We start from the raw sequence: 57298 nt of genomic DNA on the forward strand, positions 1-57298 counted from the left end.
CAAGTACGCTTCGCCGGTGGCGTTCTCTACGGCAGCACCGACGCCGATACCGCCGCTGAGTTCGAAATTCAGTTGGTAGGGGTGAGCAACCTGCAAGCTACCGACCTGTTTGCCTGATAAAGGGTTCCTCTGGGACCCAAGCATCGAGAAACCCTGAATCGCAGGATTCAGGGTTTTTTATGCCAGCGGGAAAGCGAAGCCCCCCAGATATCCCCCCAAGTACCCAAATGCGAGATTCAGGGATTGATGCCCCGCCTTGATTCCAAGTCTCTCGCTAACTCGCATCATTCCAGTGGAAAACCAGGTTACGGGCTGCACCACTGCCAACATCGGCAACGTCATGCCGTGTTTCTCCGTGATGCGTCGCAATGACCGTGTACTTACCGGCAGGCAGTTTCACGTAGACCAGCGGACCGGCGTCGTTGAGCATCAGCACGGTCTGCCCCGGGGCTTTCTGAATAACCACATTCACGTCAGGAGCGTATTCATTTCCCGCTCCGACAGAGAACGTCATGTGCAGGTTATAGCCGGTGGTCTGCTGGATGGCCTTGGACTCATCCTCGCCAATACCGCCGGACAGGTAGGTAATGCCGTTTTGCTCCTGGCTTTGCACCTGCACCCCTGAACTGTCGATGGGCTCAAGGCTGGCGGCAGGTGATATCGCTGGAGACATCAACACGCCGACGGTGGTGAGAGGCAACAGGAGTGAATGAAGGTATTTCATGATGACGACTCCCGGGTTCTGCAGAACCCAATCGTTACACTCTTTGGATTTCCAGCCGGAGGGAGGGGTTTAGATTGATTTGGCCTGAGTACGAAACGTACTACGCCATTTGTTCCCCAGCCCTCGCCCAGCATCAGACATGACCTGCCGGCGAATCCGGTATTTCCTGCCCTTGAACAACGATTGCCCGATCAACAACCGCGTTGAGTCGAACGGATTGTTCATCAGCGGCATCAAGACTATCGTTGGCAGCTACCCGCAAAGGTCTGACGCCGATGAATTTGCAGGACACGCCTCCACTGGCCCCCACTCCCATCGAGTTGCCGCTGCCGGATATCCCCCCCGGCAAACCGTTCAAGGAAACCGCTCCGGACGGCTTCATCCTCGGTGGCTTCACCTGGCGACACCCTTCTCGGGACGCCGCTCGTCCGGTCGTGATCATCAATGCCGCCACCTCGGTCCGTTGTCGCCACTATTCGCGTTTTGCCGATTACCTGTTCGCCCACGGCTTCGACGTCATCACCTATGACTACCGCGGTATCGGCGAGTCGCGGCCGGCATCGCTGAAGGGGCTCCAGGCCTCGTGGACCGATTGGGGTTCGCTGGATTTCGAGGCGATGCTCAAGCGCGCGCAGCGTGAGTTCCCCGGGCAGCCTGTCGATGTGGTCGGCCACAGCTTTGGCGGCTGTGCAGCAGGCCTGGGGGCGTCCGGGCACCTGATCCGGCGCCTGGTGACGGTCGGAGCGCAATTCGCCTACTGGCGCGATTATGCGCCGGCCCATCGCTGGCGCATGTTCGGCAAGTGGCATGTACTGATGCCGCTGGTGACGATGATCTACGGCTACTTTCCGGGCAAACGCCTCGGCTGGCTGGAAGACACACCAGCCGGCGTAGTCCGTGACTGGAGCCTCTCCACCGCCCGCTACGAGAAGCGCTCCAGCGGCCGCACAATCAGCAAAACCGCCGGGCAACTGCCGTTTGCCGGCGTCACCGCGCAAACCCTGGCCATCAGCATCAGCGACGATCCCTACGGCACGATCCCGGCCATCGAACGCCTGCTCGACTACTTCACCGGCAGCACAAACTCTCACCTGCGTATCCATCCCGAAGACATCGGCGAAGAAGAAGTCGGACATTTCGCCTTTTTTCGCAGCGCATACCAAGCCACACTATGGCCCATTGCATTGGCCTGGCTGCAAAACGGCGAACTGGCCCCCGATACTCCCGGGCGGCGAGTGCCACGCAACTAAGTCTTTTGCCCTTTCAACGAATACGGAACGACGCCCATGGCCTCCGCCAACAAGCAGCAAAAACGCGCCTCCCGCGCCAAGGCCAAGGCCAAGCAGAACCGCACCCAGCGGGCTGCAGCGCCGGTGGAACTGGACCCGAACGACGATCGCATCGACTTCGAGTCGGTGGACCTGACCGACATGTTCAAAGAGATGATCGATGCACAAAAGATCAGCCAGCAGGCCATGTGCGCGGCCTTTCTGGAACATCCGCTTATCGCACTGGTACTGGAGCAGGAAGGTGAGGAAACAGCGACAGACTTCATCCTCGCTGCTCTGATCGAATATCGCCAATGGTCGGCCGAAACCGATGAGACCGGCGCACTGGCGTGGATCGAATCACCGGCCTTCCAGGCCGACTACGTGGCGGCGTCCGACGCCATTGCCGCGCAAACCCAACAGAAACCGAACTGAGTTCCCATGGCCTCCCTGAACAAGCAACAAAAACGCGCCAAGCGCGCAAAAGCCAAAGCCAAGCAGATCCGCATGGTCGGCAGAAAATCCATCATGGATCAGGACCTGCCCGAGTTCGGCGAGCCAATCCCGGAATACACCCTGGCGATGTTCAGCAAAATGCGCGACGCGGAAGCCGTCAGCCGCAGCGAAATGCTCTCGGTGTTGCTGACGAACCTCGCCTTTATCATCATCGACCATCCAGAACTGCTGGACATGGAAAACGCCGACGACGAAGGCATGGCTGCCACCCACCTGGCCGCGGACATGCTGATCGACTACCGCATGTGGGCCGACGGCATGGACCGCGACGCCGCCCAGGCATGGCTGAGCGAGCCTCAGTTCATCGCCGATTTCGGCGCTGCGCTGGATGTCTACCGCGAGTCGCTGGAAACGCCGGAAGAAAAAGCCGAGTAAGAGTTACGACTCAAACAAAAACGGCCGCTCGTCATCACTGACAGCGGCCGTTTTTGCATTACGCGGTATGGATCAGTTCAGCACTACCGCGCCACTCTTCTCCAGTTTGCGACGGCGAGCCACCAGCAAGCCGGCCGCTACCACCAGAGCACTGAGCAAGCCGGTCGCGAGAATTTCCACACGATGGGCATCCTGGAACAGCATGATGGTCAGGGCCGCAACGATGAAAACGATCACCGCGTAGGTCAGGCCCGGGAACAGCCACATGCTGAAGACGATTTTCTCACCACGAGCCATACGCTGCTTGCGCATGCGCAGTTGCGAAATCGCGATCACCAGGTACACCAGCAACGCGATGGCGCCGGAGCTTGCCAGCAGGAATTCGAACACGGCAGCCGGGGCCACGTAGTTGGCGAATGTTGCCAGGAACGCGGCGCCAGTGGACAGCATCACTGCCCAGTAAGGCGTGCCACTTTTGTTGGTGCGGGTGGACATGGCCGGTGCATCGCCGCGCTTGCCCAGGGAGAACAACATACGCGACGAGGTGTAGAGCGCCGAGTTCAGGCAGCTGGTCACTGCAACCAGTACCACGATGTCGACGATGATCTTGGCATTCGGGATGCCCATGCGCTCAAGCACGGTCTGGTAGGAGCCCAGGCTTGCCAGTACCGGGTCGTTCCAAGGTACCAGGGCCACAACGATGAAGATCGACACGAGGTAGAACAAGCCGATCCGCCAGATCACCGAGTTGGTGGCCTTGGAGATTTGCTTGCCAGGGTTCTTCGATTCCGCGGCCGCGATGGTCACGATCTCGGTGCCCATGAAGGAGAACATGGTGGTCAGGATCGCGCCCAGTACAGCGCCCATGCCGTTTGGCAGGAAGCCCTGGGTGTCGAACAAGTGCGAAACGCCGCTGACCTGGCTGTTCGGCAGGAAGCCGAAGATCGCCGCTACGCCGAGAATGATGAAACCGATGATGGCCAACACTTTGATCAGGGCAAACCAGAACTCGAATTCACCGTAGTTCTTCACGCTGAACAGGTTGGTCACGGTCAACAGCATCGTGATGACCAGGGCGAAGGCCCAGATGTCCACGCCAGGGAACCAGGCATGCAGGATGGTCGCGGCAGCGTTGGCTTCCAACGGGATCACCAGAACCCAGAACCACCAGTACAACCAGCCGATGGTGAAACCGGCCCAGTGACCGATCGCGCGGTCGGCGTAAGTCGAGAACGAACCGGTGTCCGGCGAGGCAACGGCCATTTCGCCGAGCATGCGCATCACCAGCACCACCAACATGCCGGCGGCGGCGTAAGCCAACAGAACAGCCGGACCTGCAGCGGCGATGGCGTGACCCGAGCCAACGAACAAGCCGGCGCCGATAACCCCGGCAATCGACAGCATGGTCACGTGGCGCGGTTTGAGCCCCTGTTCGAGGCCATTAGAGCTTTGGGTACTGCTCATTAAAACTACCTTTGTAAGGAGAAGCGAATGCGTGCATCCCGTTCGGCGGTCCTTCTCGTAAAAAGAAGCCAACAGGGCGTTCTGGATTCTGCACGCAATAATTGCGCCAAAATATTTCAAAACCCTCTAACCCGGCGATCTCGCCTCGAACGGACAGTCATCGCAACCCATTGAATTTAATGGCACTTCGCCAGAACGTTACCCAGCAACCCACTTTGTGGGGTGAATCAGCACACCGGAAACACACCTGAAAATGCCTCCGCGCACATTAAAAGTGCACAACCAGTGCATTTGGCCGGATAGCGCTTCCAACACCCTGTCAAAGCTGGCAACATCGCGCCTTTTTTTGCGGCAGCCACCGCGCTTTTTATCGGAAGGCAAGGTTCAAACGGCTGTTCGGTTGTTGATGGGGCGACAGTCTGCTGCGCCGATGCGACAACCTGCCACACGCCAGCCGTTTACCGTCCGTAGCGCTGTTGGCTGCCATTGAAACGCTATGCTAGGTTGGCCGCCTCGCCAGGAAGGCCGCCAACAGCAGGAGCGCAACATATATGAGGAACGCACATGGCTGAGGCCACGCCCGCGCTTGAAATCCGCAACTTGCACAAACGCTACGGTTCGCTGGAGGTGCTCAAAGGCATCTCGCTGACCGCCCGCGACGGCGATGTGATCTCGATCCTGGGTTCCTCCGGCTCCGGCAAGTCCACGTTCCTGCGGTGCATCAACCTGCTGGAAAACCCGCACCAGGGCCAGATCCTGGTCGCCGGCGAAGAACTCAAGCTCAAGGCCGCGAAGAACGGCGAACTGGTGGCCGCCGACGGCAAGCAGATCAATCGCCTGCGCAGCGAAATCGGTTTTGTGTTTCAAAACTTTAATCTGTGGCCACACATGAGCGTGCTCGACAACATCATCGAAGCCCCGCGCCGTGTACTCGGCCAGAGCAAGGCCGAAGCCATCGAAGTGGCCGAAGCCCTGCTGGCCAAGGTCGGCATCGCCGACAAGCGCCATGCCTACCCGGCGCAGTTGTCCGGCGGCCAGCAACAACGCGCGGCCATCGCCCGCACCCTGGCCATGCAGCCCAAGGTCATCCTGTTCGACGAGCCCACCTCGGCGCTTGACCCGGAAATGGTCCAGGAAGTACTTAATGTCATCCGCGCGCTGGCCGAAGAAGGCCGCACCATGCTGCTCGTGACCCACGAAATGGGCTTCGCCCGTCAGGTCTCCAGCGAAGTGGTGTTCCTCCACCAGGGCCTGGTAGAAGAGCAAGGATCGCCACAGCAGGTGTTCGAAAACCCGCTTTCGGCGCGCTGCAAACAATTCATGTCCAGCAACCGCTAACGGAGCTACCCACATGCAGAACTACAAAAAGGTCTTCCTGGCTGCCGCCGTCACCTTGGCGTTCAGCGCCGGTGCCATGGCCGAAACCCTGAAGATGGGCATCGAAGCGGCTTACCCGCCGTTCAACAATAAAGATGCCAGTGGCAATGTCGTCGGCTTCGACAAAGAGATCGGCGACGCCCTGTGCGCCAAGATGAAAGTCGAGTGCACCGTCGTGACCTCCGACTGGGACGGCATCATCCCGGCCCTGAACGCCAAGAAGTTCGACTTCCTGATTTCCTCGATGTCGATCACCGACGAGCGCAAGCAAGCGGTGGACTTCACCGACCCGTACTACTCCAACAAGCTGCAGTTCATCGCCAAGAAAGACATCGACTTCAAAACCGACAAGGCAGCGCTCAAAGGCAAGATCATTGGCGCCCAGCGCGCGACCCTGGCCGGTACCTTCCTGGAAGACAACTATGGTGACGACATCACCATCAAGCTCTACGACACCCAGGAAAACGCCTACCTCGACCTGACCTCCGGCCGCCTGGACGGCATCCTGGCCGACAAGTACGTCAACTACGAATGGCTGAAAAGCGACGCCGGCCGTAGCTACGAGTTCAAGGGCGATCCAGTGGAAGAAAGCGACAAGATCGGTATTGCCGTGCGCAAGAAGGACCCTATCCGCGAGAAGCTGAACGCCGCACTCAAAGAAATCGTCGCTGACGGCACCTACAAGAAGATCAACGACAAGTACTTCCCGTTCAGCATCTATTGATACTGACCTGCCTGACCGGCGCCTGATGGCGCCGGTTCTCGGCCTTGCCTGCCGCGATTTGAAAAGAAATCCATGATTATCGACCTCTACGGATTCGGCCCGGCGCTCGCCGCTGGCGCGCTGATGACTGTGAAACTGGCACTCTCGGCCCTGTGCCTGGGGCTGGTACTCGGTCTGCTCGGCGCCTTGGCCAAGACTTCCCCGTACAAGCCGCTGCAATGGCTTGGCGGCACTTATTCGACCCTGGTTCGCGGCATCCCGGAATTGCTCTGGGTGCTGTTGATCTACTTCGGCACGGTCAACCTGATGCGTGCCCTGGGCGAGTTCTTCGGCAACCCCGACCTTGAACTCAACGCCTTCGCCGCCGGCGTGATTGCGCTGGGCCTGTGCTTCGGCGCCTACGCCACGGAAGTGTTTCGCGGTGCGATCCTCGCCATTCCCAAAGGCCATCGTGAAGCCGGCGTGGCCCTGGGCCTGTCGAAGTGGCGCATCTTCACCAAGCTGATCATGCCGCAGATGTGGCGCATCGCCCTGCCCGGCCTTGGCAACCTGTTCATGATCCTGATGAAAGATACCGCGCTGGTGTCGGTGATCGGCCTGGAAGAAATCATGCGTCATGCGCAAATCGGCGTGACCGTCTCCAAACAGCCGTTCACCTTCTTTATGGTGGCTGCGTTCATGTACCTGGGCCTGACGGTGCTGGCGATGACCGGCATGCACTTCCTGGAAAAACGCGCCGCTCGCGGCTTCGCGAGGAGCACCCAATGAACTGGGAAGTCATCATCAAATGGCTGCCGAAACTGGCCCAGGGCGCAACCCTGACCCTGGAACTGGTGGCCATCGCCGTGATCGCCGGTTTGCTGCTAGCCATTCCACTGGGCATCGCCCGCTCGTCGCGCCTGTGGTGGGTGCGGGCATTTCCCTACGGCTACATCTTCTTTTTCCGGGGCACGCCGCTGCTGGTTCAACTGTTCCTGGTCTACTACGGCCTGGCGCAGTTCGACGCGATCCGTAACAGCTCGATGTGGCCGTACCTGCGCGATCCGTTCTGGTGCGCCACGGCGACCATGACCCTGCACACCGCGGCCTACATTGCGGAAATCCTGCGGGGCGCCATTCAGGCGATTCCACCGGGCGAGATCGAGGCGGCACGGGCGCTGGGCATGTCCAGACCCAAGGCGCTGTTCTACATCATCCTGCCGCGCGCCGCGCGCATCGGCCTGCCGGCCTACAGCAACGAAGTGATCCTGATGCTCAAGGCCAGCGCCCTGGCCAGCACCGTGACCCTGCTGGAACTGACCGGCATGGCCCGCACCATCATTGCCCGGACCTACCTGCCAGTGGAGATCTTCTTCGCCGCGGGCATGTTCTACCTGGTAATGGCTTACGTGCTGGTGCGCGGTTTCAAGCTGCTGGAGCGCTGGTTGCGCGTCGATGCCTGCCAAGGGCGTTGAAACCGGCGTGTTGACGGGCGAGGCCCTGCTCGCCCGTTTCACCGCGCTGGATGCTTTTCTGACAGAGCATCAGGCACTGTGGAAACCCCGGCCGTTCACTCATCTACGGCTACCCTGGGAAGCATCCTGCCCGGAGCTGGCCGCATGGCTACGTGAGCGAACGCTGGAAGACGCGGAAAACACTCACAACCAACCCGCCCTCCTTAATGCACCGGAACCCTTTGCTTCCCTGGCAAGGATGTCCGTCGTCTTGAGTGCTGTGGATAAATTGCCCGCACGCACGCTCGAAGCGGCGGGCCATCGATTGAACGTCGATGTGCCGGGGCGTAAATGGCAGCAGATCGAAGCCTTCGCCAGTCGGTTGCAGTTTTGCGAAGCACCGCAGCATTGGCTGGACTGGTGCTCGGGTAAGGGGCACTTGGGGCGCCGGCTGCTGCAACCCGGGCAACAACTGACGTGCCTGGAATACGACCCGGTACTGGTCACCAGCGGCCAGGCGCTCAGCCAGCGCCATCACCTGCATGCGCTGCATATCGAACAGGATGTGCTCGCGGCAGACGCATCTACGTTATTGAACGCGCACCACGCACCCGTCGCGCTTCACGCCTGCGGTGATTTGCATGTGCGGCTGATTCAACTCGCCAGCGCCACAGGCTGCAAACAACTCGCCATTGCGCCGTGCTGCTACAACCGGATCAGTCTTGCCCAATACTCGCCGATTTCCTCGGCCGCCAAAGGCTCCGGCCTACAACTTTCCCTCGACGACCTTGCCTTGCCCATGAGCGAAACCGTTACCGCCGGTGCACGCGTGCGACGTCAACGCGACACCTCCATGGCCCGACGACTGGGCTTCGACTTGCTACAACGGCAACTGCGCGGCCTGGACGAGTACCTGCCAACTCCTTCCCTGCCCAGCGCCTGGCTGGACAAACCCTTCGCCGATTACTGCCATCACCTGGCCGCACTCAAAGAGTTATCCACAATCGGCCCGCAAGATTGGCCAGCCCTCGAAGCTGCCGGTTGGCAGCGACTGGCCGAGGTGCGCAACCTTGAACTACTACGCGGACTTTTCCGACGCCCGCTAGAACTTTGGCTGGTCCTTGACCGGGCAATTTTCCTCGCCGAGCAGGGCTACAGCGTCCGCGTTGGCACCTTCTGCGAAACCCCGCTCACCCCGCGTAATTTCCTGCTCCTGGCCGAACGCGCTTAAACACACCCGACCTGTGGATAACTCTGTTGATGGAATTATCGTGGATCCAATATCCACGCCGGTTTCAGGGCAAAATCCATACTGTTCATTTTTTGTACACACGCATAAAAAATTGAAAAAACAGGTATTTGCGGACAAATGAGAACAGCTCCACAAATTCGGCCTAAACCTAGTGCGCCGCCAATGGCATTGTGCATAAGCATTTAATCAAAACGACATAAATGCCTAATCCCGGACCGCAGACAGGGGAAATTGCACCCTTTCATTACTCTTGATATACACACACGCAAGGGCGCCGGCAGCGCGGCCACAAACAAGAACATTTCTCCGACAGGATGCGCCAGTGACGTTCATTTCCTACGCACAGAATTTCGAAGACATACGCCTGTGGCGCGCCCTCAAAACCGTCGAGAGTGGCTTCTATATCGACGTCGGGGCAAATCATCCCACCCATGACTCAGTCACCAAGGCGTTCTACGACCATGGCTGGACCGGCATCAACGTCGAACCGATGCCCAACTACTACGAAGCCCTGAGCCAGCAACGCCCCAAGGACACCAACCTGCAATGCGTGGCCGGCGAAAGCGCCGACAGCCTGACCTTCTACGGCATCGCCGGCACCGGCCTCTCGACCGTCGACCCGGCCATGGCGCAGATGCACAAAGATGCCGGTATGGACGTGCGCAGCCAAACCGTCCAATCGCGCACCCTGACGTCCATTTGCGAAGAACACGCCCAGGGCCGCGCGATCCACTTCCTGAAAATCGATGTCGAAGGCCACGAAGAGACCGTCCTGCGCGGCATGGACTTCACCCAGTGGCGGCCGTGGGTCATCCTCATCGAAACCCCGTGGGAGCGCGACCAGACCTGGGAAACCCTCGTCACCGGTGCCGGCTACCAATCCATCCTGTTCGATGGCATCAATACCTACTACCTCGCCGAAGAACACCTGAACCTCAAACCCGCCTTTGACATCCCGCCGTGCAACCTGGACGAGTTCCAGTTCTGCAAAGGCCACAACTTCAGCCACCCTGTCAGCGACGCCGAAAACCAGCTCGCCGCCGCCCTGCAACGCGCCGAACAGGCCGAGGCACAGCTGCGCGCGATGCAAAACAGTCGAACCTGGCAAGCCATTCAGAAACTCAAGAAAACCCTGCTGCGCGCCTGACCTGAAGCCCGCGTAAAAATAGTCAAAATTCAGGGGTTTACAGAAGCCAGCCAATCGCTATAATCGTCGCCCTGACACGCCGGTATAGCTCAGATGGTAGAGCAACTGACTTGTAATCAGTAGGTCCCGGGTTCGATTCCTGGTGCCGGCACCATATAGAACAACGACTTAGGCTCACCTCACGGTGGGCCTTTTTCGTTTCTGGCTTCTGCCTGCTTCAATTTTCCCCGTTCGTTCCCCGTTTCGTGATCGCCTCTTCGTTAAGTTCTTGAGTCGCCTCAAAAATATTGGGGAGTCGCACAGCGCAACTCTTTATTGAGGCTCTACGGGAATTTTCGATCCGCTACGATTGGCAGCAACCGATTGCAGCCCCTCACTACAGGTGCCAATCAACCACCCTACCTGTCGCGATTGTCCACCATCCAATGTGCTACTGATTTCAAAAAACGGGGGAACGGGGGAACAGTGGGAACAACCAATGTTTCCGGGGCCTTTGGCGGGGGAACTTGTACCCCAGTGTTTTTTTGGGGGAACAGACACTGCCTGATCGACGGAGCAGCCAGGAGAGTTAACCAACCGAGTTAACCAGTTAACTAACTTTGGCGGGGTGCCGCTAACGAATTTGCGCGAGTCTTCGCACCCGTCCCTCACCCAAAATGCCAGGGTCCCCGGCGTGTTTTGGGAACGTGGTTGCTACGTCCATCGTCGCCGCGGTAATCCCTTTCATCATCACAACTGCCGACGCGCCGACCTCAACCAACACAAAATGCCTTTCGAAAATGCGCGCTGAATGTCGCTACCAGTTCGGAGTCGCCCTCGCGACATGCAAGGACTACCTCGCTTTCACAGCCCTCATCCTCGATTTCAATAGCATGTAGAGCAAATGCACGGACAATCGAAATAGGTAGAAGGGCAATCCCAAAACCGGCTTGGATCAACAATGGCTCTGTACTTTTCAACGAGTAGATCTGGGCTGGCTTCGGAGAAAAACCTGCCCGAGCACAGAGCTCAAAAGAGAGGTAGCTAAGCCCTCCGCGTTTCGGGTGGGCTATCGAAACAAAGTGTTCGTCCCGTAATTCGGCAAGCGTTATACATGTTCTGGACGACAGCGGATGGGAGACACCCACTGCAACCACGACCTGTTCCGTATAAAGCGGTAGGAGTGTGATGTCATTTGGTTGATGCAATACAGGCAATCGAAGCAAGCCGACATCGATGCGATTGTTCACCAAATTCATCAATTGCGTTTCAGATGATTCGCTCGATACCTCTACGCTAACTTCTGTTGCGTTCTCCAAATAAAGGTCGAGTACCTCTTTTAACTGCCCAATCAAGGGCACTGTACTGGCATGGCCAAGCCTGATTGTCCCGCTCTGGCCGTGACCTACCGATTTCGCAAGGCGGCCCGCACTTTCCACGTCAATCAGGATTGCCTTGGCTCTCGGCAGAAACGCTAATCCGGCAGGGGTGAGACGGGGTTGTCGCGCTGTGCGCTCAAATAATGGTGTCCCGAGATCGCCTTCCAGCTCCTTTATTTGTCGACTGAGCGCGGATTGAGCAATGAACAGTTTCTCAGCGGCCGAGCTGAAGCTCCCGCTTTCGGCGATCTCTACAAAATACCGCAACTGTTTCATCGAGATCATTTGAGCTATGCCGAAATGTGATAGGTGGTGCGTTTTTTCCATATTAGTGGAGTTTCACCCGCGTAGGTAGGGTGTGAAAACCACGTTAAGGAAAACTCCAAAATGCTAGACCTATTGCTCCACGCCCCGTTCGCCGGCTCCAGTCTGGCGATCATGTTTTTTACCATCACCCTGGCTTACGTGATTTTCGGTATCGCGGGATTTGGGACGGCCCTCATGGCGGGGCCGGTGTTGGTTTGCTACATGCCTCTTTCCCACGCTATTTCGCTACTAGTGCTGTTGGATTGTGTGGCGGCATTTGGAAAGCTGGCGCGCAACCATCGGAATGTGGTGCGTGGTGAACTGGCTAGGCTGGTGCCATTCATGGCGATTGGCAGCGTGGTGGGGATAACAGTGCTGCTTAAAACGAACTCGGATGCTCTGTTGCTAATGATGGGTTGCTTCGTAACCTTGTACGCCCTGTACATGTTGGCAAGGCCTATACGGGCTAGAGATTTGTCTGCTGTTTGGGCAGCACCGTTGGGGATTGGTGGGGGATTGTTTGGTGCCCTTTTTGGTAGTGGCGGCTTCCTCTATGCAATTTATTTGAACGGTCGAATACAGGCGAAGGAAAAGGCAAGTTCCACTCAAAGTACCCTCATCGGCATAAGCACCTTGGTACGTCTGTCCATGCTCACAATGGCTGGCGTCTACTCGGACCTTTCCCTGGTGCTGACGGCTATCTATTTGTTGCCAGCCTTGGTCATTGGGCTTTGGATTGGCGGTCACATCAACCTCAAAATGTCTCGGGACGCCTTCACCAGACTGATTAACCTCATCATCTTGGTGAGCGGCATTACGCTTGTTTATCGAGCTTACTTGGGCGGTATTGAGCTCTAAGGCTCGCGGGGGTGAAATCCCGGCAGGCTCTTGGTCTCTGCACTCAGTTATAGGCGTTTTAAATCCTTACCTATGGTTATTTTCTGAAAAACCTTGCAGGCCTTGATCTATAAGGCCTCCAGAGGATTACCATAATCTCCGGATCTAACACCGGTCAACCTGAGTCGTGACCAAATTGAACCCATATCTAACGGTCTGAGCGAAAGCCATTCGACATCGACCACAGCGGACATCTTCAATCAACGCAAAACGGACCGTAGGAGTCAGGCAGTTGGGCGGCTCTTGATCCATAAGCCAAATTGCTTCATCACCTCAACGACAGGCTCCAGGCGCCGGCCATCTTTAGTGAGTTCGTACTCGACCTTGACGGGCACTGTGGGATACACCGTGCGCTTAACAAGGCCGGCTTCTTCCAGGGCGCGCAGATCAAGCGTGAGCATCCGTTGCGATATCGCGGGGATATCGCGCCGCAAAACATTGAAGCGCTTCGGGCCATCCAGCAAATACGAAACCAGCAGCAGGCGCCAACGACCGCCCAACAAGCGCATCGCCTCTTCTACCGAGCAACCCGATATGTTGTCTTTCATGGTGAGGAAATCTCGAAGTGAATTAAGGTATATATTTTGTACCTACACCACAAAATAGTGCCTTCTTCCCATTTTATACCACGACTTTAGAATGCCCGGAGCTCCTTCCTCAGACGGGAAGCGAACATCTCCGCCACTTTCTGGAGTTCATAGATGAAGCTGTATTACATGCCAGCCGCATGCTCCCTCTCGCCCCACATTGTGCTGAACGAGCTTGGTATTGATGTCACCCTGATCAAGGTGGACAACAAAAAGCAGATCACTGAACTGGGTGACAGCTATCACGATGTGAACGAATTGGGTTACGTCCCCGTATTGGAGCTAGACGATGGCACACTCCTGCGTGAGGGGGCGGTGATCGTGCAGTATCTGGCAGACCAGCATCCGGAGATAGGTTTGGCACCAGCCAACGGCACCATGGATCGTTACCGACTGCAGGAATGGTTGAGCTTCCTGACTTCCGAGATCCACAAGGGTTTCATTCCGTTGCTGTACGCTGGTCTAGCCGGTAAGTACGTGAACACCGTCAAACCCAAGCTTGAAAAACGTTTCGCGTGGATCAATGAACAATTGGCCGATAGGCTGTTCCTGATGGGTGAAACCTTCACCGTGGTCGATGCTTATCTTTTCGCATTGATTGGCTGGGGGCAGGCTTCCTGGTTGAAGAGCTATTACCAGGCAGACATTCATTTCGACGGATTGAAAAACCTTCAAGCCTGGTATGGGCGAGTGTATGAGCGCCCTTCCGTTCAGAGGGCTCTCCGGGCGGAAAAATTGGAATGAGTAATCTGTCGGTAGGAGCGGCGAGTAACGCCTCCAGAGGTTTGTCAGAATCTCCGGATCTAACACCAGCCAACACGAGCCCTGACCGCAAAACCCTGTCGTCGGCGTCGTGGATGTGCCTTGCCGGGACGCTGAAAATGGTCCCAGGTGTCATTTTCAAACCTCGGCTTTAACAAATTGTGCTGTCGCCTCGCAGGCCCCGCCATTCGTGGCTTGCAGGCTGCTTTGCGAATCTTTAAATCTAACGCCTGTCTGCCCGCGAACAGACCCGAAGGCGCGTTCATCTAACTGGATGGGCCGATTTCAATTCCTCGTCTATGGTTGATTCTTGAATGGCCTCGCAGCTCTTACGTGGCGTGGCCTCCAGCGCATTGCCCGAATTTGTGTTTCTACCGTCCTTCAACCCGTGAATCTGGAAAACCCCTGCCGCGTGAATGGTTGTGCTTCGGTTCGTGTCGGCGGGTGCTTGCAAGAGATCGAACGTGACAGGCAGAAATTGGCCAGAAGTAGGCTCCCGCATACGCTCACCTAAAGTTTTTGTAGCCAATACTCAGGGTTGGTCAATTCTCAGTACATAAGCAGCACGCTAGTTCATGCCCCCTCGTATTCGCTGAGCAGGCTGTCGATGTTTACGGCAGTGACTGATGCATGCCGATTATCTCGGAGCCGAGACAGCTATCAACACCTACGCATTTTTGCTACATCTAGTCATTCATTTGACGACAAATACTTTTCATTTCATGACAGCCTCACTCCGCTAATACAGTGCTACAAATTCAATTAACAAACTTGCACAAAACGGATAAGTACCCAGCGAATTTTACACTTAGAAAATGTTTACAAATTAGATTTATCATACTAGGCTTTACCGAGGTGAGAAGAGGAGCTACTCATCTAGGGAGTTTTACAAGTAAAAGGAATGACATTTCATGTGCTAATTGCCGCTATTCAGACATCCTAAATTTCGAGCAACAAATCCCCGCCTGATTTTATATCCCGCATCCATAACGGGCACCTTGCAGTGCGCGATGCCTAGGGTATGAAAAATTAGTCGGATTTAATAGCGCATTGAATGTCTCATGCTAAAAAACGCATCAGCAAGTAAAACATGGAGCTGTAATGATCAATGAAAAGTTTGAAGTAACCGAAGATCAGGTGATGAAGTTTCGCAGGCAGGGCTTTCTTTTTCTCAAAGGCTTTTATAACAGAGATATAACTGGCTATTTGACGTCAACCATTGGCGATCGTATTTCCACTCCTACTGATAAGTATCAGAGCGGATTTAGCCGACTGGCATTTGATATGTATGATGGCGATCCGATGATTGCCAGCGTTATTCAAGACGACCACTTCAAACAAGTCATGAAAAAATTGACTGGTAAAACCATGTTTTTTGCCCAGGCTCTTTCCTTTGAGCTTGAAAAGATGAAAAACAAGGGGTTTCCTTGGCATATTGGTACGCAAAGCTTCGGCTATCACCAAGCGGAAGACTATGGCTGCACAATCTGGGCTCCCTTAGTAAATATCGACCCAAAAGGGCAACGAGGCGGTATGGCGTATGTCCCAAAAGACGCCGTATCGGGTGCGTTCATGTATGAACACGTCGATCCTTCGATCTTCCAACTTCTGTCGGAGCGGATTGAGCGAGGCGAGGAGACCACCATTGATGAGTTTGTACACCTTCGTGATGGCCCTTTGAATGATCCGGCGATTAAAAAGTTGTTGGACCATTTTGCCGTAGAGGACGAATTTGAGGTGGGTGACGCACTCATTTTCGACAAAAATGTCATTCACAGAAGCATCATGCTGGAGGAAGGCCCCGTAAGCTCGCGCGCAGCGTTTGTCATGCGTTTCTTCTGTGACACCAGTACCTATGACTATCGCCGCGCTCATGACCTTGAAATTCCCCGCGAACACTTCAAATACTCTGGTCCAACGCGCTTTCACTTGGAAGTCGCAAAGGAGCATGGCGAACTACTTGTTAATAGCCCATTCTTTGAAGGTCAAGAGTACCGCTCGTTAGAAACCTCGAAGTAAAATATATAATTAGAAGGGTTTATGCCCTTCTTTTGTTTTGCGTGGAGATAGGCAATGGAAGAATATCTTTTTTACGTGACGATATCATGCTTGACGATCGCCAGTCCGGGTCCAGGGGTGTTACTGACGCTAACAAACTCACTCACGTATGGACTGAAGAACGCTTTGCCTGGAATCTTAGGAGTAACTCTCGGCATGGGAGGGATCTCTATCATTGCAGCAAGCAGTGTCGGGGCGATTATTTCCAGTTCTGCCTGGATGATGAATGTCGTTAAACTATTAGGCGCGGCCTACTTAATTTACCTTGGGTTGAAACTCCTACGATCCAAGCCGAGGCTTCAAAAAAATCTGAATGAAATAACACATTCTGAGTGCACTCCAAGTGTGTTGGCTCGGTTCAGACAGGGCTTTTTCATTTCGATGCTTAACCCAAAGCCAATCGTTTTCTTTATGGCTCTTTTTCCGCAGTTTATAAAGGCAGATCAACCGTTCATCCCTCAATTCACATTATTGGCATCCACGTTTTGCACACTGGTGTTCTTAATTCACTTCACCTATGGATATATCGCCACGTCTGCACGACAAAAAGTTTCTCTTGGTAGAGGTTTTTTAATCGTCAATAGAATTGGGGGGATTGTGTTTATCTGCTTTTCAGCAGCCTTGATGTTCTCCATTAATTTTAGCTTGATGGTTGAAAGTGTGTGACGCCCACATATTATTTCTACTTCGACGTATAAACTTCCGACTTAAAGTGAGCTTTCATCTCTCAGCATAGAGAAGCGGATCTAAAGAACATACGCTATGTCACCTGGTTACGGCATTCATTGCGTACCAGGTTTTTCTGCACTTTTCAGTCGGATGAAACTCGAGTGTTGGTAGTGTGCAAATAAAAAGGCCGCCAGGATTTAACCCAGCGGCCTACGGTCACCTCAACGCCAGGGAATTAATCCGGCGTTGTCGCGTACTTGGCGGCCAGTTCCAAGGCCACCACGTCATCCATCACCGAACGCTCGAAAACCTCCATCTGAGCCGTCTCAACATCCTTCTCGCTGATCTGGCGTAGCAGGGCATACACTCGGCCCGGGTAATGCGTGGTCAGTACCTGCGCCGCCCATTGCGCCATGCGCGTGCGCTTAGCAATCTCTTCCCCGTTTTCCCCGTTCGTTCCCAGTTTCTCATGCAAAGGTAGGCTAACGAGTGAAACGTAGAAAGACGGAAAGTGCGTGAAAGCCCCATAAATGCTGGTTAGGTCGAGATAGGAGATACGTCATGAAACGGGGAAAAACATCCAGGCAGGCCGCTTGTAATCAGTAGGTCCCGGGTTTGATTCCCTGATGCCGGCACCATACAAAACAAAGCCCCTGCAGCAATGCAGGGGCTTTGTTGTTTCCGGGCTTTGAAAAATCGCTTTCAGTGACCCGCGCTCTGACCACCATCCACGTGCAAGATTTCGCCAGTAACAAACTTGGCGCCGTCCAGATACACGACCGCCTGCGCAATATCATCGACCTCGCCCATGTGCCCGACCGGGTGCAGATTGCCCAGTGCGGCGTGGGTTTCTTCGCCGTGCATCGGGGTCTTGATGATGCCTGGGCTGACCGCGTTCACCCGGATCCCGCGCTTGGCGTATTCGATGGCCAGGGATTTGGTGGCCGCGTTGAGGCCGCCCTTGGTCAGCGAAGCAAGTACCGATGGCACGCCGTCGATGGCGTGGTCCACCAGGCTGGTGGTGATATTGACGACGTGGCCGCTGCCTTGCTTTTCCATCTCGGCGATGGCGAGTTGGGTGATGTAGAAGAAGCCATTGAGGTTCACCGACAACACATTGGCGTAGTCTTCTGCGGTGTACGCGGTGAACGGCTTGGCGATGAAGATCCCGGCGTTGTTGACCAGGGTGTCGATGCGACCGAAACGGGACATCGCTTCACGGATGACCCGTTGGGCGGTTTCCGGCTCGCCGATGTCACCGGCCACGGTGAGAATGTCCGGATCGGTGGACGGCTTGATCGAACGCGAAGTGGCGACGATCCGATAACCGAGTTCACGAAAGGCTTTGACCATACCGTCGCCGAGACCTTGGGATGCGCCGGTGATAACGATGACTTTTTTCGAAATGCTCATGATGAAGACCTCTGACAATTAAAAGTGGGGTAGAAAATCTGTAATCAGGCGTCGGCCGGTGCCTTGGCCATTTCTCTCAACATCTGTTCGTAGTACTCGACCGATTGCGAACCGGACACCAGGTGGCGACCGTTCAGCACCATTGCCGGAACTGAGTTGATGCCGTGCTGCTGGTAGTAAGTTTCAAGTTCCCGCACCTCAGCGGCGAACGCATCGGACGCCAGCACCTCTTGTGCAGTTGCCCCGTCCAGCCCCGCTTCAGTCGCCAGACTCACCAGCGCCTGGTGATCACTCGGGTTCTGGCCTTCGCTGAAATAGCCCCGAAGCAGGACCTTCTTCAGCTCGACTTGCCGGCCTTCCTGCAACGCCCACAACAACAAACGGTGCGCATCAAAGGTGTTGTAGAAGTGCGTACGCTTCTCCAGATCGAACTTGAAGCCGATGGCCTCGCCGCGAGCGATCTGCATGGCCTTGCCGGCAGCGACGTCTTCAGCAGTGCGCCCGTATTTACGCATCAAGTGCTCGACCGCTGGCTCACCTTCGGCCGGCATGTTCGGGTTCAATTCGAACGGCTTGTAGGTCAGCTCGACCGAGACTTCCCCGGCCACGTTCTCGATCGCCTGCTCCAGCGCCGTCGCCCCCAATGCGCACCAGGGGCACACCACATCGGAGATGAAATCGATGGTGACGGAGGACGTCATGACTGCCCCTCCGCCTCGGCCAGTTGCTTGCGGTACTGGGTAGTGGTGATGCCGGCGTAACCCCAGTTATCGGTGTCGACTTCCTCGATCACGATGTGGGTCAGGTCAGGGCGCTTGTTGAGGACGCGTTCCAGTGTTTCAGTGATTTCGGCGATCACCTGAGCTTTCTGCTCAGTGGTAACGCCATCGCGAGTGATGCGTACGGTTACGAAAGGCATGTGGGCAACTCCAGTGACCTTCCCGTCGGGATGATGGGAGAGGCGTTGGAGATGAATGTATGGGGTTGGCGGGAGGGGATAAAGGTGGGGGCGGGAACTTCATTCGTTACGTGGTGTAATGATTACTGTAGGACTCTATGCCGTTTTTTCTGTCGTCCATTTGCTTACGTGTCGCAATTTTCCACTTTTTGCGACACGTCTTCGGGACATGTCGCTGCGGGCGACACGTTCGCGTTGAAGCGCGAATGCATTTGTTAAGGCTTACCCTCCGCGATAGGGCTGACGCGGCTCTCATTCATTTCGCGAACAGACGCCGGCAAGTCCTTCTGAAACTGATTTGTTCGATATCCTCTAGCGCGAAACCGACTGCCATCAGGTGGCGATAGTCGGCGTTAGGAACCCCGTTGATGACCTGAAAATCAGCGCCCGGGTGAGACCTCTTTTAAAAGCAGCCTAATCGGTTGCTTTTTTATGCCCACAAAAAAGCCCCGAACCAGTCGGGGCTTTTTCTTTCTCAGCCTCTGATCAGGCCTCGAAACCACACCCCATCATCAGAAAATATTGATCGGGTAATCCACAAACACACGCACTTCGTTGCCGCTGACGTTGTACTCACTCGACTTCTGCGACACCCGCAGCACCGAGCTGCGCAGTTTCACGCTGAGGTCTTTGGCCGGGCCGCTTTGCACGACGTATTTGATCTGGTTGAAGATCTCGCGCTCGGTGCCGCCTTCGCTGGTGGACGTGGTGATGTTGTCGCCACGCACGTAGGCGAAGTTGTAGCTCAGGCCCGGTACACCGAAGGTGCTGAAATCCAGGCCGTAGCCCAGTTGCCAGCTGCGTTCGTCTTCGGCGTTGAAGTCAGACCAGTAGGAGTTCGCCAGGTAGATGGTGTTGCCACCGTCGCCGACGCGGCCCTGGTCTTTCTGGTAGCCGCCGTAGGCGTAGCCCAGGTTGCTGTCGCCGGTGCTGCGCTGGTGCGCGAGGGTGAACGAGTGCGGGCCGGTGATGAAGGTGGCCGCCAGGCTCCAGATTTTGTTGTCGTCGCCGGTGATAGCGTTTTCGCGGACGTAGGAATCTTCCAGCTTGGTGCGGTAGCCGTTGAAGTCCAGGGTCAGGGACTGATCCTTGTCGATCGGGAACACGTAGTTGGCGTTCACGTATTGTTTTTTCAGCACGTCTTCGACGTCGGAAGCGTACAGCGCGGCCTTGAATTGCTCGGTGAACTGGTAGCTACCGCCCAATACGTTGATCGACTTCAAGCCACCGCTGTCACGGCCTTCGGCACTTTTACGCGATTCGGCGGTGAAACGACCGGCGTCCAGTTGCAGGCCTTTGATCTCCTTGGAAGTGATCAAGGTGCCGGTGTAGCTTTCCGGCAGCAGGCGCGAGTTGTCGTAGTTCAGCACCGGCAGGGCCGGCATCTGGTCGCCGTAGGTCAGGGTGGTGCTGGACAGGCGGAACTTGATCGCCGCGCCGCCCTTGGACAGGTCGTCCGCCGGCTGGCCGCTGTCGCCCTTCTTGAAGAAATCGATGCCTTGCGCGCCGCTACGATCTTCGCTGCGCTCCAGGTTCAGTGCGTACAGCCCGAAAGCATCCACACCCACGCCCACGGTACCTTGGGTGAAGCCGGACGAGAACGTACCGATGGCCGCCTGGCCCCACTCGGATTTATCCGGGTTGCCGTCTTTGAAGTCACGGTTGATGTAGGCGTTGCGCAGCAGCACTTTGAGGCTGCTGTCTTCAACAAAACCCTTGGATTCGGCCTGGTCGTTCGCCATGGCCTGTGTCGCACTCAACATCCCCAGAGCGATCAGGCTGATTCGCTTGTTCAACATTTTGTTCTTTTCCTTATTTCCGGTTGATACGCGCTGTGTCGAACGGCCGAAACGGCGCTATCGCGCTCTTATTTCAATGCGAAAACAAAAAGGCCCGCCCACGATTTCTCGCGGCGGGCCTTTTTATAATTTTTGATCGTGGCGGTCGGCCACAGGCGTTTTGGCCGAATCGTAGCTGCGCCCTCAACGGTGTGTCAATTTCATGAACCTTCTAAAAACAGGCGAAAATCGTCTAAGAAATTGCTTTACGCGGCAGGAATATTCAATCAACGCAACCATCGAGACTACAGGCTGCTCCGGAATCGGATGAGCCCTGCTCCGGCAGTGACTGACCCAGCCACTGCGCAAATGCCTGGGGTTTGCCCAGCCATGGCCCGATATCGATCAGGGTGAACTGGTCATTGTGCTCAAGCGCCAGGGTCGGAAAGCCCTGCCCACCGACCTTGGCCAAAAGAGCCCGACTGTTCCTGATATGGCCTTCGGTATCGGCCGCCCTGAAGGCTCTTTCGAAGGTTTCGCGTGCCAGTCCCATGCCCTGAGCAAGTTCAAACAGTACCGATTCGTCGGCAATGCGACGCCCCTCCACGTAGTGAGCACTTTGCAAACGCCCCAGCAACTCCAGTCCGCGACCGGTCATTTGCTCGGCAGCCAGCACTGCAGCGATGGGTGGAGCCGAGTCGAACACGGCGCTGTGATCACGCAGCAAACCTTCGAAATAGGCTTCGCCGAACGGCTGCCCGCTGTATTCGGCAATGCGCCGATCATGGGGCATGACGTAACTGCGCAGTTGTGGCGAAACCTTTTGCCGATTGGCCCCCGTCATCATGCCGCCGCCGTGGGCAATCACGGGCAGCACAGCTTGGGCGGCCTGCACCAGCGGTTTGGCGCCGTAGCACCAACCGCACAAGGGGTCGTAGACGTAATGCAGGATCATGGGAAAGCTCCGACAGAAATTCAGGAAAATTCGATGTCGGCAGGTTAGTGCTGCGGCGGCTCCGGAAAAACGCCGGATTGGCTTTCAGTCTGTTGCTTGAATCGGTCGAATGGTTGCCAGTGGGAATCAGCCTGTTCGCGATAGCGGAGGATCAGTCGACATTTACATTGACTGGCACGACGCCTTCGCGAGCAAGCCCGCTCCCACAGTCGTTCTCCCGTGTTTGGGAGATTTGTATCAGGCAAAAAAAAGCGCTGCCATCCCGGCAGCGCTTTTTCTTGCTCAATCCGTTGTTTTTCTTCTTATCCTTCCATTACATCCCACAACGCATCCAGTTCCGCCTCGCTGAATAAACCAGCAGGGTAACGCTCGATCATCGTCCGGCGCGGATCAGTTTCACTGATCTGACGCATTCCATTGGACTTGAACCAGTGCGCCAGGATCTGGAGCGATTCGCTGTTTACTGCCAGGGGATGCAACGCCTTTTCGCCCACAACATTCACTTCGGCGTTCATTTCAGCGCTCTCTCCCGGTTTGTGAGCGGCTAACTTATCCAAGGTTTATGACAGAACATCGAAGTCCTCCCCTCCCCAAGTTACGAAAACAGAGATACAAGAGCTGTGCCAAGGTGTCTGAAGTGTGGCCCGGCGGATACAAAAAAGCCCGCAGGCCTGTAGGGCCGCGGGCTCCGTGCAATCCGGGAGGCTGATCGACAACCTGAGGGATTTCGCAATCAACTCAAGCTGTTACGACCTCACTCACTCCTTGTGTGGCGCGGGTTGTTGCTGGGTAAGGCAGTGAATATTGCCGCCCCCCAGTAACAGTTCGCGACCAGGCACCATCACCACTTCGTGCTGTGGGAACAGGTTCTGCAAGATTTCCTTTGCAGGGCCATCCTGCGGGTCGTCGAAGCTCGGCGCGATGATGCCGCCGTTGACGATCAGGAAGTTCACGTAGGAACCGGCCAGACGAACAGTCGGATTACGTTCCTGCGTACCATCGACCGGATCGACACCGGCGCATTCTTCCTCGGTCGCAAACAGCGGACCCGGGATCGGCATCTTGTGCACCGTGAATGGGCGGCCCTTGGCGTCGGTGCTGCTTTGCAGCACTTTCATCGCCGCCTGGCAGCGCGGGTAGTTCGGGTCCTGTGGATCATCGGTCCAGGCCAGCAGCACTTCGCCCGGGCGCACGTAGCAACAGAAGTTATCCACATGGCCGTCGGTTTCATCGTTGAACAAGCCATCCGGCAGCCAGATGATTTTATCCACAGCCAGGTTCGCACTCAGGACCGCTTCGATTTCTGCGCGGTTCATGTGCGGGTTTCGATTGCGATTGAGCAGGCACTCTTCGGTGGTGATCAGGGTGCCTTCGCCGTCGACGTGAATCGAACCGCCTTCCAGCACGAAGCCTTCGGTGCGGTAGCGCGGGCTGCGCTCGATCTCGAGGATCTTGCCGCCAACCTGCGAGTCACGGTTCCATGGCGAATACAGGCCGCCGTCAAAACCGCCCCAGGCGTTGAAGTCCCAGTTCACGCCACGGACTTCGCCACCGTTGTTGATGACGAAGGTCGGACCGGAGTCGCGGACCCAGGCGTCGTCGCTGGACATTTCAACCACACGAATATTCGGCACGTCCAGACGGGCACGGGCGTTTTCGTATTGGCCAGCGGAAACCGCCACGGTCACCGGTTCGAAACGAGCGATCGCCTTGGCCACTGCCACGTGGGCGGCTTGTGCCGGTTTGCCCCCCAGGCGCCAGTTGTCGGGACGCTCGGGCCAGATCATCCAGGTCTGGGTTTGGGGTGCCCATTCGGCTGGCATGTAGAAGCCGTCGGCGCGAGGGGTGCTGTTCAACGTGGTCATGGCTCAGGACTCCGGAGTGACATTGATACCTGACAGAAATGGAAGCGCATTGGTACACGCCGTGGACTGGCCACTTTATATCCGATAAATATCGGCATTTAAAGCACCTTACATCCAGAGTTACAAAAATAATCGACAATATGCCGATATCAATCGAACTAGAACCACCATTCATGTGGGAGCGGGCTTGCTCGCGAAGAGGCCGGTACATCCGACACAAATATTGAGCCTGGAATGCCGCTTTCGCGAGCAAGCCCGCTCCCACATTGGCCCGCATTTACAGGGGGATGTGTCTACAACCCTTCCGCCAGCACCTTCGACAGCATGTCCACGAAGAAGTCCACGCTCTGGCGCGAAGTGACCATCGGCGGCTTGATCTTGAGGATGTTCAGGTAATCGCCAGTCGGCTGCATGAAAATCCCCAACTCGCGCAAGCGGTCGCACAGTGCGGTGGTTTCTTCAGTGGCCGGCTCCAGGGTTTCGCGGTTGCGGATCAGTTCGACGCCCAGGTAGAAACCGGAACCGTGCACCGCCCCCACTAACGGATGAATATCGATCAACGCTTCGAGACGCTGCTTGAAGTGCCCGCCCACGACCTGGGCGTTCTCCCAGAGTTTTTCCTCTTGCATCACATCCAGCACGGCCATGCCGACCTGGCAACTGACCGGGCTGCCGCCGGCAGACGAGAAGAAGTAACCCTCGGCCTCCAGCGCCTCGGCGATTTCCCGGCGGGTGATGACCGCGCCCAGTGGCTGACCGTTGCCCATCCCCTTGGCCATGGTGATGATGTCGGGCACCACACCCTGCTCTTCAAAGCCCCAGAAGAAATTGCCCATGCGCCCGTAGCCCACCTGCACTTCGTCGGCGATGCACACGCCGCCCCGAGCCCGGACCATCGCATAGACTTGTTTCAAATAGCCTGGCGGCAGCGAGATACCGCCAGCATTGCCGTACACCGGTTCACAGATGAAACCGGCCAGTTGGCGTTTTTGCTCGGCGATTTTCGCCAGGTTGTGTTCGACGCTGCGCACATAATCCGGCGCACTGTCTGGGCCACGGAATTCACCGCGATAGGTGTTTGGCGCGGTCACCGGGTGCACCCAGTCCGGGCGGCTGCTCAAGGCCTTGGGATTGTCGGCGATCGAGGTCGACACCGAATCCGCGCCCACCGTCCAGCCGTGATAGGCCTCCAGCACGCTGAGCATGTCGCGACCGCCGCTGTAGGCCCACGCCAGACGAATCGCCAGATCGTTGGCCTCGCTGCCGCTGTTGACCAGGAACACCCGGTCCATGCCATCCGGAGACAGCTTCAGCAAACGTTCGGAGAACTCGGCCACGGCTGCGTAGTTGAAACGCGAGTTGGTGTTGAGCAACGACCACTGGCGGCTGGCGACGGCGGCCATGCGTGGATGACCGTGACCCAATACCGCAACGTTGTTGAGCATGTCGAGGTAGGAGCGACCCTGCATGTCGATCAGATGGTTGCGCCAGCCACGCTCGATGCGCGGCGGATCAACGTAATAGTGCTTTTGCGTACGGGCAAAGCTGGCATCGCGCCGGGCCAGCAAGGTCGGTCCGTCGAGCTCGGCTTCGGCATCACAGGCCAGCCCCAGCAATGTTGCCGGTGATGGGCACAACGCTTGCCAGGCCGCCGCGCGCGAAGGAGTACAGAACAACGGCGCATTGATCGACACGCCACGGCACAACTGCACGATCAAAGGCCCGCTTACCGAGCCCAGTACCTGGCCTTTGACCAGGGCCGCGCCGCTGTGTAGCGACGGAGTGACGCCCCAAAGCCGCACACTCAATTGCGGGCCGTCCAGTTGCAGCACGCCCGCCGATGGGTGATGCACCACCCCGGCAAACGGTGCTTCGACTGCCGTGCCCTGAGGCACACGCAACTCGACGTGCAACGGGCAAGTGTCCGGTTCAGTGGCGCTGTCCGGGCGGGTGTGGGACAGGCGGTATTGTCCGTAACGACTGGCCGCCAGGCCATGTGCCGCGGCCGCTTCATCCAGCAGGCGCTGATCGACACCCTCCTGCTCCCAGTTCCCGGCCTCGAAATGCGGACTGAGCACCCCCAGGTCGATCAATGCGAACTCACGCCCCACCAGGCTCGGCAACAGCGGCGCGAAACCTTCGCTGCCGATGATTGGAAGGTTCTGGCCGACGGCGGTGAGGATCGCCGCTTCCATCAACGCCAACGGCACCGACGTGGCCACACGGAAGATTTCCCATTCATGGACCAGGTTATCGCGGCTGTAGGCATTGCCCGGATCGATACTGACCTGCTGTTCGCCGCTGAGCACCAGCACCGCCGCGCGGGCGACGATCAGCGGCCACAGCGCCAGCAGTTCTTCGTATTGCAACGGATTGACCGCGTGATACGCCTGGATGGCCGGCAAAATGCAGAACGGATCGCCCTCGCCATGATGCAGCAGCGCAGCGCAGGTGACCGAGAGATCGGTGATGCGCCAGGTGCGCACCAGGTCGCCGAAATCGATCACGCCTTGCAACTGCCAATGGCGCTGCGCGTCGCGCTGCCACACCACGTTGTCATCGGTGATGTCCATGTGAATGGCCTGCACCGGCAGCTTGGCTTCCAGCGGCTGCAAATGCCGTTCGGCTTGTGCGGACGCGTCGACGATCAGTTTGCGCCGGGCTTCATCCTTGATCACCGGCAGCAAGTGCGCGATCAGGGCGTGAGCGTGGCGGGCGTCCCATTGCAGGGTTCGCACCAGGCCCGGATGGTCGAAATCCGCCAGGGCCAGGTCCATTTCACCGCACAGGCGACCGAAGCCGGACACCACTGTCGGGTTGAAACGACCGAGGCTCGTCAGCGGCTGGCCTTCGATGTAGTCGAGCAGGCGAACGTGCACCGCCTGGCCACCGACGTCCAGAGACAGCAGCTCTGCACCGTTTGTCGCAGCAATAACACGCGGCACATGAACATCGGGGTGCTCGCCCAGATGCTTGAGCCCGGCATGTTGCGCCTGAAGCTCCAGTACCGAGTAGTCGCCACGGCAGATTTTCAGGACGAAACGTCCGCGCTCGCTGTCGACGCGGTAGTTCAGGTCTTGCTGGCTGCCGAGGGCCTGCAGTCTGCCGCTGAACCCGTAATGTTCTTCCAGCAGCTCTAGCGCTTGCTCCGCAGACACCTGCGGGCTGGGCAAACTGGCGCGATGAATCAACGTAGCGAGCGGCATACAACGACCCCTGAAATTTTATTAGGCACCTATATCGCCACTGCTTCGGGCGATACGCAACCCCCCGCAAGCCGGTACGAGGGCATTTGTGGGAGCGGGCTTGCTCGCGAAGAGGGCGTGTCAGTCACATTCAGGTTGCCTGTCACTCCGCCTTCGCGAGCAAGCCCGCTCCCACAGGTTTTTGTTCTGGCACTCGCCTCGAATGGCACTTTGCGCAAGAATGGCGGCCCTAAATGCATGCATCTGGAGAGCCACCATGAATGTAGTGACCACCGACCTGCCCGGTGTTCTGATCCTCGAACCCAAGGTCTTTGGCGACGAACGTGGTTTCTTCTATGAGAGCTTCAACGCCAGGGCTTTCGCAGAAGCCACCGGTCTGGACACTCAGTTCGTTCAGGACAACCATTCCCGCTCGCAAAAAGGCGTGTTGCGTGGTTTGCATTACCAACTGACGAACACACAAGGCAAACTGGTTCGCGTCACGGCCGGTGAAGTACTCGACGTTGCCGTGGACATCCGCCGCAGTTCGCCTCATTTCGGCAAATCGGTTGCGGTGGTCCTGTCCGCCGATAACCATCGCCAGATCTGGATTCCGGAAGGCTTTGCCCACGGTTTCGTGGTGCTGAGCGATTTCGCCGAGTTCCTCTACAAAACCACCGATTACTACACCCCGTCCGCCGAGCGCAGCATTCGCTGGGACGACCCGGACCTGGCTATCGATTGGCAACTGGAAGGCACGCCGCAGCTGTCGGCAAAGGACCAGGCCGCTGCATTCCTCAAGGACGCCGAAGTCTTCGCCTGATAACCCGGCGCAAGCTTCAGCGCAAAAACGCGCCTGACCCACAGCGCGCAGACTGCGCCCGCAAGCCTAGGCATAATGCGCCTGTACCCACAGGCGCATGCTGCTCATGAAACCGACTCTTCCTCCCAGACCCCGTTGGCGCAGCCTGGCCCTGCTGGCACTGTGCCTGGCGCCGTTGCTGTGGCCACTGGAGCATCTCGCCGAGCGTTACTACCGCAGCGAACTGGCCAGTCAGAATCGTCAGACCCTCGACCTCTACGTCGCCAACCTGCTGGGCACCCTGCACCGCTATGAAGTGTTGCCGCAGATCCTCGGCGACCTGCCGGCCCTGCGCGCTGTTGTCGGTGCACCGGACGATGGAGTCACCCAAGGCAACGCCAACCGCCTGCTGAAAAACATCGCCACCCAGACCGGTGCCGAAGTCATGTACCTGATGGACACCACCGGCAAGACCCTGGCGGCCTCCAACTGGGACAAGCACGACAGTTTCGTCGGGCGCAATTTTTCCTTCCGACCGTATTTCAGCGAAGCCATGGCCGGGCGGCTCGGGCGTTTTTTCGGCCTGGGCACGACCTCCGCCAAGCGCGGATACTTCTTCGCCGCCGGCGTGCGTGACGGCGAAAAAATCGTAGGCGTGCTGGTGGTCAAAGTCGACCTCGACCACACCGAAAGCCTCTGGGGCAAAACCCCGGAACAACTGCTGCTGACCGACCACAACGGCGTCGTCATTCTCACCTCGCGACCGGAGTGGCGATTCCGCTCGACCCGTCCGTTGAGCGAGGAGGAAAGCAAGGCCATTACGGCGATCCAGCCCTATCCAACCCGCGAGCCCAAACCGCTGGAGCTCAACCCCAATGCCTGGCTGACCCAGACCCAACAGATCGCCGAAACCGGCTGGAATGTCAGCATCCTCGCCCCGCGCACCTTGATCGACCGCCCGGTGCGCACGGTGGTGGCCATCGGCGGTGCAACGCTGCTGGTGTTGATGCTGTTGCTTGGCCTGATGATGCAGCGCCGCCGCCATTACCTCGAACGCATTGCTTTCGAAGCCAAGGCCCGCCGCGAGCTGGAGGGCCGGGTCGCCGAGCGCACCAGCGATCTCGAGGGCCTGAACCGGCGTCTGAAACAGGAAGTGCTGGAACGCGAACAGGCTCAGCAGGAGCTGGTACGCGCCCAGGATGATCTGGTGCAGGCCGGCAAACTGTCGGCACTGGGCACCATGTCGGCGAGCATCAGCCATGAACTCAATCAGCCGCTGGCAGCGATTCGCAGCTACGCGGAAAACGCCGAAGTGTTGCTCGATCACCAGCGCACCGACGATGCCCGCGGCAACCTCAAGCTGATCAGCGAATTGACCGGGCGCATGGCCTCGATCATCGCCCACCTGCGCGCCTTTGCCCGTCGCGACCGACATGCCCCGGAAAGCGTCGCCCTGCAACCGGCGCTGGACGATGCCCTGGCCTTGCTGGCCAAGCGTCGACGCAGCATGGAAGTCGAGCTGATCCGCGACTTGCCCGCCGCCACCCTGTGGGTCGAGGCCGGGGAAACCCGCCTGCGCCAGGTACTCGGCAATCTGCTGGCCAACGCCCTGGATGCCCTGACGGAAAAAGGCCCGCCTCGTAAACTCTGGTTGAGTGCCCAATCCACGGCCGAGGGCGTCAACCTGTACATTCGCGACAACGGCCCCGGCTTTTGCATGGAAGCCCTTGGGCGCGCCAGCGAGCCGTTCTACACCACCAAGACCCGCACCCAGGGCCTCGGTCTGGGGCTGGCGATTTGCGAAACCCTGATGCGCGCCTTCGGCGGTGAACTGTCGTTCGCCAACCACAAGGAGGGCGGCGCCCTGATTACCCTGAAGCTGCGCGCAGGCGCACCGGGCGTGAGCCTGCAACCGTCCGAGGACCGAAGTGCATGACCATCGACAACCGCATTCAGGTCGTGTTGATCGACGACGATCCCCACTTGCGCCAGGCCTTGAGCCAGACGCTGGATCTGGCGGGCCTGAAAATCCTGCCGCTGGCTGAAGCCAAAGGCCTGGCCGCGCAACTTGAACGCGACTGGCCAGGGGTGGTGGTCAGCGACATCCGCATGCCCGGCATGGACGGTCTCGAATTGTTGACCGAACTGCATGCCCAGGACCCTGAGCTACCCGTGCTGCTGATCACCGGCCACGGCGATGTGCCGCTGGCGGTGCAGGCCATGCGCGCCGGAGCCTATGACTTTCTGGAAAAGCCCTTCGCCAGCGACGCCCTGCTCGACAGCGTGCGCCGCGCATTGGCCCTGCGCCGGCTGGTACTGGACAACCGCAGCCTGCGGCTGGCCTTGAGCGACCGCAACGAGCTGAGCACGCGGCTGGTTGGCCACTCACCTTCGATGCTGCGCCTGCGCGAGCAGATCGGTGCACTGGCCGCGACCAGGGCCGACGTGCTGATCCTCGGCGAAACCGGCGCCGGCAAAGAAGTCGTGGCCCGGGCGCTGCACGATTTATCGAGTCGCCGTAACGGACCGTTCGTAGCCATCAACGCCGGTGCCCTGGCCGAATCAGTGGTTGAAAGCGAGCTGTTCGGTCACGAGCCCGGCGCCTTCACCGGCGCGCAGAAACGCCGCATCGGCAAGTTCGAATTCGCCAATGGCGGCACGCTGTTCCTCGATGAAATCGAAAGCATGAGCCTGGATGTGCAGGTCAAGTTGCTGCGCTTGCTGCAAGAGCGGGTGGTCGAACGCCTGGGCGGCAATCAACTGATCCCGCTGGACATCCGCATCATCGCCGCGACCAAGGAAGACCTGCGCCAAGCGGCGGATCAAGGGCGTTTCCGTGCCGACCTGTATTATCGCCTGAACGTCGCGCCGCTACGGATTCCACCGCTGCGCGAACGGGGCGAAGATGCGCTGATGCTGTTCCAGCATTTTGCCGATGAAGCCAGTGCCCGCCACGGTTTGCCGCCCCATGAACTGCAACCGGGGCAACGTGCCTTGCTGCTGCGCCACACCTGGCCCGGCAACGTGCGCGAGCTGCAAAATGCCGCCGAGCGTTTCGCCCTCGGTCTGGAACTGGCCCTCGACAACAGCACGCCGCAAGGCGGCGCTGGCAACAGGCTCGACGTCGTCAGCGGCGGTTTGAGCGAGCAGGTGGAGAACTTCGAAAAAACCCTCATCGCCGCCGAACTGGCACGCTCCCACAGCTCGGTGCGCAGCGTCGCCGAAGCCCTCGGGATTCCGCGCAAGACCCTGCACGACAAACTGCGCAAGCACGGTCTGAGTTTCGCCGACAGTGGTGCCTCGGCCCACCCTGACGATCTCGACTGAGTTACCGTCCAATCATCCACTTCAAGCAAGAGGCCCCTGAATGAGCCGCGACAGTCGACAACTGGAATCCGTTCTCCATCACGACATTCCCCTCACCCGGGACATGGGCCTCAAAGTGCTCGACTGGCATGACCAGCAACTGCGCCTGCACTTGCCGCTGGAAGCCAACGTCAACCACAAGAGCACCATGTTCGGCGGCAGCCTGTATTGCGGCGCGGTCCTGGCCGGTTGGGGCTGGCTGCATCTGCGCCTCAAGGAAGAAGGCATTACCGACGGGCACATCGTGATTCAGGAAGGGCAGATCAGCTATCCGCTGCCGGTGACGGGGGATGCCAACGCCATTTGCCAGGCGCCGGACCCGGTGATCTGGAAGAAATTCCTGACCACCTTCCAGCGATACAGCCGAGCGCGGTTGACGCTGCATACACGGGTCGTCAATGAAGGCCGTGATGAGGATGCGGTGAGGTTTGTCGGGCAGTACGTGTTGCACCGGTAAACCAGGACGACCGCAAAACCTGTGGGAGCGAGCTCGCTCCCACAAGGATTTGCATCCGCGCGTGGGAACGATCTTATGCGCGTGCCAATTCCAGCAGCTTCTCCCGCCAGGCCGCCTTCGCCGGCAACGCCAGGAAGAACGTATTCAACAATGACTCCCGCGCCGGATAGCTGAACGGCTCACCGCTCAACTCCAGCACCTCACCTCCCGCGCCTTCCAGCACGCCTTGCGCTGCCGCCGTGTCCCATTGGGAAGTCAGTGCCAGGCGCGGATAGCAATCCGCCGCCCCTTCGGCCACCAGGCAAAACTTCAACGAACTGCCGATACTGGTCAGTTGCAGCTCGCCAAGGCTGGCGCTCAACCCGGCCAGCAGACGCTCTTGCTCCGGGCTCGAATGGCGACGGCTGGCCACCACGGTGAACGACTCGCCGGGCGCTAATGCATCACGCACCTTGATCGCCACGGGCGTGCCACCTTTATCGCCGCGCCAGGCGCCGAGTCCCGCTCCGCCGACGTAAAAACGCCCGTTGGTCGGCATCGACACCACACCGAACACCACCCGACCGTTTTCGATCAAGGCGATGTTGACGGTGAACTCTTCGCTGCCGCTGATGAATTCCTTGGTGCCATCCAGTGGATCGACCAGCCACCAGCGCTGCCATCCGGCACGCACGTCCTGGGGAATGTTGGCGTCTTCCTCGGAGAGCACCGGGATGCTCGGGTCGAGCGCCGTCAGCCCGGCCAGAATCACGTGGTGAGCGGCCATGTCGGCAGCGGTCACCGGCGAATCATCAGCCTTTGCCGTGACGGCGGTGCCCGTGCGCCAGAACGGCAGGATCGCATCACCGGCCCGCAAGGCCAGTTCAATCACCGATGCCATCATCGGATGTGGGAAATTCATTGCTGGAACACTCCGCGCTGAGTCAAAAGGTCTCGGGCCAGGTACAGCGCCGCCAAGGCACGGCCTTCGGTAAATTGTGGGTTTTGTGCAAGCGCCGAGAGCTCACGCAGATTGACCTTGTCCACCCGCATCGGCTCTGGCTCGTCGCCTTCCAGACGCTCTTCGTAGAGGTCGGTAGCCAGCACTACTTGAATCTTCTGGCTCATGTAGCCAGGGGACAGCGACAACTCGGTCAGGTGCTCCAGTTGCCGCGCGCCAAAACCGGCCTCTTCCTTGAGCTCGCGCTCGGCCGCCGCCAGCACGTCTTCGCCCGGCTCGATCAAACCCTTGGGCAACGACATTTCATATGCATCCGTGCCGCCGCAATACTCCTCGACCAGCACCGCGTGCTCGGCATCGAGCATCGCCACGATCATCACCGCGCCGTACCCGGCACCCTTGCCGACCAGGCGTTCATACGTGCGCTCCACGCCGTTGGAAAAGCGCAGCTTCATCTCCTCCACGCAGAACAATCGACTGGTGGCGACAATTTCGCGGGCGAGTATGGTGGGTTTCTGGCGCATGCAAAGCTCCTTGGCGTGAACGCGCTACTATAACGCGGCTTTCCCGATTGTTTACGCCAGAAATCTTTCTACTGCCCGAGACGTTGCCATGCCTTCATTACCCTGGTCCGACATCGATACCGTTCTGCTGGACATGGACGGCACGCTGCTGGACCTGCATTTCGACAACCACTTCTGGATGGAACACCTGCCCCAGCGTTACGCCGAACTGCACGGGGTCAGCCGGGCCATGGCCGAAATGGAGCTGCAGCCTTTGTTCGAACGCAATGCCGGCCAGTTGCAGTGGTACTGCCTGGATTTCTGGAGCGCCGAACTGAAACTGTCGGTGCGCGACCTGAAACTGGAAACCGCGCACCTGATCGCCCTGCGCCCGGATGCCGACACCTTTCTGGCGGCGATCAAACGGGCCGGCAAGCGCGTGGTGCTGATCACCAATGCCCATCGGGATGCGCTGTCGTTGAAGCTGGAAAAAATCGAACTGGCGCCCTACTTCGAACGCCTGATCAGTTCCCATGACTACGGCTTCCCCAAGGAAAACCCGCAATTTTGGGATGCGCTGCAAGCCGATATCGATTTCGATCCTGCGCGAAGCCTTTTCATCGACGACACCTTGCCGATCCTGCGCAGTGCACGGGACTTTGGCGTGGCGCATTTGCTGGCCGTGCGCGAGCCGGACAGCCGCAAGGGGCCGAAGGACACGGCGGAGTTTGCGGCGGTCGGGGATTATCGGGATTTGATTGCGGGGTTGTAGACCGAGTTGCCTGCTTCGCGAGCAAGCCCGCTCCCACATTTGATCTTCATCGCACACAATTTTCGTGTTCACTGGAGATCCAGTGTGGGAGCGGGCTTGCTCGCGAAAGCCATCACACGGTTTCACAGGTTACTCAGGAATCCGCAACGACTGCCCCGGATAGATCTTGTTCACATCTTTGAGCATCGGCTTGTTGGCCTCAAAGATCTTGTTGTACAGGTTGGCATTGCCATATACGGCCAAGGATATCGCGCTGAGGGTGTCGCCCTTTTTCACGACCACGAAACGTGCGGCAGCAACGACAGGCCCGGTCACGGTAATCTGATCATCCACACTGCCAACCCCGGCGATGTTGCCCACCGCCAGCAGGATCTTTTCCTTCTCTTCCTGGCTCGCCACTTCACCGGTCACCGTGACCTTGTCGCCATCGACCGTCGCCTGCACATTCGGGTTGCCCAGGCCGACCTTGCTGATGTGCGCCTTCAACTGCTCACTGGCATTGGCGTTGCCTGGCGTCAGCAAATCCAGCAGTTTTTCGCCTGCTTCCTTCACAAAGCTCAAAAGACTCATGGTGCACTCTCCTTGGGTTTCGGGTTCCAGACGTCAAAGCCTAGACCACGGCCGTCACCTGCGAATCCAACCCGACCAATGACCCCGCTTGCGATAGAATCCGCACCTTCCCAACCCCAGGAGCGCAGATGGACATCAAGCAGCTGAAATTCCTCATCGCGCTCGACGAAACCCGCCATTTCGGCCAGGCCGCCGCCCGCTGCCACATCACCCAGCCGACCCTGTCCATGCGCCTGCGCAGCCTCGAAGAAGAACTCGACCTGCCGCTGGTCAATCGCGGCCAGCGCTTCGAAGGCTTCACCGCGCCGGGCGAGCGGGTGCTGGCCTGGGCGCGCACGGTGTTGGCGGCCTACGACGGCTTGTACGCCGAGGCGGCCGCCTGTCGCGGCAATCTGGTCGGCACCTTGCGCCTGGGTGTAGTGCCGTTGTCGAGCTTCGATCCGCTGCCACTGCTGCAACGCTTGCACGCCGAACACCCGAACCTGCGCTTCGAACTCTCGGCACTGAGTTCGGAGCAAATCCTCGAGCAACTGGCGAACAATCGCCTGGATCTCGGCGTGTCATACCTGGAACGCCTCGACACCGAACATTTCGACTCCCTGGCTTTCAGCGAAACCCGCATGGGTCTGCTCTACGATCAACGCTTCTTCACCTTTGGCGAGACGCCGCTGAGTTGGGAATCCTTGATCGAACTGCCGTTGGGCATGCTCACCAGCGGCATGCACTTTCGCCAGTCCATCGACCACAACTTCCACAGCCGTGGCCTGACCCCGCAGCCGTTGCTGCAGACCGATGCCGTGCATCAACTGTTACAAGCGGTGCACGGCGGCTTGTGTTGCGCCGTGATGCCATTGGAAGGTGGCCTCGAAGGCCTGACCGAGCATTTGCGCCTGCAACCGATCGAAAACGCCCAGACCCTTGGCCGCCTGGGGCTGATCATGCGTCGCAGCGCGCCACGCTCGGCGCTGGCAGAAGCCTGTTTTGCCCTCTATCAACAATCGCTGATCGGTGCTTGATCGACCGCGTCTATCGGCAGATCAGTATTAGCGATTAGACGCGACAAGTTGTCACGCCTAGTCTTAAGGCTGATCAATCCGTCGGTGATGCCATGAACACCAAGCGCCCAGCCTGCGCGGCGCCTGCCCTCGAAACGCCCGCCCCCGCCGCCAGCCAGACCTACAGCTACTGCAACCTGCGCCGTACCGAAACCGATAGCGCCGAATCGGCCAGCACCGCGCTGGCCGAGGAAGTCGCGCTGGCGATTGCCTTCAACGGCATCAGTCAGGCGGTCATGCTGGTGACGCCCACGGATCTGGAGGACTTCATTGTCGGCTTCAGCCTGGGCAGCGGCATCATCCAGGACGCCACGGACATCTACGACCTGCAGCTCAGCGGCTCGGGTTCGGCGCAATACGCGCAAGTGACCATCGCCAACCGCGCATTCTGGAACCTCAAGCAGCAGCGTCGGCAACTGGCCGGCACCAGCGGTTGCGGGCTCTGTGGCGTGGAAGCGGTCGAGCAGGCGTTGCCAGACCTTCAGGTATTGCCCGGTGCCCCGTTGCCGCCGGTCGAATGGCTTGATGGCCTGCGCGAGCGCATCGGCGCCTTCCAGCCCTTGGGCCAACATTGTGGCGCCGTACATGCGGCGGTGTTCATGAACGACAAAGGCGAGTTGCTGCTCGGTCGCGAAGACATTGGCCGACACAACGCCCTCGACAAGCTGATCGGCGGATTGATCCGGCAAAAAATCCCGACCGCTGGCGGCCTGGCGATTGTCACCAGCCGCTGCAGCCTCGAATTGATCCAGAAAGTCTTGCGCGCCGGCATCCAGACCCTGGTCAGCCTGTCGTCGCCCACGGGCCTGGCCGTGCAATGGGCCCGTCGCCACAACCTCAATCTCATCCATCTGCCACAGAAGAATGCACCGCGGGTCTACAGCCCAACGTTGGAGAATCAAGCGTGAGTCAACACCGTCAAGCCGACCAGAAACCCGTCCCTCGCTTCAAGCCCTACAAAGGCCCGGCCGGTGGCTGGGGGGCACTGATCAGCGTGGCCCAGGCCTGGTTGACCAGCGACAACGCGCTGAAGAACCTGCGCATCATGCTCAAGACCAACCAGAACGGTGGCTTCGACTGCCCAGGCTGCGCCTGGGGCGATTCTCCGGAAAAGGGCATGGTGATGTTCTGCGAGAACGGCGCCAAAGCGGTGAACTGGGAAGCGACCAAACGCCGTGTCGATGCCGGATTCTTCGCCAAACACAGCGTCACGTCCTTGCTGGAGCAAAGCGACTATTGGCTCGAATACCAGGGCCGCCTGACCGAGCCGATGAGCTACGACGCCGAGACCGATCGCTACCAGCCGATCAGTTGGGACGACGCGTTCGCGCTGATCGCCAAACACCTGAACGGCCTGTCGAGCCCCGATCAGGCCGAGTTCTACACCTCGGGCCGGGCGAGCAACGAAGCGGCGTACCTCTATCAGCTGTTCGTACGCGCTTATGGCACCAACAATTTCCCTGACTGCTCGAACATGTGCCACGAGGCCAGCGGTGTCGCGTTGTCGCAAAGCGTCGGGGTCGGCAAAGGCACCGTGACCTTCGACGACTTCGAACACGCCGATGCGATTTTCGTCTGGGGCCAGAACCCTGGCACTAACCACCCACGGATGCTCGAGCCGCTGCGCGAAGCGGTGAAGCGAGGCGCGCAAGTGGTGTGCATCAACCCGCTGAAAGAACGGGGCCTGGAGCGTTTCCAGCACCCGCAGCACGCGCTCGAAATGCTCACCAACGGCGACAAGCCGACCAACACCGCGTTCTTTCGCCCGGCTCTGGGTGGCGACATGGCGATCATGCGCGGCATGGCGAAATTCCTCCTGCTGTGGGAGCGCGACGCGCAGAAAACCGGTGCCCCGGCGGTGTTCGACCACGATTTCCTCAACGAACACAGCGTCAACGTGCTGGATTACCTGGCCGTCATCGACGACACCCCGTGGGAGCAGATCGTCGAGCAGTCCGGCCTGAGCCTGGTGGAAATCGAGCAAGCGGCACGCATGTACGTCAAGGGCAAGAACGTCATCATGTGTTGGGCCATGGGCATCACCCAGCACCGCCACTCGGTGGCGACCATCCAGGAAATCGCCAACCTGATGCTGCTGCGCGGCAACATCGGCCGGCCGGGTGCCGGCCTGTGCCCTGTGCGTGGCCACAGTAACGTGCAGGGCGACCGGACCATGGGCATCAACGAACGCCCTCCTGCCGCGTTCCTCGATGCCCTGGAGCGTCGCTTCCAGTTCAAGGTGCCACGCGGCAACGGCCACAACGTGGTCGAGGCAATTCACGCCATGGCTGAAGGACGGGCAAAAGTCTTCATCGGTCTGGGCGGCAACTTCGCCCAAGCCACGCCGGACAGCCCGCGCACGTTCCAGGCCCTGCGAAACTGCGACCTGACCGTGCAGATCAGCACCAAGCTCAACCGCAGCCATTTGACCCACGGCAAGGACGCGCTGATCCTGCCGTGCCTGGGCCGCACCGACATCGATATCCAGACCGAAGGCCCGCAAGCAATCACCGTCGAAGACTCGTTCAGCATGGTCCACGCCTCCAATGGCCAGCTACAGCCGCTGTCGGACCGGATGCGCTCGGAACCGGCGATCCTGGCTGGCATCGCTGCCGCGACCCTGGGCAGCCACCCGGTGGACTGGAACTGGCTGGTGGCCGACTACAGCCGCATCCGCGACCTCATCGCCGAGACCATTCCCGGCTTCAAGGACTTCAACGAGAAGGTCAAGAACCCTGGCGGCTTCTACCTGGGCAACAGTGCCGGCACACGCAAGTGGAGCACCGCCTCGGGCCGGGCCAATTTCCGCTCGAACGCGCTGCCCAAAGACCTGGTGCACGAACGCACCCGGGCCACCGGTGTGCTGCCGGACCTGATCATGCAGTCGATGCGTTCCCACGATCAGTACAACACCACCATCTATGGCCTCAACGACCGTTATCGCGGCGTTAAGGGACAGCGGGACGTGTTGTTCGTCAACGAAGCCGACATCATTCGCCTGGGCTTCAAGCCGGGGCAAAAGGCCGACATCGTTTCGCTCTGGGACGATGGTGTTGAACGTCGGGTGAAAGGCTTCACGCTGTTGGCGTTTGATATCCCGGCCGGGCAAGCGGCGGCCTACTATCCGGAAGTGAACCCCTTGGTGCCGCTGGAAAGCACCGGCGATGGCAGCCATACACCGACATCGAAGTTCGTGGCGATCCGGTTGGAAGCGGCGAGTGAGACCGGCCTGATCATGGCCAGGTCTGCGTAACGCTTCGCCTGAGCCGGCCTCTTCGTCGGAACGCCGCCCGGAGCAAGCCCGCTCCCACATTGAATCCCTGCCGTGCACAAAGTTTGTGCTCACTGAAGATCCAATGTGGGAGCGGGCTTGCTCGCGAAGGGGCCAGACCAATCACCAAAAACTCCGGACCCTGCACTTTCCTTCCGCCCACAAAAAAGGCCGTTCTCTCATGAAAACGGCCTTTGCGAAGTAGTAAAAGACCTGCAAAAAAACGTTAAGTTCCGCCCAAAAAACAGTAACTTGCAATATTGTATACAGGTCGTGTTATTCGTCGGATTTCGATTGTCACGCCCATTCCAGAGCCTCAGGATCGCGCCGTCATCCCCTTGAGGTTCCTCCATGAAGTTCTCCTCGATTCTCTTGTTGTCCCTTGGCCTGGTCAGCGGTATCGCGTCTGCTGGCGGCACCACCGAAGCCGGTGTAGGCGGCGCATTGGGCGGGGTTCTAGGCTCGGTCGTCGGTCAGTCGTTAGGCGGCAGTACAGGTTCCACCATCGGCGCGGCCCTGGGTGGCGCGGGTGGTAGTGCCGTCGGCGCAAACAAACACAGCCGTGGCGAAGCAGCCATTGGCGGTGCGTTGGGTGCAGCGGGCGGTAACGTGGTCGGCCGCAGCGTGGGCGGCACCACCGGCAGCCTGATCGGCGCCGCAGCAGGCGGCGGCGCCGGTGGCGCGCTGGGTAACTACATGGGCAAAGAGTACGATAATGATGACGGCGATCGTCGTTACTATCGCGACCATGACCGTCGTCGCTACTACCGCGACGGCCACCGTCACCGCGGTCATGCCTATGGCCACCGCAAGCATCGCTGGCACGACGACGACTAAGGCATCCATCGCCTCGCTATAACTGGCACATCAAAAATCGCAGCCCAAGGGCTGCGATTTTTTTGTCTTACTGAACCACCAGACGCTCCAGCGCCCCGCGCAACCCGGCAGGAATCGCCACGGGTTGATTCGACGCACGATCGACAAACACATGCACAAAGCGCCCCGCCGCGCAGGCCTCTTCTTCCCCTTGCTTGAACACGGCCAGTTCGTATTGCACCGAGCTTTTGCCCAACTTGCCCACCCGCAGACCGATCTCGATACGGTCCGGGAAGGCAATGGAAGCAAAGTAATCACAGGAAGAACTCACCACGAACCCCACCACCTCACCGTCATGGATATTCAGGCCGCCGACTTCGATCAGGTAAGTGTTCACCGCCGTATCGAAGAAGCTGTAGTAGGTCACGTTGTTGACGTGACCGTAGGCGTCGTTGTCGTGCCAACGGGTGGTGATGGGCTGGAAGTGGGGGTAGTCGGTGCGTTGGGGCATCAGCGTTGCATCCTGGAATGGGTTCGCCAAGTCTAAGGCGAAAACCGCGTTATCGTTCTTCGCGAGCAAGCCCGCTCCCACATTGGATATCGGTCGTACACACAATCTGTGCTCGCTGAAGATCAAATGTGGGAGCGGGCTTGCTCGCGAAGGCGCCCTGACGGGCGCCACATCAATCACTTGTCAGCAAACCCCTTACCAGCCGCCGCCAACTCTCCAATCAACCGCGCCGGGTTCCAGTGATCGCCCTGACGCGTCTCAAGGTCCATCAAGCGCCGGTGAATGTCCGCCAACCCTTGTTGATCCGCCCAGGCCATCGGCCCGCCCTTGTCCGCCGGGAAACCGTAACCGTTGAGGTAGACCAGATCGATATCATGAGCCGACCCGGCAATGCCTTCCTGCAGGATCTTCGCGCCTTCGTTGACCAGTGCCAGCAAGCAGCGCTCGAGAATCTCCTCCGGGCCGATCTCACGGCGCTGGAACCCCAGTTCCTCACTGACTTGAAGCACCAGTGCATCGACCTGCGGATCGTGTTCGGCCTGACGACTGCCCGGTTCATAGTGGTAAAAGCCGTTGCCACTTTTCTGGCCGAAACGTCCCTGCTCACACAAACGGTTATCCACCTGGACCTCCGGCGCATCCTGCCCGATGCCGGATAGCTGGCGCGAGCGCCATTGCAGGTCGACGCCCACCACGTCGAACATGCGGAACGGCCCCATGGCGAAACCGAAGCCTTGCAGCGCTGCGTCCACCTGATACGGATAAGCGCCTTCCAGCAGCATTTTTCGCGCTTCGAGCACATAGGTGTTGAGCATGCGATTTCCGATGAAACCGTCGCAATTGCCCGACGCCACACTGACCTTGCCCATGCGCTGGCCGAGCGCCAGTGCCGCATCGAGGACTGCCGGTGCCGTCTGCGCGCCACGGACGATTTCCAGCAGCTTCATGATGTGCGCCGGGCTGAAGAAGTGCAGGCCCAGGACCTGCTGCGGGCGCCCCGTAACCGCAGCAATGGCGTCGATGTCCAGCGCCGAGGTATTGCTGGCCAGAATGGCTTCGGGCTTGAGCAGACCGTCCAGTTCGCGGAAAATTTTCTGCTTGAGCTCAAGGTTTTCGTACACCGCTTCGATGACCAGGTCGACATCGCGGATGGCCACATAACCTTCTGCAGCCGTTACGCGCGCGACACGGGCATCCGCTTCGCCCTGATCAATCCGGCCCTGACGCACGTTGTGGGCGTAGGTGTCCGCCACGGCGGCCAGCGCTTGCTCCAGCATTTGCGGATTGTTGTCGACCCACTGCACGGCCACTCCGGCGTTGGCCAGGCACATGACAATGCCACGGCCCATGGTGCCCGCGCCGATGACGGCGGCGCGCTGAATATTCGACGGTGTCTGGCTCATGTTTTGTTCTCTTGTTGGCGATCCGAAGACAGCCACCACCATAGTCAGCCACCGGTTTTTTTTGAAATTTATTCCTGTGATGAGCAACATTCAGCGGATGGATGTAGCACTGCCAGCCTCTGAGATCCCTGTGGGAGCGGGCTTGCTCGCGAAAGCGGTGGGTCAGTCACCATCACTGCCAATTGATGGATCGCCTTCGAGCAAGCCCGCTCCCACAGGGGATACGGTTCAGCCTGCCAGATGTTGCTCGGCCCACCCCCGCACCCCGGCATACGGATAATCCTCCAGCGCTGCAAAACCGGGAATCGACCGCGCCTTGAGCTTGGTAAACAACGGCACGCTGATCCCGCACAGAAACCGTGTCACCCGTTCAGCCGAGGGCAGGTTGCCCGTGTGCTGCTCGTGCCTGTGGATAAAACCGCCACACAGCGCCTCGAAATTTTTATCCACAAGGGCCGGAAGCTCCGGTGGTGCCGGTAGCCGCGCCACTTGCCCATGACACACCGAACAATGACCACATCGCTGCGGGGCATCGTGGTCACCGAAATACTCGGCCAGGCGATAACCCAGGCAACGGTCGGTGGCGAACAGGTCCAGCATCGCGTGAATCCGCGCGACCTCGGTGCGCTCATGCCGAGTGAAACAGCCGTGCAGTTCCTCGCTTAACGCGACGTTGTCGAACCCGTTTTGCAGCACGCTGTAGACCTCGGTCATCTGCTTGCTTTCCAGCTCCACCCAGCCCTTCTCCTGGAAATAATCCAGCGCCTTGACCACTCGACTGCGCTCGGCCCGGTGCTGCTCGTACAACGCCTCGAAATTCACCGTGGCCCAGGTCCGGGCGCGGCTGGAGGTCTGGATGATCGCAGCGACAAAATCCCTGCGCTCGCCTTCAAAATGCGCCAATAGCACCTCGGGCTCTTGCACATACTTGAAACGGTACTCGGCGTAGTACGCGTAGCGCGGGGCGATCAGCCCGCGCAATTCGAGTTGCACCAGCAAGGTCTTGAGCGGCAATTGGCGAATGTTGCTCTGATCGGCCAACGGCCCCAGCAGAAACTCCCACTGCCCTTCGGGTGCTGCGGCAAGCATCTCGTCCAGCACGCAACGGATGCCATCGAGCTCGGGGGTGTCGCCGTAGACGAAGTTCTCCAGCACGTTAAGGCTGTCGCGATTGGCCAACACCAGACAGTCCGACGGCTGCCCGTCACGCCCGGCGCGGCCGATTTCCTGGCTGTAGTTTTCGATGGATTTTGGCAGGTCGAAATGCACCACGTTGCGGATGTCGCTCTTGTCGATGCCCATGCCGAAAGCGATGGTGGCGACGATGCAATTGGACTGTCCGCCCATGAATCGACGCTGGATCGCTTCCCGTTGCTCATGGGGCAACCCGGCGTGATAAGCCTCGGCCTGAATGCCGTTGCGGTTCAGGTGTTCGGCGATGTGCTCGGCAGTTTTTTGCAAGGTCACATAGACGATGCTCGGCTGGTCCGGACGCTGGCTCATCCACTCGACCAGACGCCTGCGCTTGTCCGCTCCGCGAACCGGCTCCACCAGTAAATTGAGGTTCGGGCGATAGAAACCGGTGGTCACCACATCGGCGGCGGCGATGGCGAATTTCGCCTGCATGTCGGCGATGACCTTGGGCGTCGCCGTTGCGGTCAACAGCAATACCTGCGGAATGTTGAACTGGCGTTGATAGTCGGGAAGCTTGAGGTAGTCCGGGCGAAAGTTATGCCCCCATTCGGAAATGCAGTGCGCCTCGTCCACCACCAGCAGCGAGATCGGTACTTGCTGCAAAAAATGCCGGAAGCGCTCGTTCTTCAGGCGCTCCACGGAGATCATCAGAATCTTCAACTCGCCGGATTTTGCCCGGGCCATGACGTCGCTGGCGTCATCGCGGCTCTGGGCCGAATCGATACTGCCCGCCGAGATGCCATGGCGTTGCAGAAACGCCAGTTGATCCTGCATCAACGCCAGCAAGGGAGAGACCACCAGCGTCAGGTGCGGCAGCAACAGCGCCGGCAATTGGTAGCAAAGGGACTTGCCGGAACCGGTGGGGAAAATCGCCGCCGCCGAGCGCCCCGCCAGCACGGCACTGACGGCCGCCTCCTGACCGGGTCGAAACTGTGGATAACCGAAAACCTGTTCCAGGGTGTTGTGCATAAGCTGTCACTCCGTTGACTGCTGCGGAGTCAAAAGCCTAGACGGTGATCGCAGCGAGTCGAGAAAAGGTCGGGGGCAAAAACGATACCGGATGATACAGCGGATGGCTCACTGATAACCCCGTAGGCATTTTTACCGGCAGCGGCTAGGGCGCGCAAACCTCCGACAATGTGTAAGCCTTATCCTCGGAACACGATAAATCCCCTACAAAGCCTGTCCATTTCAGCCGTCTTGTCCCGCAACGCCATGCCCTTCTATAGTTTCCGGCGCGGCCGAAAACAGTGTCTCGGCCTGCCCGGGAACACTTGCCGATTTCGCACAGGACCCACTCGATGAAAAAAACCGACACGCTGACAGCACGCTATCACCCGCTAAAGACCCGCTACAGTGAAACCCCCGTGCTGGTCATCGATACCGAGGCCGACCCCTTCGAGATCCTCGACGCCGCCCGACAACGCATCCGCGCCGCCAGCGACTTGCTCGAAACCCTTTACTGCACCTGTTTCAAACAGGCCGAAGCGAGCGACATCCCCAAGATCGTCGGCGCCCTGTACCTGCTGACCCAGGACGGCAACGACCTGCTCGACATCGCCCGCCAGCGTTTGCCGAAACACGTTGCTTGTCCCACCACAATTCCCTGTGGGAGCGGGCTTGCTCGCGAAGAACGATAACGCGGTCCCGTTGAGGCCATATAAATGCAAGAAAATTCGCTGTGGATATCTCCGTCAGCAACGACCTATGCAAGCTTCGGCAAGGTCCTACAAAACAAGACACCTTCTCGGCTATCGATGACCAGTCACTCAATCCTATAGTCCGGGCTGTCGTTGCCAAATCAGCGACTCGGGCTTGGTCACCCGATGGAACACATAAACGCGTCCGTTGTATGCTGCCGGCACTCAAGTGTCTGCACGCTTTATGGTGGCTGTGTTTGGGACGCCTTCGAGCGTGCCGGTTTTGTGTGTTCTCCCGGTTGACCAACCCGAACACAGTCCGCCTCCCATCGCTTGGTCACGATGGCGGTGGTTTCATCCAAAGCATTTGAGAATACATAAAATGAAGAAATGGAACCCGTTCACCAACGAACGCTATCTCCCACTCCACACCAATCTCACCGAATCACAGCCCCTGATCATCGACACAGAGGCCAACCCCCAAGACATCCTCGACGCCGCCCTCCAGCGCATCCGGGCCTCCAGCGAATTGCTGCAAACCCTGCACTGCCAATGCTTCAAACACGGCGACCTCGAAGACATCCCGCACATCACCCACGCGCTCTACCTGCTGACCCAGGATGGCTGCGACCTGCTCAAAGTCGCCCAGCAACGAATGCTCAACTGGAAAGCCCCGGTCTGACGTTGCGTGAAGAACAGTTCGCCATCGACTTCGTCGACTACGATGCCTATCGTTACTTCCAGCCTGAAGGCTTTGATGTGTTTCTCAAGCGACGGGCGAAGGGGCGTGGCGATAAGGTTCCACTGACTATCGAAATGCTTTACCAAGCGATAAAAGCGCAACGCTGGGATACGCGAAAACTGGAAGGGATCAGTTGAGCGCGTAAATGCCATTATTCTGGCGGTTTGAAGCTTTTTCAGTTGGAATAATGCTAGCTGCGCCTCACATCGTCCGAATCGCACCCACAAAAAAGCCGCCCCGAGGGGTAATGCCAATCAGTTAAGCGAACCCAGACGCTACGCCTTCCTTGTAGCAGCTGCCGAAGGCTGCGTCCGGCTGCGCAGCAGTCGTAAATCCGGCTTGCACGATCTCTATGACGTACCGCGAAGTCTGATTTTACGACTGCTGCGCAGCCGGACGCAGGCTACGCCAGCTGCTACAGATTGCGTTGTGGCTCAACTGATCGGCATTACCCCGAAGGGCGGCTTTTTCGTTAGCTCAAACCAGCACTTACAACTTAGGACCCGCAGCCTTGATCGCGTCGCTCACTTCGAACTTCTTGAAGTTCTCGATGAACAGGCCGGCCAGTGCTTTGGCGGCTTCGTCGTAGGATGGCTTGTCGGCCCAGGTGTTGCGTGGGTTCAGCAGGCCAGTCTCAACGCCCGCTACGGCCAGTGGCACGTCGAGGTTGATGGTGTCCAGGTGCTCGGTCTCGGCACCGATCAGCGCGCCGCTCTGGATCGCTGCGATCACGGCACGGGTGGTCGGGATGTTGAAACGTTTGCCGACGCCATAGCCACCGCCGGTCCAGCCGGTGTTGACCAGGTAGACCTTGGAGCCGAAGCCGCGGATGCGCTTGATCAGCAGCTCAGCGTATTCACCGGCCGGACGCGGGAAGAACGGTGCGCCGAAGCAGGTGGAGAAGGTCGACTTGATGCCGCTGCCCGAACCCATTTCGGTCGAACCGACCAGCGCGGTGTAACCGGACAGGAAGTGGTAAGCCGCTTGTTCTTCATTGAGGATCGACACTGGCGGCAGCACGCCGGTCAGGTCGCAGGTCAGGAAGATCACAGCGTTCGGCTCGCCACCGAGGTTCTTCTCGGAGCGCTTGGCAACGTGCTCCAGCGGGTAGGCGGCGCGGCTGTTCTGGGTCAGGCTGACATCGGCGTAGTCAGCGTGCTTGGCATCGTCGATAACGACGTTTTCCAGTACCGCGCCGTGCTTGATGGCTTTCCAGATAACCGGCTCGTTCTTCTCGGACAGGTCGATGCACTTGGCATAGCAACCGCCTTCGATGTTGAACACAACGCCTTCGCCCCAGCCGTGCTCGTCGTCACCGATCAGGTAACGGCTTTCGTCGGCCGACAGGGTGGTTTTACCAGTGCCGGACAGACCGAAGAACAGGGTCACGTCGCCTTCTTCGCCGATGTTGGCGGCGCAGTGCATTGGCAGTACGTCGGCAGCCGGCAGCAGGAAGTTCTGCACCGAGAACATGGCTTTCTTCATTTCACCGGCGTAACGCATGCCGGCGATCAGCACTTTCTTCTGTGCGAAGTTGATGATCACGCAGCCGTCGGAGTTGGTGCCGTCACGCTCTGGCACGCACTCGAAGTTGGCAACGTTGAGCACTTGCCACTCGTCACGACCCGCCGGGTTGTACTGAGCCGGGTTGATGAACAGGCAACGGCCGAACAGGTTCTGCCAGGCAGTCTGGGTGGTCATCTTCACGGCCAGGTAGTGCTCGGAAGCCGCACCTACATGCACGTGGGAAACGAAATGCTCTTGCGCGTTGTTGAATGCCTCAACGCGAGCCCACAGGGCGTCGAACTTGTCGGCCGGGAACTTGCGGTTGATCGGGCCCCAAGCGATGGCGGCCTGGGTGCTTGGCTCTTCAACGATGAAACGGTCTACTGGCGAACGGCCGGTACGGTGACCGGTACGAACAACCAGTGCGCCGGTATCGGCAAGCTCGCCTTCACCGCGGTTGAGGGCTTCTTTAACCAGATCATCAACACTCAGATCGGTGTACACGGCATTGTTGGCTTGCGTCATGAGGTTCCCCGTCGGCCAGTGGCCGAGTGCTCCAAACGTTTTTGTAGTAGAAAGTCGTGCACTACTACCGCGAAAAAAGTGGGCCGGATTATGCCAGAAAAGCCCAAAAAGAGTAGGCCCCTCCTGTCGTAACGGCGTTAATCCGGCGCAAGGCAGTGAATTTACCTGCGCTGAACCGTTTTAGTGACGGGTATCTGACGGCGTCTCGATACCCGCGCCGGCGAACAATTGAGTGACATCGGCCGCGTCGAACAGGTAGCGCTGGTTGCAGAACTGGCAATCGATTTCAATGTTGCCACCGTGTTCGACCGCCAGTTGCTGCGCGTCTTCCATACCCAGACTGACCAGCGCATTGGCCGAACGTTCGCGCGAGCAACTGCAGCGGAAGCGCAGCTTCTGCACATCGAACAATCGCACCTGCTCGTCGTGGTACAGGCGATGCAGCACGGTTTCGTTGTCCAGGCTCAACAGCTCATCGGCGGTCAGCGTACCGCCCAGGGTGGTGATGTGCTGCCAGCTGGCGGCGCGTTCGTCTTCGTCTTTCAAGCGGTCGGCCGGCAGTTGTTGCAGCAACAGGCCACGGGCACGACGACCATCGGCGCAGAGCTTGATGCGGGTGCCAATCTGCTGGGACATGACGAAGTAGTTGGTGAAGCAGTCGGACAACGTTTCGCCATCCAGGTCGACGACGCCCTGGTAGCGCTGGCCCCGTTTCGGGTCGACGGTCAATGTCAGCGAGCCGTCCGGCATCAAGTCGGCCAGGGTAGCGTCGGGGGCAATGCGGTCGGCCTCGTAACGGGCCAGGCCACGGATGTCGCGCTCGCTGGAGCACTCGATCATCAGCAGCGGGATCGGGCCTTCGGAGCGGGCTTGCAGAATCAGCAAGCCATCGAACTTCAACGTGCCCACCAGCAACGATGCGGCCGCCATCAACTCGCCGAGCAGTTGCGCGACCGGCTGCGGGTAGGCGTGCTTGGCCAGGACTTCGGCGTAGCTGAGCTCCAACGAGACCAGCTCGCCACGGGTGTCGCTGTCATCGAAGATGAAGCGTTGGGTGAAGTCGTTATCCGCGTGATCGGTCATATGTCTGGGTATCTGAAGTAGTGAAAATGGTTACAGGAAACAGGAAATTGACCTTGCGCCACCCCTCGGGTGCGCAACGTTCAGCCATGAAAGGCATTTTATGAACAATCCGGGCCTGATCCAAGCAAGGTGGAACAAGCGCTGATGGGTTCCTGGGCGTTTCCCGCTCTGCACTGCCGGCAATGTGGTTATGGCCTACAGGTCAGAGACTGTGTGTGATTTTCGACGAGCGGCGATATCGTCCATGCGATGCACAGCTGGCCAGGCACAGATATGGATGCGCAGCGGGTCAATTGCAAGTCTTGACCTGAAGGCGCGGTGAAACCTGGCGAGTGCGCGGCACTCGCCCGAGCAATATCTGTATCAGTCGTCGTTACTGCTGCCACGAAACTTGAACAGATCCCGTCGCTGTTTTTTGCTCGGCTTACCGTCGGTACTCACGCCCAGGGCTCCGGCCTTTCTTTGCGCCGCGGCTTCTTCGCGCTTGGCGATGCTGGCCAGGGTTTCGGCATACAAGGTTTGCGCCTGCGGTGCGCCGCGACGAACGATCGACAGTGCCAGGACCACAACCGTGCGCTCCTCGAATCCGGTGCGAATCACGAACTCATCGCCAATACGTGGCTCCTTGCCCGGCTTGCAGCGTTCACCCCGGCAATGCACCTTGCCGCTCTCAATCGCCGCCTTGGCCAGGGCGCGGGTTTTGTAGAATCGTGCAGCCCACAACCATTTATCGAGGCGGACTTTGTCGTCCTCTTCGTTTTTTTGTGCCATGGAATTTCCTCATTCTGAAATATTGGTGAACTGTACTACCGTTTCTGACGTACCAAGAATTTCACCGGCCCGGATTACAATGCTGACATTCCATAACCTCCCTGGGAGGCTGGAAATCCGGGCCGTAGATATCTGTCGCCTTTTAATCATTATTCTGCGTGAATACCGCGAATCCGGCCGCATGCGGCCCGAGCGGTTTCTACCGGTTGAGCACTATTGAAGACATTTGACCATTTGACCGTTGTCGGTCTGCGCGAGTGGGTGGCGCTCCCGGATTTGGGAGTCGCCGGCCTTCGGGCAAAAATCGACACCGGTGCCAGCACCTCAAGCCTCCACGCCACCGAAATCGAGCCGTTCGAGCGCGATGGTGAGCAGTGGGTACGTTTTACCGCCCACCTGGGTTCCGTCGTACAACTGCGCCACCGACGCTGCGAAGCACCGCTGGTGACGATGAAAACCATTAAAAGCTCAAACGGTCACGCGCAGGTGCGATACGTGATCAGCACCACCCTGGCCCTTGGTGATCGGGTCTGGCGGGTCGAGTTCACGCTCGCCTGCCGCAAGTCCATGCGTTATCGCCTGCTGCTCGGCTCCAAAGCCCTGATCCACGGCCAGTTGGTGGTCAATCCGGGCATCAAGTATGTACAAGACAAGCCGGTGTTCCCGGTATCTACCTCCTCCACAGGTGTTGCATGAAGATCGCTGTGCTGTCGCGGAATCCGCGTCTGTATTCCACCCGTCGTCTGGTCGAAGCCGGTACCGAGCGTGGCCATGAAATGGTGGTGGTCGACACCTTGCGCGCCTACATGAACATCGCCAGTCACAAGCCGCAGATCCACTACCGCGGCAAACCGCTGGAGGGTTTCGATGCGGTGATTCCACGGATCGGTGCATCCGTGACCTTTTATGGCTGCGCAGTGCTGCGCCAGTTCGAAATGATGGGGGTATTTCCGCTCAACGAATCGGTGGCCATTGCCCGTTCCCGGGACAAGCTGCGTTCGCTGCAATTGTTGTCCCGTCGCGGGATCGGCTTGCCGGTGACCGGGTTTGCCCACTCCCCCGATGACATTCCCGACCTGATCGAAATGGTCAACGGCGCGCCGTTGGTGATCAAGGTGCTGGAAGGCACCCAAGGCATCGGCGTGGTGCTGTGCGAAACCGCCACGGCGGCGGAGTCGGTGATCGAGGCGTTCATGGGCCTCAAGCAGAACATCATGGTTCAGGAGTACATCAAGGAGGCTGGCGGGGCGGACATTCGCTGCTTCGTCGTCGGTGACAAGGTGATTGCAGCGATGAAGCGCCAGGCCAAGCCCGGCGAGTTTCGCTCCAACCTGCATCGCGGTGGCAGCGCGAGCCTGATCAAGATCACCCCGGAAGAGCGCATGACGGCGTTGCGTGCGGCGAAGGTCATGGGGCTGGCGGTGGCAGGCGTCGACATCCTGCGCTCCAATCACGGGCCATTGGTGATGGAAGTGAACTCGTCGCCGGGGCTGGAAGGGATCGAGACCACCACCGGGAAGAACGTGGCGGGGATCATCATCGAGCATCTGGAGAAGAATGGTGGACCGAATATGACTCGGACCAAGGGCAAGGGTTAACCCTGGTTTTTGTGGTGGCCGGGAGGCCGCCTTCGCGGGCAAGCCCGCTCCCACAGTGATCTTCAGTGGACATACAATTTGTGTTCAACACGATCACTGTGGGAGCGGGCTTGCCCGCGAAGGGGCCTTCAGCCCCTCCGCAAAATCCTGTTTTTAAACAGCATCCCGCGGCAACATCAACCCCAATGGCAACCGCACCCGCGCTTCCAGCCCACCACCCGAGCGGTTACGCAGCTCAACGTTGCCGCCATGCATCGAAGCAATTCGCTTCACGATTGCCAGCCCCAACCCGGTACCCTTGCCACCCCGGGCACGGTCACCCCGGGTGAACGGGTTGAAAATCGCCTCCAGCTCCGAAGGATCGATCCCGGCACCGCGGTCCATGACACTCAGCACTACATACGGTGCGCTGGTGTCCCCGGACACATACGCCGCCACCTCCACACCGCTACCGGCATGATGCAGCGCGTTGCCGATCAGGTTGTTCAGCAGTCGCTTCATCGATACCCGACGCAGCGGAAACGGCTGGATAGGCTCCAGGCGCAATCGCACTTTTTCTTCGGTCTGGTTATACGGCGCGGCAACTTCACGGACCAGGTCACTCAGGTCAACCTCTTCCACCGACTCGTCGCGCCCGTCACGAATGAACGCCAGGAACTGATCGAGAATCGCGTCCATGTCTTCGATGTCGCGCACCATGTCATCGGTCAGGTCGGTGTGATCGCCCATCAGTTCCAGGGACAGGCGCAAGCGGGTCAGCGGCGTGCGCAAATCATGGGAAACCCCGGCCAGCATCAGTTCACGTTCGCGACCGGCCTGTTCGACGTCTTCGGCCATCTGGTTGAAGGCGCGGTAAACCTCGGTCATCTCACTCGGCGTATCGCTGATCGGCAGGCGCACGCTACGGCCCTGGCCAAGTTGCCGCGCTGCATAGACCAGACGCTTCAAAGGTTGATTGAGCTGACTGACGAAAATCCAGGCCGAAGCGGTGGACAGCAGACCAATCGCGAGAAACCAACCCAGCACGTTCCAGATTTTCTGACCGCGCAGCGGATGGGGATAAAGCGGTACTTTCAGCCAGCCATCCCCCAGGCTTGGCGCCCGCACCCACAGCGCCGGTGGCGAATGCATGCGCAGCCGGACTTCAGTGTCGGCACCCAGCTCCGCCTGCATCTGCCGCTGGTAGATCTCGCTGTAAGGCCAATGTTGTTCGCCTTCCGGCACACCGGCACCCACCACCCGGATCAGGGTCGCGGACTCGGCGATCTTGGTGCGGTTTTCTTCATCGGCAGCCCAATAGGCACGCAGCGTCAGGGCGACACCGTGGCTGTATTGGCGGTCCACCAGCACGTCTTCGTTCATCAGCAGATAAACCAGGGTCAGTGCCTTGGAGAAGAGTACGACGATGAGCACCAGCCAAAGGGTGCGGGAGAAGAAGCTCTGGGGAAACCAAACGGGGGTTTTCATGGATAACCGTTCAACACTTGCAGGAGCGAGCGATGCTCGCATATTGCGGATCGCGAGTCTGCGGACGGGATCGTTTGATCCGCTGTCCGCATGACCCGCTCCTACAAATCGCCAATCACTTGGTGGCGGTACCATCCGGTACAAACACGTAACCCACGCCCCAGACAGTCTGGATGTAACGCGGTTTGGACGGATCGGGCTCGATCATCCGGCGCAGACGGGAAATCTGCACATCGATGGAACGCTCCAGGGCATCCCACTCGCGACCACGGGCCAGGTTCATCAGTTTGTCGCGGGTAAGCGGTTGACGGGCGTTCATCACCAGGGCCTTGAGTACAGCGAACTCACCGGTGGTGAGCATGTGCACTTCTTCGCCGCGCTTGAGCTCACGGGTAGCCAGGGACAGCTCGTAGTCACCGAAGGTCACGCTTTCGTCTTCGCTACCCGGGGCGCCCGGAACCGGAGCCGACTGGCGACGCAATACCGCCTTTACGCGAGCCATCAGCTCATCGGGGTTGAACGGCTTGGCCAGGTAATCGTCGGCGCCCAGTTCCAGGCCCTTGATGCGGCTCAGCTCATCGCCCTTGGCGGTGAGCATGATGATCGGAATCTGGTTGTTCGCGTTGCGCAGGCGGCGGCAGGCGGTCAGGCCGTCTTCGCCGGGCAACATCAGGTCGAGTACGACCAGGTTGAACACTTCGCGCGCCAGCAGGCGATCCATTTGCTCGGTGTTCGGTACGGCGCGGGCGCGGTAGCCCTTGCTGACGAAAAAACGCTCCAGCAGGCTGCTGAGCCCCGGATCGTCGTCAACGATAAGAATTTTTTCGCCTTCAGCAGTTTGTGCAGTGCTGCTCATTGGATGCTCCTTTGATCTCGGCGCGCATTATGGCGTAGCTGCCGTTATACGCACCGTGTGCATTGTTAGCAGATTTTTCCTCCAGCGCCAGAAAACCGGCCATTGCGCCTGCAACCCGCGATGTCCCCGAATGCCGGAACGCTGGTTATAATGCGCGGCCTTTTGTGTCAGGCAACATCAGACAGGTACTACAGGCGGGCACCATTTATTTTCATGGCGTCGGCAGTAATTGTTCGATTTCACGGGTCAACGGGATACCTTTTGATCCAGGTAGCGGCGCAGGCCAGGCCGCTCAACCAGACTCGCCCAGGCCCTATCTCTGCGCCTGCGAGCCTGCTTTCACAATTTGTCAGGTGGTTTTATGGACAGCATCAACAGCCGCATCGCCGAGGAACTCGGTGTACGCCCACAACAGGTCGAAGCGGCCGTCGCGCTACTCGATGAAGGCTCTACCGTTCCCTTCATCGCCCGTTACCGGAAAGAAGTGACCGGCAGCCTCGACGATACGCAATTGCGTCATCTGGAAGAGCGCCTGCGCTACCTGCGAGAACTCGACGAACGGCGGATCAGCATCCTCGCCAGCATCCAGGAGCAGGGTAAGCTGACCCCGCAACTTGAGCGCGACATCAAGCTCGCCGACACCAAGACCCGTCTCGAAGACTTGTACCTGCCGTACAAGCAGAAGCGCCGCACCAAGGGCCAGATCGCCCTGGAAGCCGGCCTCGGCGAGCTGGCCGACGGCCTGTTCAACGACCCGTCCCTGAGCCCGGAAGCCGAAGCCGCACGTTTCATCGACGCGGAAAAAGGCGTGGCCGATGTGAAGGCAGCCCTCGAAGGCGCCAAGTACATCCTGATGGAACGCTTCGCCGAAGACGCCGGCCTGCTGGACAAGCTGCGCAACTACCTCAAGCAGGAAGCCACCCTCAGTGCCCGCGTGATCGCCGGCAAGGAAGAGGAAGGCGCCAAGTTCCGCGATTACTTCGAACACGACGAACCGCTCAAAAGCATGCCGTCGCACCGCGCGCTGGCGATTTTCCGTGGCCGCAACGAAGGCATCCTCAGCTCCGCGCTGAAAGTCGGCGACGAACTGCCGGGCACCATGCACCCGTGCGAAGGCATGATCGGCCAGCAGTTCGGTATCCAGAACCAGAACCGCGCCGCCGACAAATGGCTGGGCGAAGTGGTGCGCTGGACCTGGAAGGTCAAGCTCTACACCCACCTGGAGACCGATCTGCTGGGCGAACTGCGCGATGGCGCGGAAACCGAAGCGATCAACGTATTCGCCCACAACCTGCACGACCTGCTGCTATCGGCCCCGGCCGGCCCGCGCGCCACTCTGGGCCTCGACCCGGGCCTGCGCACCGGTTGCAAGGTCGCCGTGGTCGACGCCACCGGCAAGCTGCTGGATCACGCCACGGTTTACCCGCACGTACCGCACAACAAGTGGGACCAGACCCTCGCCGTGCTCGCCGCCCTGTGCGCCAAGCACTCGGTGGACCTGATCGCCATCGGCAACGGTACCGCCAGCCGCGAAACCGACAAGCTGGCCGCTGAACTGATCAAAAAATACCCGGCCATGAAAATGACCAAGGTCATGGTTTCCGAGGCCGGTGCATCGGTTTACTCGGCATCGGAATTGGCTTCCAGGGAATTCCCGGACCTCGACGTGTCGATCCGTGGCGCCGTGTCGATTGCCCGTCGCCTGCAAGACCCGCTGGCTGAGCTTGTGAAGATCGATCCGAAATCCATCGGCGTCGGCCAGTACCAGCACGACGTGTCGCAGCTGAAGCTGGCCCGTGGCCTGGATGCGGTGGTCGAGGACTGCGTGAACGCCGTCGGCGTGGATGTGAACACGGCGTCCGTGGCGCTGCTGGCACGGATTTCCGGCCTCAACGCGACCCTGGCGCAGAACATCGTCAGCCACCGCGACGAGCATGGCGCGTTCAAGACCCGCGCTGCGCTGAAGAAAGTCGCGCGCCTCGGTGAAAAAACCTTCGAACAGGCGGCGGGATTCCTGCGCGTGATGAACGGCGACAACCCGCTGGACGCCTCCGCGGTACACCCGGAAGCCTATCCGCTGGTACAACGCATCGCCGCCGAGACCGACCGCGACATTCGCTCACTGATCGGCGACAGCGGTTTCCTCAAGCGCCTTGATCCGAAGAAATTCACCGACGAAACCTTCGGTCTTCCGACCGTTACCGACATTCTCCAGGAGCTGGACAAGCCAGGACGCGACCCGCGTCCCGAGTTCAAGACGGCCGAGTTCCAGGAAGGCGTCGAAGACCTCAAGGACCTGCAACCGGGCATGATCCTCGAAGGCGTGGTGACCAACGTGACCAACTTCGGTGCCTTCGTCGATATCGGCGTGCATCAGGACGGTTTGGTGCACATCTCCGCACTTTCGGAGAAGTTCATCAAAGATCCTCGCGAAGCAGTGAAGGCCGGTGACGTGGTGAAAGTGAAGGTCATGGAAGTCGACATCCCGCGCAAACGCGTTGGCCTGTCGATGCGCATGAGCGACACCCCGGGCGAGAAAATCGACGGCGCTCGCGGCGCGCGTCCGGGGTCGGCGCCACGCCAGTCCCAGAACACCGCACCGCGCAAGGAAACCACGGCAGCGGCCCCGAGCAACAATGCCATGGCTTCGCTGTTCGCCAATGCCAAGCAGTTGAAAAAGCGCTGATGGACATTCCCGCCGGGCTGACCGAAAGCGCGTTTTTCAAGCTGCTGGGCTGCCGCCTGCACAGTCTGGAAACCGGGGTGGCGCAAGTCGCCCTGGCGCTGGAACCGCAGCTGCGCAATCGCGGCGGCAAGCTGCACGGCGGGGCCTTGTTCAGCCTGGTGGACATTGCCATGGGGCTGGCCTGTTCCAGCACCCACGGCTTTGACCAGCAGAGCGCGACCATCGAGTGCAAGATCAACTACATCCGCGCCGTCTCTGACGGCGAGGTGATGTGCACGGCGCGGGTGATCCACCCGGGCCGCCGCACCTTGGTGGTCGAGGCCGATGTGGTGCAGGGCGACAAACTGGTCGCAAAAGCACAAGGCACGTTCGCTGTCCTGTAGCTAGTCGTCATCAAATTGAGTTAATTTCGGCGCTGTGATCGCAGCGTCGAGCTTTTCTGTGGGAGCGGGCTTGCCCGCGAAGAGGGAGTGTCAGTCAACCTCAAGTCGTCTGACACACCGCCTTCGCGGGCAAGCCCGCTCCCACAGGGATTGCGTTTCCTTCGCGTGCATCTGCCAGATTCAAGGATTGAAGTCGGCGGTTCCAAAGGGGCTTTGAGAGCCCGAAAAACCAGGCGAAAACGCCAGTTTTAACTTCACCCTTGTAGACCGTCTTGCCCACCCCCATATTGGGGCGACTGACGCGTGAAGGAATCCAACTTGAGCGAACTTCTCAACCGCCGCCTGGCTCTGCTCGGCGAGCGCGCTAACCTCTCTCTGCTCGAACAGTGCCTTCACGGCATCGAACGTGAATGCCTGCGCGTGACCGATGAAGGTCGCCTGGCGCAAACGCCGCACCCGGAAGAATTGGGTTCCGCGCTGACCAATGAACAGATCACCACCGACTATTCCGAGTCGCTGCTGGAGTTCATCACCCCGGCCCTGCCCGATCCTGCCGATACGCTGGCGAGTCTGGACAGCATTCACCGCTTTGCATACAGCAAGCTCGGCAACGAGTACCTGTGGAGCCCATCGATGCCGTGCCCGTTGCCGGCCGAGGAAGATATCCCGATCGCCTATTACGGCACGTCCAATATCGGGCAGCTCAAGTACGTCTACCGCAAGGGCCTGGCCCTGCGTTACGGCAAGACCATGCAATGCATTGCCGGCATCCACTACAACTTTTCCCTGCCGGAAAAACTCTGGCCGTTGCTCAAGGAAGCCGAAGGCTTTGTCGGCACCGACCGCGACTTCCAGTCGTCGTCCTACATCGCGCTGATTCGCAACTTCCGCCGCTACAGCTGGCTGCTGATGTACCTGTTCGGTGCTTCACCCGCACTGGACGCCGGCTTCCTGCGCGGTCGTTCGCACCAGTTGGAACAACTGGACCCGCAGACCTTGTACCTGCCGTACGCCACCAGCCTGCGCATGAGCGACCTGGGTTACCAGAGCAACGCCCAGGCCGGCCTGACGCCGTGCTACAACGATCTGAACAGCTACACCGACAGCCTGCGCAAAGCGGTGGCCACGCCGTATGCGCCGTACGTCGAAGTCGGCACCCACCAGGATGGCGAGTGGGTACAGCTCAACACCAACATTCTGCAGATCGAAAACGAGTACTACTCCAACATCCGCCCGAAACGCGTGACCTACACCGGCGAGCGCCCTATCCAGGCGCTGATGGCCCGTGGCATTCAGTACGTCGAAGTACG

General features: G+C 59.0%; 53 protein-coding genes, 1 tRNA gene and 1 pseudogene (1 of these 55 cut by a window edge). 31 read left to right on the forward strand and 24 right to left on the reverse strand.

What is annotated here, in order from left to right:
* Positions 1-274: 274 nt before the first annotated feature.
* Positions 275-724, reverse strand: a complete 450-nt coding sequence (locus tag AC07W4_RS08840; protein ID WP_495032173.1) for a carboxypeptidase regulatory-like domain-containing protein — start codon at positions 722-724, stop codon at positions 275-277.
* 275 nt (positions 725-999) lie between these two features.
* Here AC07W4_RS08840 and AC07W4_RS08845 point away from each other — a divergent pair, with 275 nt between their 5' ends.
* The 3 genes from AC07W4_RS08845 to AC07W4_RS08855 are packed head-to-tail and all read left to right on the forward strand — an operon-like array spanning position 1000 to position 2883.
* A complete protein-coding gene (locus AC07W4_RS08845) occupies positions 1000-1974 on the forward strand; it encodes an alpha/beta hydrolase family protein (RefSeq protein ID WP_495032174.1) in 975 nt (324 codons plus the stop codon).
* Positions 1975-2010: 36 nt separating this feature from the next.
* Positions 2011-2427 (forward strand): hypothetical protein, encoded by a 417-nt coding sequence (locus tag AC07W4_RS08850; RefSeq protein ID WP_495032175.1) that lies wholly within the window; start codon positions 2011-2013, stop codon positions 2425-2427.
* A 6-nt stretch (positions 2428-2433) separates the two neighbouring features.
* Positions 2434-2883 carry a hypothetical protein gene (locus AC07W4_RS08855; RefSeq protein WP_495032176.1) on the forward strand — a complete coding sequence of 150 codons (450 nt, stop codon included), beginning with the start codon at positions 2434-2436 and terminating at the stop codon, positions 2881-2883.
* A gap of 72 nt (positions 2884-2955) precedes the next feature.
* Here the strand turns inward: AC07W4_RS08855 and gabP are convergent, their stop codons facing one another.
* Positions 2956-4347 (reverse strand): GABA permease, encoded by a 1392-nt coding sequence (gene gabP, locus AC07W4_RS08860; RefSeq protein ID WP_495032177.1) that lies wholly within the window; start codon positions 4345-4347, stop codon positions 2956-2958.
* A gap of 564 nt (positions 4348-4911) precedes the next feature.
* Here gabP and AC07W4_RS08865 point away from each other — a divergent pair.
* The 7 genes from AC07W4_RS08865 to AC07W4_RS08895 all read left to right on the forward strand — a co-directional run bounded on the left by AC07W4_RS08865 (position 4912) and on the right by AC07W4_RS08895 (position 10434).
* Positions 4912-5685, forward strand: coding sequence for an ABC transporter ATP-binding protein (locus tag AC07W4_RS08865; RefSeq protein ID WP_007972784.1), 774 nt, complete (start codon positions 4912-4914; stop codon positions 5683-5685).
* A gap of 13 nt (positions 5686-5698) precedes the next feature.
* On the forward strand, positions 5699-6448 hold the full coding sequence (locus AC07W4_RS08870) for an ABC transporter substrate-binding protein (RefSeq protein ID WP_489386872.1): 750 nt from the start codon (positions 5699-5701) through the stop codon (positions 6446-6448).
* A 72-nt stretch (positions 6449-6520) separates the two neighbouring features.
* Complete coding sequence (locus AC07W4_RS08875) at positions 6521-7216, forward strand: ABC transporter permease (RefSeq protein ID WP_008046524.1); 696 nt, start codon at positions 6521-6523, stop codon at positions 7214-7216.
* Positions 7213-7902 (forward strand): ABC transporter permease, encoded by a 690-nt coding sequence (locus AC07W4_RS08880; protein ID WP_008046525.1) that lies wholly within the window; start codon positions 7213-7215, stop codon positions 7900-7902. Before AC07W4_RS08875 ends, AC07W4_RS08880 begins: the two co-directional genes overlap by 4 nt.
* Positions 7883-9112 (forward strand): methyltransferase, encoded by a 1230-nt coding sequence (locus tag AC07W4_RS08885; RefSeq protein WP_495032178.1) that lies wholly within the window; start codon positions 7883-7885, stop codon positions 9110-9112. The genes AC07W4_RS08880 and AC07W4_RS08885 overlap by 20 nt, the downstream gene beginning before the upstream one ends.
* A gap of 343 nt (positions 9113-9455) precedes the next feature.
* Complete coding sequence (locus AC07W4_RS08890; RefSeq protein WP_495032179.1) at positions 9456-10280, forward strand: FkbM family methyltransferase; 825 nt, start codon at positions 9456-9458, stop codon at positions 10278-10280.
* Positions 10281-10358: 78 nt separating this feature from the next.
* A tRNA-Thr gene (locus tag AC07W4_RS08895) sits at positions 10359-10434 on the forward strand.
* A 598-nt stretch (positions 10435-11032) separates the two neighbouring features.
* Here AC07W4_RS08895 and AC07W4_RS08900 read toward each other — a convergent pair.
* On the reverse strand, positions 11033-11923 hold the full coding sequence (locus AC07W4_RS08900; RefSeq protein ID WP_495032271.1) for a LysR family transcriptional regulator: 891 nt from the start codon (positions 11921-11923) through the stop codon (positions 11033-11035).
* A 102-nt stretch (positions 11924-12025) separates the two neighbouring features.
* Between AC07W4_RS08900 and AC07W4_RS08905 the strand changes: the two genes are divergently transcribed.
* Positions 12026-12802, forward strand: a complete 777-nt coding sequence (locus AC07W4_RS08905; RefSeq protein ID WP_495032180.1) for a sulfite exporter TauE/SafE family protein — start codon at positions 12026-12028, stop codon at positions 12800-12802.
* A gap of 263 nt (positions 12803-13065) precedes the next feature.
* Here AC07W4_RS08905 and AC07W4_RS08910 read toward each other — a convergent pair whose 3' ends face one another.
* Positions 13066-13389 (reverse strand): winged helix-turn-helix transcriptional regulator, encoded by a 324-nt coding sequence (locus AC07W4_RS08910; protein ID WP_495032181.1) that lies wholly within the window; start codon positions 13387-13389, stop codon positions 13066-13068.
* Positions 13390-13542: 153 nt separating this feature from the next.
* Here AC07W4_RS08910 and gstA point away from each other — a divergent pair, with 153 nt between their 5' ends.
* From gstA to AC07W4_RS08925, 3 genes are all read left to right on the forward strand, one after another.
* Entirely contained in the window at positions 13543-14172 is a 630-nt protein-coding gene (gene gstA, locus AC07W4_RS08915; protein WP_495032182.1) for a glutathione transferase GstA, read from the forward strand.
* A gap of 1119 nt (positions 14173-15291) precedes the next feature.
* Positions 15292-16209: a phytanoyl-CoA dioxygenase family protein gene (locus AC07W4_RS08920; protein ID WP_495032183.1), complete on the forward strand. Its 918-nt coding sequence runs from the start codon at positions 15292-15294 to the stop codon at positions 16207-16209.
* A 54-nt stretch (positions 16210-16263) separates the two neighbouring features.
* Positions 16264-16914, forward strand: a complete 651-nt coding sequence (locus AC07W4_RS08925) for a LysE family translocator (protein WP_495032184.1) — start codon at positions 16264-16266, stop codon at positions 16912-16914.
* 238 nt (positions 16915-17152) lie between these two features.
* Here the strand turns inward: AC07W4_RS08925 and AC07W4_RS08930 are convergent, their stop codons facing one another.
* The 9 genes from AC07W4_RS08930 to AC07W4_RS08970 all read right to left on the reverse strand — a co-directional run bounded on the left by AC07W4_RS08930 (position 17153) and on the right by AC07W4_RS08970 (position 27092).
* Positions 17153-17392, reverse strand: a complete 240-nt coding sequence (locus AC07W4_RS08930) for a hypothetical protein (RefSeq protein WP_495032185.1) — start codon at positions 17390-17392, stop codon at positions 17153-17155.
* Positions 17393-17619: 227 nt separating this feature from the next.
* Entirely contained in the window at positions 17620-18330 is a 711-nt protein-coding gene (locus AC07W4_RS08935; RefSeq protein ID WP_495032186.1) for an SDR family NAD(P)-dependent oxidoreductase, read from the reverse strand.
* 44 nt (positions 18331-18374) lie between these two features.
* A complete protein-coding gene (locus tag AC07W4_RS08940; protein WP_495032187.1) occupies positions 18375-19031 on the reverse strand; it encodes a DsbA family oxidoreductase in 657 nt (218 codons plus the stop codon).
* Entirely contained in the window at positions 19028-19249 is a 222-nt protein-coding gene (locus tag AC07W4_RS08945) for a tautomerase family protein (protein WP_008046542.1), read from the reverse strand. The genes AC07W4_RS08940 and AC07W4_RS08945 overlap by 4 nt, the downstream gene beginning before the upstream one ends.
* A gap of 551 nt (positions 19250-19800) precedes the next feature.
* Complete coding sequence (locus AC07W4_RS08950) at positions 19801-21087, reverse strand: OprD family porin (protein ID WP_495032188.1); 1287 nt, start codon at positions 21085-21087, stop codon at positions 19801-19803.
* A 262-nt stretch (positions 21088-21349) separates the two neighbouring features.
* A complete protein-coding gene (locus tag AC07W4_RS08955; RefSeq protein ID WP_495032189.1) occupies positions 21350-22021 on the reverse strand; it encodes a DsbA family protein in 672 nt (223 codons plus the stop codon).
* A 302-nt stretch (positions 22022-22323) separates the two neighbouring features.
* A complete protein-coding gene (locus AC07W4_RS08960) occupies positions 22324-22536 on the reverse strand; it encodes a hypothetical protein (RefSeq protein WP_008003171.1) in 213 nt (70 codons plus the stop codon).
* Between the two features lie 243 nt (positions 22537-22779).
* Positions 22780-23886: an agmatine deiminase gene (aguA, locus tag AC07W4_RS08965; RefSeq protein WP_495032190.1), complete on the reverse strand. Its 1107-nt coding sequence runs from the start codon at positions 23884-23886 to the stop codon at positions 22780-22782.
* Between the two features lie 293 nt (positions 23887-24179).
* Positions 24180-27092, reverse strand: a complete 2913-nt coding sequence (locus AC07W4_RS08970) for an aminotransferase (RefSeq protein WP_495032191.1) — start codon at positions 27090-27092, stop codon at positions 24180-24182.
* A 256-nt stretch (positions 27093-27348) separates the two neighbouring features.
* Here AC07W4_RS08970 and rfbC point away from each other — a divergent pair, with 256 nt between their 5' ends.
* The 4 genes from rfbC (at position 27349) to AC07W4_RS08990 (ending at position 31696) form a co-directional block, all read left to right on the forward strand.
* Positions 27349-27894, forward strand: a complete 546-nt coding sequence (gene rfbC, locus AC07W4_RS08975) for a dTDP-4-dehydrorhamnose 3,5-epimerase (protein ID WP_495032192.1) — start codon at positions 27349-27351, stop codon at positions 27892-27894.
* A 106-nt stretch (positions 27895-28000) separates the two neighbouring features.
* On the forward strand, positions 28001-29809 hold the full coding sequence (locus tag AC07W4_RS08980; protein WP_495032193.1) for a sensor histidine kinase: 1809 nt from the start codon (positions 28001-28003) through the stop codon (positions 29807-29809).
* On the forward strand, positions 29806-31200 hold the full coding sequence (locus AC07W4_RS08985; protein ID WP_008046582.1) for a sigma-54-dependent transcriptional regulator: 1395 nt from the start codon (positions 29806-29808) through the stop codon (positions 31198-31200). Before AC07W4_RS08980 ends, AC07W4_RS08985 begins: the two co-directional genes overlap by 4 nt.
* A gap of 40 nt (positions 31201-31240) precedes the next feature.
* Positions 31241-31696 (forward strand): YiiD C-terminal domain-containing protein, encoded by a 456-nt coding sequence (locus AC07W4_RS08990; protein ID WP_008003181.1) that lies wholly within the window; start codon positions 31241-31243, stop codon positions 31694-31696.
* A gap of 73 nt (positions 31697-31769) precedes the next feature.
* On the opposite strand, the gene cysQ is transcribed toward AC07W4_RS08990, so the two are convergent.
* On the reverse strand, positions 31770-32597 hold the full coding sequence (gene cysQ, locus AC07W4_RS08995; RefSeq protein WP_495032194.1) for a 3'(2'),5'-bisphosphate nucleotidase CysQ: 828 nt from the start codon (positions 32595-32597) through the stop codon (positions 31770-31772).
* Positions 32594-33160: an ADP compounds hydrolase NudE gene (nudE, locus tag AC07W4_RS09000; protein ID WP_495032195.1), complete on the reverse strand. Its 567-nt coding sequence runs from the start codon at positions 33158-33160 to the stop codon at positions 32594-32596. Before nudE ends, cysQ begins: the two co-directional genes overlap by 4 nt.
* 88 nt (positions 33161-33248) lie before the next feature.
* On the opposite strand from nudE, the gene yrfG reads away from it, so the two are divergent.
* Positions 33249-33911 carry a GMP/IMP nucleotidase gene (gene yrfG / locus AC07W4_RS09005; RefSeq protein WP_150755608.1) on the forward strand — a complete coding sequence of 221 codons (663 nt, stop codon included), beginning with the start codon at positions 33249-33251 and terminating at the stop codon, positions 33909-33911.
* A 129-nt stretch (positions 33912-34040) separates the two neighbouring features.
* On the opposite strand, the gene lysM is transcribed toward yrfG, so the two are convergent.
* Positions 34041-34481 carry a peptidoglycan-binding protein LysM gene (lysM, locus tag AC07W4_RS09010; RefSeq protein ID WP_495032196.1) on the reverse strand — a complete coding sequence of 147 codons (441 nt, stop codon included), beginning with the start codon at positions 34479-34481 and terminating at the stop codon, positions 34041-34043.
* A gap of 128 nt (positions 34482-34609) precedes the next feature.
* Between lysM and AC07W4_RS09015 the strand changes: the two genes are divergently transcribed.
* The 4 genes from AC07W4_RS09015 (at position 34610) to AC07W4_RS09030 (ending at position 39644) form a co-directional block, all read left to right on the forward strand.
* Positions 34610-35497 carry a LysR family transcriptional regulator gene (locus AC07W4_RS09015; RefSeq protein ID WP_495032197.1) on the forward strand — a complete coding sequence of 296 codons (888 nt, stop codon included), beginning with the start codon at positions 34610-34612 and terminating at the stop codon, positions 35495-35497.
* Between the two features lie 92 nt (positions 35498-35589).
* Entirely contained in the window at positions 35590-36444 is an 855-nt protein-coding gene (gene fdhD, locus AC07W4_RS09020) for a formate dehydrogenase accessory sulfurtransferase FdhD (RefSeq protein WP_008046613.1), read from the forward strand.
* On the forward strand, positions 36441-38789 hold the full coding sequence (locus AC07W4_RS09025; protein WP_495032198.1) for an FdhF/YdeP family oxidoreductase: 2349 nt from the start codon (positions 36441-36443) through the stop codon (positions 38787-38789). The genes fdhD and AC07W4_RS09025 overlap by 4 nt, the downstream gene beginning before the upstream one ends.
* Positions 38790-39158: 369 nt before the next feature.
* Complete coding sequence (locus AC07W4_RS09030) at positions 39159-39644, forward strand: glycine zipper domain-containing protein (protein ID WP_495032199.1); 486 nt, start codon at positions 39159-39161, stop codon at positions 39642-39644.
* A gap of 67 nt (positions 39645-39711) precedes the next feature.
* Here AC07W4_RS09030 and AC07W4_RS09035 read toward each other — a convergent pair whose 3' ends face one another.
* The 3 genes from AC07W4_RS09035 to AC07W4_RS09045 all read right to left on the reverse strand — a co-directional run bounded on the left by AC07W4_RS09035 (position 39712) and on the right by AC07W4_RS09045 (position 43700).
* Positions 39712-40134, reverse strand: a complete 423-nt coding sequence (locus tag AC07W4_RS09035; RefSeq protein ID WP_495032200.1) for an acyl-CoA thioesterase — start codon at positions 40132-40134, stop codon at positions 39712-39714.
* A gap of 176 nt (positions 40135-40310) precedes the next feature.
* Positions 40311-41537 (reverse strand): 3-hydroxyacyl-CoA dehydrogenase, encoded by a 1227-nt coding sequence (locus AC07W4_RS09040; protein ID WP_495032201.1) that lies wholly within the window; start codon positions 41535-41537, stop codon positions 40311-40313.
* 228 nt (positions 41538-41765) lie between these two features.
* Positions 41766-43700 (reverse strand): RecQ family ATP-dependent DNA helicase, encoded by a 1935-nt coding sequence (locus AC07W4_RS09045; protein WP_495032202.1) that lies wholly within the window; start codon positions 43698-43700, stop codon positions 41766-41768.
* Between the two features lie 332 nt (positions 43701-44032).
* Between AC07W4_RS09045 and AC07W4_RS09050 the strand changes: the two genes are divergently transcribed.
* From AC07W4_RS09050 to AC07W4_RS09060, 3 genes and pseudogenes are all read left to right on the forward strand, one after another.
* The gene (locus tag AC07W4_RS09050; RefSeq protein WP_495032203.1) at positions 44033-44371 is read left to right on the forward strand and encodes a hypothetical protein; all 339 of its coding nucleotides are present in this window, start codon (positions 44033-44035) and stop codon (positions 44369-44371) included.
* Positions 44372-44753: 382 nt separating this feature from the next.
* A complete protein-coding gene (locus AC07W4_RS09055; RefSeq protein ID WP_495032204.1) occupies positions 44754-45053 on the forward strand; it encodes a hypothetical protein in 300 nt (99 codons plus the stop codon).
* A gap of 8 nt (positions 45054-45061) precedes the next feature.
* Positions 45062-45250, forward strand: a pseudogene (locus tag AC07W4_RS09060) (DUF1493 family protein); the annotation flags it as partial.
* Positions 45251-45602: 352 nt separating this feature from the next.
* Here AC07W4_RS09060 and AC07W4_RS09065 read toward each other — a convergent pair.
* The 3 genes from AC07W4_RS09065 to AC07W4_RS09075 all read right to left on the reverse strand — a co-directional run bounded on the left by AC07W4_RS09065 (position 45603) and on the right by AC07W4_RS09075 (position 48998).
* Positions 45603-47144 (reverse strand): phosphoenolpyruvate carboxykinase, encoded by a 1542-nt coding sequence (locus AC07W4_RS09065; RefSeq protein ID WP_495032205.1) that lies wholly within the window; start codon positions 47142-47144, stop codon positions 45603-45605.
* 180 nt (positions 47145-47324) lie between these two features.
* Positions 47325-48227 carry an Hsp33 family molecular chaperone HslO gene (hslO, locus tag AC07W4_RS09070; protein WP_495032206.1) on the reverse strand — a complete coding sequence of 301 codons (903 nt, stop codon included), beginning with the start codon at positions 48225-48227 and terminating at the stop codon, positions 47325-47327.
* A 363-nt stretch (positions 48228-48590) separates the two neighbouring features.
* Positions 48591-48998 carry an RNA-binding S4 domain-containing protein gene (locus tag AC07W4_RS09075; protein ID WP_008045331.1) on the reverse strand — a complete coding sequence of 136 codons (408 nt, stop codon included), beginning with the start codon at positions 48996-48998 and terminating at the stop codon, positions 48591-48593.
* 216 nt (positions 48999-49214) lie between these two features.
* Here AC07W4_RS09075 and rimB point away from each other — a divergent pair, with 216 nt between their 5' ends.
* Positions 49215-49694, forward strand: a complete 480-nt coding sequence (rimB, locus tag AC07W4_RS09080; RefSeq protein WP_007983163.1) for a retropepsin-like aspartic endopeptidase RimB — start codon at positions 49215-49217, stop codon at positions 49692-49694.
* Positions 49691-50596 carry a 30S ribosomal protein S6--L-glutamate ligase gene (rimK, locus tag AC07W4_RS09085; protein ID WP_007972871.1) on the forward strand — a complete coding sequence of 302 codons (906 nt, stop codon included), beginning with the start codon at positions 49691-49693 and terminating at the stop codon, positions 50594-50596. Before rimB ends, rimK begins: the two co-directional genes overlap by 4 nt.
* Before the next feature lie 153 nt (positions 50597-50749).
* Here rimK and AC07W4_RS09090 read toward each other — a convergent pair whose 3' ends face one another.
* The gene (locus AC07W4_RS09090; RefSeq protein ID WP_008045336.1) at positions 50750-52063 is read right to left on the reverse strand and encodes an ATP-binding protein; all 1314 of its coding nucleotides are present in this window, start codon (positions 52061-52063) and stop codon (positions 50750-50752) included.
* Between the two features lie 115 nt (positions 52064-52178).
* The gene (ompR, locus tag AC07W4_RS09095) at positions 52179-52919 is read right to left on the reverse strand and encodes an osmolarity response regulator transcription factor OmpR (RefSeq protein WP_007972873.1); all 741 of its coding nucleotides are present in this window, start codon (positions 52917-52919) and stop codon (positions 52179-52181) included.
* A gap of 361 nt (positions 52920-53280) precedes the next feature.
* On the opposite strand from ompR, the gene AC07W4_RS09100 reads away from it, so the two are divergent.
* From AC07W4_RS09100 to gshA, 3 genes are all read left to right on the forward strand, one after another.
* Positions 53281-55605, forward strand: coding sequence for a Tex family protein (locus tag AC07W4_RS09100; RefSeq protein ID WP_495032207.1), 2325 nt, complete (start codon positions 53281-53283; stop codon positions 55603-55605).
* Positions 55605-55988, forward strand: a complete 384-nt coding sequence (locus AC07W4_RS09105) for a PaaI family thioesterase (RefSeq protein ID WP_008045340.1) — start codon at positions 55605-55607, stop codon at positions 55986-55988. Before AC07W4_RS09100 ends, AC07W4_RS09105 begins: the two co-directional genes overlap by 1 nt.
* Before the next feature lie 318 nt (positions 55989-56306).
* Positions 56307-57298: the 5' portion of a glutamate--cysteine ligase gene (gene gshA / locus AC07W4_RS09110; RefSeq protein ID WP_495032208.1), read on the forward strand. Its footprint extends 592 nt past the window's final position; 992 of the gene's 1584 nt are visible here — the first part of the coding sequence; it begins with the start codon at positions 56307-56309; its stop codon lies off the right edge, out of view.

Source organism: Pseudomonas sp. GW821-FHT02A08 (genome assembly GCF_059422045.1).

Bases quoted from the DNA above. Each gene is read 5' to 3' on its own strand.
- AC07W4_RS08840 (WP_495032173.1), bottom strand. From the start codon at position 724: ATGAAATACCTTCATTCACTCCTGTTGCCTCTCACCACCGTCGGCGTG.
- AC07W4_RS08845 (WP_495032174.1), top strand. From the start codon at position 1,000: ATGAATTTGCAGGACACGCCTCCACTGGCCCCCACTCCCATCGAGTTG.
- AC07W4_RS08850 (WP_495032175.1), top strand. From the start codon at position 2,011: ATGGCCTCCGCCAACAAGCAGCAAAAACGCGCCTCCCGCGCCAAGGCC.
- AC07W4_RS08855 (WP_495032176.1), top strand. From the start codon at position 2,434: ATGGCCTCCCTGAACAAGCAACAAAAACGCGCCAAGCGCGCAAAAGCC.
- gabP (WP_495032177.1), bottom strand. From the start codon at position 4,347: ATGAGCAGTACCCAAAGCTCTAATGGCCTCGAACAGGGGCTCAAACCG.
- AC07W4_RS08865 (WP_007972784.1), top strand. From the start codon at position 4,912: ATGGCTGAGGCCACGCCCGCGCTTGAAATCCGCAACTTGCACAAACGC.
- AC07W4_RS08870 (WP_489386872.1), top strand. From the start codon at position 5,699: ATGCAGAACTACAAAAAGGTCTTCCTGGCTGCCGCCGTCACCTTGGCG.
- AC07W4_RS08875 (WP_008046524.1), top strand. From the start codon at position 6,521: ATGATTATCGACCTCTACGGATTCGGCCCGGCGCTCGCCGCTGGCGCG.
- AC07W4_RS08880 (WP_008046525.1), top strand. From the start codon at position 7,213: ATGAACTGGGAAGTCATCATCAAATGGCTGCCGAAACTGGCCCAGGGC.
- AC07W4_RS08885 (WP_495032178.1), top strand. From the start codon at position 7,883: ATGCCTGCCAAGGGCGTTGAAACCGGCGTGTTGACGGGCGAGGCCCTG.
- AC07W4_RS08900 (WP_495032271.1), bottom strand. From the start codon at position 11,923: ATGATCTCGATGAAACAGTTGCGGTATTTTGTAGAGATCGCCGAAAGC.
- AC07W4_RS08905 (WP_495032180.1), top strand. From the start codon at position 12,026: ATGCTAGACCTATTGCTCCACGCCCCGTTCGCCGGCTCCAGTCTGGCG.
- AC07W4_RS08910 (WP_495032181.1), bottom strand. From the start codon at position 13,389: ATGAAAGACAACATATCGGGTTGCTCGGTAGAAGAGGCGATGCGCTTG.
- gstA (WP_495032182.1), top strand. From the start codon at position 13,543: ATGAAGCTGTATTACATGCCAGCCGCATGCTCCCTCTCGCCCCACATT.
- AC07W4_RS08920 (WP_495032183.1), top strand. From the start codon at position 15,292: ATGATCAATGAAAAGTTTGAAGTAACCGAAGATCAGGTGATGAAGTTT.
- AC07W4_RS08925 (WP_495032184.1), top strand. From the start codon at position 16,264: ATGGAAGAATATCTTTTTTACGTGACGATATCATGCTTGACGATCGCC.
- AC07W4_RS08935 (WP_495032186.1), bottom strand. From the start codon at position 18,330: ATGAGCATTTCGAAAAAAGTCATCGTTATCACCGGCGCATCCCAAGGT.
- AC07W4_RS08940 (WP_495032187.1), bottom strand. From the start codon at position 19,031: ATGACGTCCTCCGTCACCATCGATTTCATCTCCGATGTGGTGTGCCCC.
- AC07W4_RS08945 (WP_008046542.1), bottom strand. From the start codon at position 19,249: ATGCCTTTCGTAACCGTACGCATCACTCGCGATGGCGTTACCACTGAG.
- AC07W4_RS08950 (WP_495032188.1), bottom strand. From the start codon at position 21,087: ATGTTGAACAAGCGAATCAGCCTGATCGCTCTGGGGATGTTGAGTGCG.
- AC07W4_RS08955 (WP_495032189.1), bottom strand. From the start codon at position 22,021: ATGATCCTGCATTACGTCTACGACCCCTTGTGCGGTTGGTGCTACGGC.
- AC07W4_RS08960 (WP_008003171.1), bottom strand. From the start codon at position 22,536: ATGAACGCCGAAGTGAATGTTGTGGGCGAAAAGGCGTTGCATCCCCTG.
- aguA (WP_495032190.1), bottom strand. From the start codon at position 23,886: ATGACCACGTTGAACAGCACCCCTCGCGCCGACGGCTTCTACATGCCA.
- AC07W4_RS08970 (WP_495032191.1), bottom strand. From the start codon at position 27,092: ATGCCGCTCGCTACGTTGATTCATCGCGCCAGTTTGCCCAGCCCGCAG.
- rfbC (WP_495032192.1), top strand. From the start codon at position 27,349: ATGAATGTAGTGACCACCGACCTGCCCGGTGTTCTGATCCTCGAACCC.
- AC07W4_RS08980 (WP_495032193.1), top strand. From the start codon at position 28,001: ATGAAACCGACTCTTCCTCCCAGACCCCGTTGGCGCAGCCTGGCCCTG.
- AC07W4_RS08985 (WP_008046582.1), top strand. From the start codon at position 29,806: ATGACCATCGACAACCGCATTCAGGTCGTGTTGATCGACGACGATCCC.
- AC07W4_RS08990 (WP_008003181.1), top strand. From the start codon at position 31,241: ATGAGCCGCGACAGTCGACAACTGGAATCCGTTCTCCATCACGACATT.
- cysQ (WP_495032194.1), bottom strand. From the start codon at position 32,597: ATGAATTTCCCACATCCGATGATGGCATCGGTGATTGAACTGGCCTTG.
- nudE (WP_495032195.1), bottom strand. From the start codon at position 33,160: ATGCGCCAGAAACCCACCATACTCGCCCGCGAAATTGTCGCCACCAGT.
- yrfG (WP_150755608.1), top strand. From the start codon at position 33,249: ATGCCTTCATTACCCTGGTCCGACATCGATACCGTTCTGCTGGACATG.
- lysM (WP_495032196.1), bottom strand. From the start codon at position 34,481: ATGAGTCTTTTGAGCTTTGTGAAGGAAGCAGGCGAAAAACTGCTGGAT.
- AC07W4_RS09015 (WP_495032197.1), top strand. From the start codon at position 34,610: ATGGACATCAAGCAGCTGAAATTCCTCATCGCGCTCGACGAAACCCGC.
- fdhD (WP_008046613.1), top strand. From the start codon at position 35,590: ATGAACACCAAGCGCCCAGCCTGCGCGGCGCCTGCCCTCGAAACGCCC.
- AC07W4_RS09030 (WP_495032199.1), top strand. From the start codon at position 39,159: ATGAAGTTCTCCTCGATTCTCTTGTTGTCCCTTGGCCTGGTCAGCGGT.
- AC07W4_RS09035 (WP_495032200.1), bottom strand. From the start codon at position 40,134: ATGCCCCAACGCACCGACTACCCCCACTTCCAGCCCATCACCACCCGT.
- AC07W4_RS09040 (WP_495032201.1), bottom strand. From the start codon at position 41,537: ATGAGCCAGACACCGTCGAATATTCAGCGCGCCGCCGTCATCGGCGCG.
- AC07W4_RS09045 (WP_495032202.1), bottom strand. From the start codon at position 43,700: ATGCACAACACCCTGGAACAGGTTTTCGGTTATCCACAGTTTCGACCC.
- AC07W4_RS09050 (WP_495032203.1), top strand. From the start codon at position 44,033: ATGAAAAAAACCGACACGCTGACAGCACGCTATCACCCGCTAAAGACC.
- AC07W4_RS09055 (WP_495032204.1), top strand. From the start codon at position 44,754: ATGAAGAAATGGAACCCGTTCACCAACGAACGCTATCTCCCACTCCAC.
- AC07W4_RS09065 (WP_495032205.1), bottom strand. From the start codon at position 47,144: ATGACGCAAGCCAACAATGCCGTGTACACCGATCTGAGTGTTGATGAT.
- hslO (WP_495032206.1), bottom strand. From the start codon at position 48,227: ATGACCGATCACGCGGATAACGACTTCACCCAACGCTTCATCTTCGAT.
- AC07W4_RS09075 (WP_008045331.1), bottom strand. From the start codon at position 48,998: ATGGCACAAAAAAACGAAGAGGACGACAAAGTCCGCCTCGATAAATGG.
- rimK (WP_007972871.1), top strand. From the start codon at position 49,691: ATGAAGATCGCTGTGCTGTCGCGGAATCCGCGTCTGTATTCCACCCGT.
- AC07W4_RS09090 (WP_008045336.1), bottom strand. From the start codon at position 52,063: ATGAAAACCCCCGTTTGGTTTCCCCAGAGCTTCTTCTCCCGCACCCTT.
- ompR (WP_007972873.1), bottom strand. From the start codon at position 52,919: ATGAGCAGCACTGCACAAACTGCTGAAGGCGAAAAAATTCTTATCGTT.
- AC07W4_RS09100 (WP_495032207.1), top strand. From the start codon at position 53,281: ATGGACAGCATCAACAGCCGCATCGCCGAGGAACTCGGTGTACGCCCA.
- AC07W4_RS09105 (WP_008045340.1), top strand. From the start codon at position 55,605: ATGGACATTCCCGCCGGGCTGACCGAAAGCGCGTTTTTCAAGCTGCTG.